51 protein-coding genes (1 of these 51 running past the window's edge) are annotated in these 57671 nt (G+C 45.2%); 43 read left to right on the top strand and 8 right to left on the bottom strand.

Features of this window, described 5'->3' with window-relative positions:
- A partial coding sequence (locus tag JGK39_RS09560) for a helix-turn-helix domain-containing protein (RefSeq protein WP_293252581.1) occupies positions 1-111 on the bottom strand: 111 nt, incomplete at its 3' end.
- A gap of 207 nt (positions 112-318) precedes the next feature.
- Here JGK39_RS09560 and JGK39_RS09565 point away from each other — a divergent pair.
- The 3 genes from JGK39_RS09565 to JGK39_RS09575 all read left to right on the top strand — a co-directional run bounded on the left by JGK39_RS09565 (position 319) and on the right by JGK39_RS09575 (position 4479).
- The gene (locus tag JGK39_RS09565; RefSeq protein WP_293252320.1) at positions 319-1941 is read left to right on the top strand and encodes a glucose-6-phosphate isomerase; all 1623 of its coding nucleotides are present in this window, start codon (positions 319-321) and stop codon (positions 1939-1941) included.
- Positions 1942-2277: 336 nt separating this feature from the next.
- Positions 2278-3012 carry a response regulator transcription factor gene (locus JGK39_RS09570; protein WP_293252322.1) on the top strand — a complete coding sequence of 245 codons (735 nt, stop codon included), beginning with the start codon at positions 2278-2280 and terminating at the stop codon, positions 3010-3012.
- Positions 3013-3060: 48 nt separating this feature from the next.
- Positions 3061-4479 (top strand): hypothetical protein, encoded by a 1419-nt coding sequence (locus tag JGK39_RS09575; RefSeq protein ID WP_293252324.1) that lies wholly within the window; start codon positions 3061-3063, stop codon positions 4477-4479.
- On the opposite strand, the gene JGK39_RS09580 is transcribed toward JGK39_RS09575, so the two are convergent.
- From JGK39_RS09580 to JGK39_RS09600, 5 genes are all read right to left on the bottom strand, one after another.
- Positions 4471-4977, bottom strand: coding sequence for a low molecular weight protein-tyrosine-phosphatase (locus JGK39_RS09580; RefSeq protein WP_293252326.1), 507 nt, complete (start codon positions 4975-4977; stop codon positions 4471-4473). The genes JGK39_RS09575 and JGK39_RS09580 overlap by 9 nt on opposite strands.
- A 243-nt stretch (positions 4978-5220) precedes the next feature.
- On the bottom strand, positions 5221-5568 hold the full coding sequence (locus tag JGK39_RS09585) for a YbaB/EbfC family nucleoid-associated protein (RefSeq protein WP_265235045.1): 348 nt from the start codon (positions 5566-5568) through the stop codon (positions 5221-5223).
- Positions 5569-5630: 62 nt separating this feature from the next.
- Positions 5631-6587: a UDP-N-acetylmuramate dehydrogenase gene (gene murB, locus JGK39_RS09590; protein WP_293252330.1), complete on the bottom strand. Its 957-nt coding sequence runs from the start codon at positions 6585-6587 to the stop codon at positions 5631-5633.
- 151 nt (positions 6588-6738) lie between these two features.
- Positions 6739-8295 (bottom strand): UDP-N-acetylmuramate--L-alanine ligase, encoded by a 1557-nt coding sequence (murC, locus tag JGK39_RS09595; protein ID WP_293252332.1) that lies wholly within the window; start codon positions 8293-8295, stop codon positions 6739-6741.
- A gap of 242 nt (positions 8296-8537) precedes the next feature.
- A complete protein-coding gene (locus JGK39_RS09600; RefSeq protein ID WP_293252334.1) occupies positions 8538-8696 on the bottom strand; it encodes a hypothetical protein in 159 nt (52 codons plus the stop codon).
- A gap of 332 nt (positions 8697-9028) precedes the next feature.
- On the opposite strand from JGK39_RS09600, the gene nadD reads away from it, so the two are divergent.
- The 37 genes from nadD (at position 9029) to JGK39_RS09785 (ending at position 50307) form a co-directional block, all read left to right on the top strand.
- Positions 9029-9766 carry a nicotinate (nicotinamide) nucleotide adenylyltransferase gene (gene nadD, locus JGK39_RS09605; protein ID WP_293252336.1) on the top strand — a complete coding sequence of 246 codons (738 nt, stop codon included), beginning with the start codon at positions 9029-9031 and terminating at the stop codon, positions 9764-9766.
- 164 nt (positions 9767-9930) lie between these two features.
- Positions 9931-10950, top strand: a complete 1020-nt coding sequence (locus JGK39_RS09610) for a type I glyceraldehyde-3-phosphate dehydrogenase (RefSeq protein WP_293252338.1) — start codon at positions 9931-9933, stop codon at positions 10948-10950.
- Between the two features lie 766 nt (positions 10951-11716).
- Positions 11717-12670: a GDP-mannose 4,6-dehydratase gene (locus JGK39_RS09615; RefSeq protein ID WP_293296271.1), complete on the top strand. Its 954-nt coding sequence runs from the start codon at positions 11717-11719 to the stop codon at positions 12668-12670.
- 22 nt (positions 12671-12692) lie between these two features.
- Entirely contained in the window at positions 12693-13304 is a 612-nt protein-coding gene (locus tag JGK39_RS09620) for an aspartyl protease family protein (RefSeq protein WP_293296270.1), read from the top strand.
- An 80-nt stretch (positions 13305-13384) separates the two neighbouring features.
- Positions 13385-14161: a glucose-1-phosphate cytidylyltransferase gene (gene rfbF / locus JGK39_RS09625; protein ID WP_293296268.1), complete on the top strand. Its 777-nt coding sequence runs from the start codon at positions 13385-13387 to the stop codon at positions 14159-14161.
- Positions 14162-14421: 260 nt separating this feature from the next.
- Positions 14422-16323 (top strand): hypothetical protein, encoded by a 1902-nt coding sequence (locus JGK39_RS09630; protein ID WP_293302421.1) that lies wholly within the window; start codon positions 14422-14424, stop codon positions 16321-16323.
- A 149-nt stretch (positions 16324-16472) separates the two neighbouring features.
- On the top strand, positions 16473-18020 hold the full coding sequence (locus tag JGK39_RS09635; RefSeq protein ID WP_293296264.1) for a PfkB family carbohydrate kinase: 1548 nt from the start codon (positions 16473-16475) through the stop codon (positions 18018-18020).
- Positions 18021-18024: 4 nt separating this feature from the next.
- On the top strand, positions 18025-18600 hold the full coding sequence (locus tag JGK39_RS09640) for an HAD family hydrolase (RefSeq protein ID WP_293296262.1): 576 nt from the start codon (positions 18025-18027) through the stop codon (positions 18598-18600).
- Between the two features lie 245 nt (positions 18601-18845).
- A complete protein-coding gene (locus JGK39_RS09645; RefSeq protein ID WP_293296261.1) occupies positions 18846-19835 on the top strand; it encodes an SDR family oxidoreductase in 990 nt (329 codons plus the stop codon).
- A gap of 8 nt (positions 19836-19843) precedes the next feature.
- Positions 19844-20659 carry a transketolase gene (locus tag JGK39_RS09650; protein ID WP_293296259.1) on the top strand — a complete coding sequence of 272 codons (816 nt, stop codon included), beginning with the start codon at positions 19844-19846 and terminating at the stop codon, positions 20657-20659.
- 92 nt (positions 20660-20751) lie between these two features.
- Positions 20752-21699 carry a transketolase C-terminal domain-containing protein gene (locus tag JGK39_RS09655; protein WP_293296257.1) on the top strand — a complete coding sequence of 316 codons (948 nt, stop codon included), beginning with the start codon at positions 20752-20754 and terminating at the stop codon, positions 21697-21699.
- A gap of 121 nt (positions 21700-21820) precedes the next feature.
- The gene (locus tag JGK39_RS09660) at positions 21821-22627 is read left to right on the top strand and encodes a sporadic carbohydrate cluster 2OG-Fe(II) oxygenase (protein WP_293296255.1); all 807 of its coding nucleotides are present in this window, start codon (positions 21821-21823) and stop codon (positions 22625-22627) included.
- Positions 22620-23084: an LIC12192 family sporadic carbohydrate cluster protein gene (locus tag JGK39_RS09665; RefSeq protein WP_293296253.1), complete on the top strand. Its 465-nt coding sequence runs from the start codon at positions 22620-22622 to the stop codon at positions 23082-23084. The genes JGK39_RS09660 and JGK39_RS09665 overlap by 8 nt, the downstream gene beginning before the upstream one ends.
- Before the next feature lie 3 nt (positions 23085-23087).
- A complete protein-coding gene (locus JGK39_RS09670) occupies positions 23088-23693 on the top strand; it encodes a hypothetical protein (protein WP_293296251.1) in 606 nt (201 codons plus the stop codon).
- Positions 23687-24742 carry an aminoglycoside phosphotransferase family protein gene (locus JGK39_RS09675; protein WP_293296249.1) on the top strand — a complete coding sequence of 352 codons (1056 nt, stop codon included), beginning with the start codon at positions 23687-23689 and terminating at the stop codon, positions 24740-24742. Before JGK39_RS09670 ends, JGK39_RS09675 begins: the two co-directional genes overlap by 7 nt.
- Positions 24743-24748: 6 nt before the next feature.
- Positions 24749-25411 carry a class I SAM-dependent methyltransferase gene (locus JGK39_RS09680; protein WP_293296247.1) on the top strand — a complete coding sequence of 221 codons (663 nt, stop codon included), beginning with the start codon at positions 24749-24751 and terminating at the stop codon, positions 25409-25411.
- 60 nt (positions 25412-25471) lie between these two features.
- Positions 25472-26467, top strand: coding sequence for a GDP-mannose 4,6-dehydratase (locus JGK39_RS09685; RefSeq protein WP_293296245.1), 996 nt, complete (start codon positions 25472-25474; stop codon positions 26465-26467).
- 73 nt (positions 26468-26540) lie between these two features.
- Positions 26541-29183: a tetratricopeptide repeat protein gene (locus JGK39_RS09690; RefSeq protein WP_293296243.1), complete on the top strand. Its 2643-nt coding sequence runs from the start codon at positions 26541-26543 to the stop codon at positions 29181-29183.
- Between the two features lie 51 nt (positions 29184-29234).
- A complete protein-coding gene (locus tag JGK39_RS09695) occupies positions 29235-30161 on the top strand; it encodes a tetratricopeptide repeat protein (protein WP_293322123.1) in 927 nt (308 codons plus the stop codon).
- Between the two features lie 11 nt (positions 30162-30172).
- Positions 30173-31417, top strand: a complete 1245-nt coding sequence (locus JGK39_RS09700) for a tetratricopeptide repeat protein (protein ID WP_293322126.1) — start codon at positions 30173-30175, stop codon at positions 31415-31417.
- Between the two features lie 36 nt (positions 31418-31453).
- Entirely contained in the window at positions 31454-33793 is a 2340-nt protein-coding gene (locus JGK39_RS09705; RefSeq protein WP_293296238.1) for a TIGR04372 family glycosyltransferase, read from the top strand.
- A gap of 178 nt (positions 33794-33971) precedes the next feature.
- Positions 33972-35087 carry a tetratricopeptide repeat protein gene (locus tag JGK39_RS09710; RefSeq protein ID WP_293322129.1) on the top strand — a complete coding sequence of 372 codons (1116 nt, stop codon included), beginning with the start codon at positions 33972-33974 and terminating at the stop codon, positions 35085-35087.
- Positions 35088-35163: 76 nt separating this feature from the next.
- A complete protein-coding gene (locus JGK39_RS09715) occupies positions 35164-36120 on the top strand; it encodes a tetratricopeptide repeat protein (RefSeq protein ID WP_293322132.1) in 957 nt (318 codons plus the stop codon).
- Positions 36089-36976, top strand: coding sequence for an SDR family oxidoreductase (locus JGK39_RS09720; RefSeq protein ID WP_293296232.1), 888 nt, complete (start codon positions 36089-36091; stop codon positions 36974-36976). Before JGK39_RS09715 ends, JGK39_RS09720 begins: the two co-directional genes overlap by 32 nt.
- Complete coding sequence (locus JGK39_RS09725; RefSeq protein WP_293296230.1) at positions 36973-37722, top strand: TylF/MycF/NovP-related O-methyltransferase; 750 nt, start codon at positions 36973-36975, stop codon at positions 37720-37722. The genes JGK39_RS09720 and JGK39_RS09725 overlap by 4 nt, the downstream gene beginning before the upstream one ends.
- A gap of 75 nt (positions 37723-37797) precedes the next feature.
- Positions 37798-38901, top strand: a complete 1104-nt coding sequence (locus JGK39_RS09730; RefSeq protein WP_293296228.1) for a UDP-galactopyranose mutase — start codon at positions 37798-37800, stop codon at positions 38899-38901.
- 25 nt (positions 38902-38926) lie between these two features.
- Positions 38927-40003, top strand: coding sequence for a radical SAM/SPASM domain-containing protein (locus JGK39_RS09735; RefSeq protein WP_293296226.1), 1077 nt, complete (start codon positions 38927-38929; stop codon positions 40001-40003).
- Between the two features lie 14 nt (positions 40004-40017).
- Positions 40018-41013, top strand: coding sequence for an FkbM family methyltransferase (locus JGK39_RS09740; protein ID WP_293296225.1), 996 nt, complete (start codon positions 40018-40020; stop codon positions 41011-41013).
- A gap of 44 nt (positions 41014-41057) precedes the next feature.
- Positions 41058-42053 (top strand): SDR family oxidoreductase, encoded by a 996-nt coding sequence (locus JGK39_RS09745; protein WP_293296224.1) that lies wholly within the window; start codon positions 41058-41060, stop codon positions 42051-42053.
- A 5-nt stretch (positions 42054-42058) separates the two neighbouring features.
- Positions 42059-42544, top strand: a complete 486-nt coding sequence (locus JGK39_RS09750; RefSeq protein WP_293296222.1) for an NUDIX domain-containing protein — start codon at positions 42059-42061, stop codon at positions 42542-42544.
- 28 nt (positions 42545-42572) lie between these two features.
- The gene (locus tag JGK39_RS09755; RefSeq protein ID WP_293296220.1) at positions 42573-43232 is read left to right on the top strand and encodes an SIS domain-containing protein; all 660 of its coding nucleotides are present in this window, start codon (positions 42573-42575) and stop codon (positions 43230-43232) included.
- A complete protein-coding gene (locus tag JGK39_RS09760) occupies positions 43195-45345 on the top strand; it encodes a TIGR04372 family glycosyltransferase (protein WP_293296218.1) in 2151 nt (716 codons plus the stop codon). Before JGK39_RS09755 ends, JGK39_RS09760 begins: the two co-directional genes overlap by 38 nt.
- A 274-nt stretch (positions 45346-45619) precedes the next feature.
- Positions 45620-46618, top strand: a complete 999-nt coding sequence (locus JGK39_RS09765; RefSeq protein WP_293296216.1) for a GDP-mannose 4,6-dehydratase — start codon at positions 45620-45622, stop codon at positions 46616-46618.
- Between the two features lie 201 nt (positions 46619-46819).
- Positions 46820-48052, top strand: a complete 1233-nt coding sequence (locus JGK39_RS09770; protein WP_293296214.1) for a class I SAM-dependent methyltransferase — start codon at positions 46820-46822, stop codon at positions 48050-48052.
- The gene (gene rfbC, locus JGK39_RS09775) at positions 48049-48582 is read left to right on the top strand and encodes a dTDP-4-dehydrorhamnose 3,5-epimerase (protein WP_293296212.1); all 534 of its coding nucleotides are present in this window, start codon (positions 48049-48051) and stop codon (positions 48580-48582) included. Before JGK39_RS09770 ends, rfbC begins: the two co-directional genes overlap by 4 nt.
- Positions 48579-49490 carry an NAD(P)-dependent oxidoreductase gene (locus tag JGK39_RS09780; RefSeq protein ID WP_293296210.1) on the top strand — a complete coding sequence of 304 codons (912 nt, stop codon included), beginning with the start codon at positions 48579-48581 and terminating at the stop codon, positions 49488-49490. Before rfbC ends, JGK39_RS09780 begins: the two co-directional genes overlap by 4 nt.
- A 52-nt stretch (positions 49491-49542) precedes the next feature.
- Positions 49543-50307, top strand: coding sequence for a CmcI family methyltransferase (locus JGK39_RS09785; RefSeq protein ID WP_293296208.1), 765 nt, complete (start codon positions 49543-49545; stop codon positions 50305-50307).
- A 57-nt stretch (positions 50308-50364) separates the two neighbouring features.
- Here JGK39_RS09785 and JGK39_RS09790 read toward each other — a convergent pair whose 3' ends face one another.
- Together JGK39_RS09790 and JGK39_RS09795 are read right to left on the bottom strand one after the other, a co-directional pair.
- Entirely contained in the window at positions 50365-54378 is a 4014-nt protein-coding gene (locus JGK39_RS09790; protein ID WP_293296206.1) for a tetratricopeptide repeat protein, read from the bottom strand.
- 145 nt (positions 54379-54523) lie between these two features.
- Positions 54524-55513, bottom strand: coding sequence for a class I SAM-dependent methyltransferase (locus JGK39_RS09795; protein ID WP_293296205.1), 990 nt, complete (start codon positions 55511-55513; stop codon positions 54524-54526).
- 365 nt (positions 55514-55878) lie between these two features.
- On the opposite strand from JGK39_RS09795, the gene JGK39_RS09800 reads away from it, so the two are divergent.
- The 3 genes in view from JGK39_RS09800 to JGK39_RS09810 are tightly spaced (at most 56 nt apart) and all read left to right on the top strand, a layout consistent with a single transcriptional unit that may run on beyond the window.
- Positions 55879-56250: a hypothetical protein gene (locus JGK39_RS09800; protein ID WP_293296203.1), complete on the top strand. Its 372-nt coding sequence runs from the start codon at positions 55879-55881 to the stop codon at positions 56248-56250.
- 26 nt (positions 56251-56276) lie between these two features.
- Entirely contained in the window at positions 56277-56516 is a 240-nt protein-coding gene (locus JGK39_RS09805) for a hypothetical protein (protein ID WP_293296201.1), read from the top strand.
- 56 nt (positions 56517-56572) lie between these two features.
- A protein-coding gene (locus JGK39_RS09810; RefSeq protein ID WP_293296200.1) for a glycosyltransferase family 4 protein crosses the window boundary here: on the top strand, positions 56573-57671 show its 5' portion. 179 nt of this gene lie beyond the right edge of the window; the window shows 1099 of its 1278 coding nt (coding positions 1-1099); the start codon lies at positions 56573-56575; its stop codon lies off the right edge, out of view.

Consider the following 57671-nt stretch of genomic DNA (forward strand, 5'->3'; position numbering starts at 1 on the left):
CTTATTTAGAGCATAATTCCACCACCAGCGGGTGCAGCCAAAGTGCTGAGATAGCAATATTTGCTGCTCTTGAGTTGGATAAAGTCGAATTTTGACAGCCTTGTGCAACATCTTAATACCTCCTTACTGGATTATACAGATTGCCCTAAAACTGTCAAGAAGATTTGGAGATTTCTGTACCTACAATCTAAGAGCCTTTCATGGGGCCACCAAACCGGGTACAGTTATGCCAGGGGAATTCCCGGCGAGTAGTTAAACTACAATTGGTTGATTCCCGACTAGCCCGATCGAACTTTATAAGAATCGTAGAGAATTCCTATGGACGCCGCAGCACTCTGGCAACGCTATCAAGACTGGCTTTACTATCACTCTGGATTGGGACTTTACCTCGATATCAGCCGGATGGGATTCGACGACGATGCGGTAGCAGCACTGAAGCCCAAATTTGACAAAGCTTTCAAAGATATGACAGCTTTGGAAGCAGGTGCGATCGCCAATCCCGACGAAAACCGCATGGTGGGCCACTACTGGCTGCGAAACCCCGATTTAGCTCCCACTCCAGAATTAAAACAAGAAATAGTCGAAGGTATATCACAAGTCGAAGAATTTGTCAAGAAAGTTCAAAGCCGCGATATAAAACCGCCATTTGCTCCGCAATTTACCGACATAATCTCGATCGGCATTGGCGGTTCTGCCCTCGGCCCTCAATTCGTCGCCGAAGCCTTATCCCCAGACATTCCGCCCCTAGCAATTCATTTTATCGACAACACAGATCCGGCTGGGATCGATCGCATCCTCAACAAAATCAAAGACAAACTCGCCAGCACCCTAGTAATTACAATCTCCAAATCCGGCGGCACCCCCGAGCCTCGCAACGGCATGCTCGAAGTTCAAAAAGCCTTCGCAGCCCAAAAACTCGACTTCGCCAAACACGCAGTTGCCATCACCGGCACAGACAGCCAACTAGACAAATTAGCCAAATCCGAAGGCTGGATTGCCAGCTTCCCCATGTCAGACTGGGTGGGAGGACGCACTTCGGAACTCTCAGCCGTAGGACTTTTGCCAGCAGCCTTGCAAGGCATCGACATTCGGGAAATGCTCGACGGCGCTAAAGTCATGGACGAAGCTACCAGAATTCCCGACATTAAAAACAATCCCGCCGCCCTTTTAGCCATGTCCTGGTATTTTGCCTGCAACGGACGCGGCGAGAAAGACATGGTAGTTTTGCCTTACAAAGATTCTCTGCTATTGTTCAGCCGCTATTTGCAGCAGTTAGTCATGGAATCTCTAGGCAAAGAAAAAGATTTAGACGGCAACACAGTTTATCAAGGAATATCAGTCTACGGCAACAAAGGCAGCACCGACCAACACGCCTACGTCCAGCAACTGCGAGAAGGCGTGCCGAATTTCTTCCTAACATTTATCGAAGTTTTGGAAGACAGACAAGGAATTTCTCCTGAAGTAGAACCGGGCGTCACCTCGGGAGATTATTTATCTGGTTTGTTGCAGGGAACTCGACAAGCTTTGTACGAAAATCACCGAGATTCAATCACTGTCACAATTACAAAAGTCAACCCTCGGACAGTAGGAGCATTAATCGCCCTCTACGAAAGAGCCGTAGGTTTTTACGGTTCCTTGGTGAATGTCAATGCCTATCACCAACCAGGAGTCGAAGCTGGCAAAAAAGCGGCCGCTGCTGTGTTGGATTTGCAGCAACTGGTGCTGCAAGTGCTCAAAGACGCTCAAGCACCTCTGTCTGTATCAGAGATAGCAAAAAAAGCAGGAAGGCCAGAGCAAATTGAGGCAATTTACAAAACTCTGCGGCATTTGGCCGCAAACGGGCGGGGCGTAGCTTTGGAGGGAAAATTAGCGCAGCCTGCTACTTTAACCGCAAGTTATAAGAAATACCCTGAAAACCCTGCGACTTTAGTCCAGGGATGAAAGGGCGTTGCAGGATTTATCCTGCCTGCCCCATCTTGACAAACTGATTTTGGTTTGATAAATTTGTTGAAACTTAGTTGGTGAAAAACCCGACAGTTGCAAGCCGTTAGGCAAAAAAGTAGCCATAGACTCAGCCATGAGCGAGTGGGTAGTGGGTATCTGACTTACCCTTTAAGAGTTAAATTTTGGACGGATTCATCCTCCAATGTTTGTCCTTAAGAATCCCCGCGTCTTCAGACCGGGGAGTGTCAAAAAGAGAATTAAACAGTAGAATTAAAAATTAAAAGTGATTAATTTCACTTTTAATTTTTCATGTTTAATTTTTAATGTCCGCCCATGCCCTTGACGATTCTGGTTGCTGACGACGATTTCGCGACGCGCTTGTCGATTACCGATTATCTGGAAATTGCCGGATACTCTGTAATCGCTGCTGAGAACGGCAAAGAAGCTTTAGGCTTGGTAGAGGAATTTCAGCCGCACTTGATTGTTACCGACATTACAATGCCCGAGATGGATGGCTACGAATTCGTGCGCCGAGTTCGGACTCGTCCCGCTTTCCGCTTGCTACCGGTGATTTTTTTGACGGAACGCACCAGCACCCAGGAACGGATTCGCGGCTATCAGATGGGGTGCGATAATTTTCTGGCTAAGCCTTTTGACCTCCCGGAATTGGGTGCAGTAATTCGCTCTTTGCTCGATCGCTACGCTCTAATTGCTCAGGCACCGTCTCGCACCCCCGAACCCGAACCTATCCCAACAGAGGCAGGTTTCATCGCCAATGACCAGCCTGAAGCGGATTTTTTAACTCAAAAGCCAGAAACGACCGATTCCTTACGGGATAGCTACGCCGTGCGTGCATCTGGCAGCCGAAATACTCCGAATTTGACGCAACGAGAGCAGGAAGTTCTAGATTTGGTGACAGAAGGTCTTTCTAATGTTCAAATCGGCGATCGGCTCCACCTCAGTCATCGCACCATCGAAAAGCACGTCAGCAGCTTGTTCAGAAAAACTGAAAGCAACAACCGGGCAGAACTTGTGCGCTTTGCCATGGAACACCATTTAGTCAGATAACCGCCAACCACTTTTGGCACTAAAATTACCTACACTTATCCCACAAATATGAATAACAGCACGCTCAAAAATTACTTTAAAAATGAGAAAATTCTATATGTTGTCGCCTTAGTAGCTTCCATAATTTTCTCTATTTCCATGGCATCAATGGGAATCACCAAGTTTTACAGCGTTTTACAGGGTGGAGAAAACTATAACGATTTCCCTACCGGCGGTTTGAGTGCGATCAGAATTATAATTAACGGTTCCTATTTGATAGCAACAGTTACATATATTATCTGGCTAATCAAAAAAAAGCAGATTGGTTCCAGCTTTTTAGAAATTTTAAAGTATGCAATCCCCTTTCTGGCCCTTGCCCTCATAGCTTATCCCCAAAGTAATGACATTTATATGTACTTGCATTACGGAGCGATGACCTTAAATAAAATCAATCCTTATCTTAATACATCCAATAGCTTTGTCTCAGCTATATCTCCCTTTCTTCACTGGTTGCAAACTTCTACCTACGGCCCAGTTTCTCTATTCTTTTTTTCGGTATCAGCACTTGCTCTACCAATTAGCCCTTTACTAGGAGTTTATATTTTTAAAATAATCTGCGTGTTGGTACATACACTCAATGCTTACTTGATTTGGCGGTTGCTAACAAATTCTGAAACCCGTAACTTCATAACAATGGCTTATTTAATCAATCCAATGTTGTTAAACGAGCAGATAGCTAATGCTCACCTTGATGTTTTAGTTGCCAATACATTGATTGTTTTAATAGGATGTATTTATTACCAACGTTATGTTTTTGCAATTTTAGCAATTTGGGTAGGTTTTCTAGTAAAAACATTACCTATTATTTGGCTGCCCTTAGTTGTTGCTTTCCTCTGCAAGCAGCGTCGGTGGAAAGATCTAGCGGCATCAGCATTACTTTCTATATTAATTATCGCGGTAATAACTTCGACATTTTTACCAACAGTTTCAGCTTGGGGAAGTTTGTTAAATCCGGGAGTGTCGGGGGCTACAGCTCGATCGTTTCACCACATGATTAATATATGTTTGACTTTATTGCCAAATGTCACCTTTGAAACCCGCACAAATTTTCTTTCATTGCTCAAACAATTGACATATTTAAGTTGGATTGGCTTCTACACAGGGACGTTAATTAGATCGTACTTTCGCAAAAATGATTCGGAAATTAATTTAGTATCAGATATTGGATGGACGACTCTAACTTTGTTTTTGTTTGCTACACCTTGGCTAATGCCTTGGTATTCTTCTATTTTGCTACCAATTGCTGCTTTAAGTATCAATTCTCCCAATTTTGTGTTGACAAGTTTAACTTTTTGTTTATCGCCAAGTATTATTTTGGGAGGGGGAGGGGGAAAAACTGCAATCTCCCTAGTTACGAGTTTTATTAGCGTTCTCCCGCCTACAATATTGGTAATAACCCGGCGAAAAAAGCCTCTTTTTTTAAATTGATTGCTCGTCGCCACCTACTTGGAACTGTTCCTGACTGATAACGTATTCCAACAAACCCCCCGAAGCGTCCAGCAGCAAATCAATTACTCGATCGAATCCCTCCGGGCCGCCGTAGTAAGGATCGGGCACTTCTTTAAGGTCGTATTTCTGGCAAAAATCGCACATCAAGCGCACTTTATCTTTATATTTTCCCGCAGTATCAACAGCAAGAATACTGCGATAATTGTCGCGATCCATCGCCAAAATCAAATCAAAATTTTCAAAATCTTTCCTGTTAAATTGGCGGGCTTCGCCTAACAATTCTATCTTGCGCTTCCTCGCGGCCAATGTCATCCGGCTGTCAGGGGGGCTGCCAATGTGATAGCCGCCAGTTCCCGCTGAGTCGCAGGTGATGCGATCGCTCAAACCAGCTTTTTTGATTAAGTGATTCATAATATTTTCGGCTGAGGGCGATCGGCAGATATTTCCGAGGCAGACAAACAATAATTTATAAGACATTTAATTGATAATTGGTCAAACAGGTCATCGGTCATCGGTCATCGGTCATCGGTCATCGGTCATCGGTCATCGGTCATTGGAAGGAAGAAGAAAAAAGATGTTTTGTTGTTCCCAATTACCAATGTTTCCTGCTTCATACCAATCCACCAGTCATTAGCTATCAAGCCCTTAGTTAAACATAAATCACTAATGACTAATGACTGATGACTAATGACTGATGACTAATGACTGATGACTGGTGGCTTAGAAACCGGGGAGATTCAGTCCGCCAGTGAGTTCTTCCATTTTCTCGCGCATCGTTGCCGTAGACTTAGTGTAGGCATCCAGCATCGCCACCGTGACGAGTTCAGAAACCACATCAGCACCTTCACCGATCGCATCCGGCGAAATTTCGACGCGGCGGGGTTCTTGGTTGCCGCTGAGAAAGACTTTAACCAAGCCGCCGCCGGCAGTTCCCTCAATTTCCATTACATCCAACTCTTCTTGGAGCTTTTTAGCTCCTTCTTGAACCTGCTGAGCTTTTTTGAAAGCTTCAGTCAGTTCTTTCATTTTGCCGAGGCCGAAGCCAAATCCTTGTCCTGATTTTGTCATAACTCGTTTGTGATGGTGTGTGGGGTGGCAGTGTGCCGTTTCCGCATTACTTCCATGATGCCTTAGAAGGGGAACTCTCCCAGTATTCTAACTTCTGGCTCCAACAACAGCGACCACCGCTGCTCGACTTGCTGTTGAACGTGGCGGATCACTTGAAAAATATCATTAGCCGTTGCTGACCCGCAGTTAAGAATAAAATTAGCATGACGCTGAGCTACTTGTGCGCCGCCGATCTGATATCCCTTCAGTCCTGCTTGTTCGATCAACCAGCCTGCCGCTTTGGGGCTGGGGTTGCGGAAAACTGAGCCGCAGCTAGGCAGGTGGTAGGGTTGACTCGTCCGCCGCTGGCTGAAATTGTTATTAGTTTCTGCCATTACTTGCGATCGATCGAATCCCGGCTGCAACTGGAAAGTCGCTTCTGTTACGAGTCGATCGCCCCCTTGCAACACTGAAGTCCGGTAACGATAGCCTAAATCTTCTGGTGTGAGAATTTCCACCTTACCATTAGGGGATAGCAGGCGAGCATTGACTAGAATATCAGCAGCACAGCCCCTGTGAGCGCCTGCATTCATCACCACAGCCCCTCCCACAGTGCCCGGTATGCCAACGGCCCATTCGAGGCCTTTCCAGCCCCGTTTAGCCGCCAACCAAGCGAGGCGGGGGATTGACTCCCCCGCCCCGGCTGTAACTTGACCTGTTTCTGCATTAAAATTTACCTGTTTGAGGTAGCGAGTGGCGACGACCAAACCGGACAAACCCCGATCGCTCACCAACAAATTAGAACCCGCGCCTAGGAGAGTCACCGGTATCCCTTCATGGTGCGCCCAGGCAAAACTCGCTTGCAAAGCCTCCAGACTGCGGGGAGCGACGTACCACTGGGCCGGGCCGCCGACTCGGAAAGAAGTTAGACCCGCCAACGAAACTTGAGAATTAATTTTACAGTCAGTTCCCTGCAAAGAAATAGGAGAATACACTCGCCGATTTTCCTTCACACAGGAGTCATTCGATATAGTCACCATCTTGAAAATCCTTAAAAATACATTCGCTTGAAGAGGTGGTTGCAAATTCTGTTTGCGTAACTTATGCGACTGTTTTGAGCGAGTCGCCAGACAGCAGTGTCGGTACAACCTGCACCGCCATCCGGGCGATCGACTCGGGGCGGGCCGCAAGCTAATCCGGGCGATCGGCTTCTTGATAAAAAGCCATCACCTCTGGAATAATCTGATTCAGATTGCCAGCACCCAAAAACAGAGCCAAATCCCCCGGTTGCAGATTTTCGGCTAAAAACTTGGTGACCGATTCTAGGGAAGGGCAAAACTCAACCTCTCGGCCTTCTTTAGCAATCAAATCAGCAACCTGCTGCCCGGTAATCTCTCCTAAATTCGGTTCCCCAGCACTATAAATATCGCAAGCCACAACCAAATCTGCATCCCCAAAAGATTGAGCAAATTCTGACAAAAATGTCAGAGTCCGGCTGTAACGGTGCGGTTGAAAAATGGCAACCACTCTTCCTGATTTGGGATTCTTTTCGTTACCTTCGATCCGCAAGCGAGCAGCGGCCAAGGTAACGCGAATTTCGCTGGGATGGTGGGCGTAGTCGTCCACAAACAGGATGTCATTGTGAAAACCCCGCACTTCAAAACGGCGGCGAGCTCCTTCAAAACCGACAATCGCTTTCGCAATCGCCGAAAACTCCAACCCCAACAATCGACCCACTGCTACCGCAGCTAGTGCATTGCTGAGATTGTGTTTGCCCAGCAACTTCAACTCCATTTCCCCCAGGAAAGCTCCTCGCTCCCAAATGCCAGCCTTGGTGCAGCAGGCGCCGTATTCCACGTCCGAAGCCGTGTAGTCAGCACCGCTGTCTGGATTCAAGCTGTAGCTGACATTCGGCGCAAGGCAGTCTTTGACGATTTGGTCGTCTGTGCAGCCCACCAACGTTTGACAGTTTTGGGCAAACACCTTAAATGTGTCTATTACCTGGTCGAGGGTATCGTAATGGTCTGGATGATCCAGTTCCACATTCGTCACTATGCCAATTTTGGCTATTAGTTTGACGAGAGAACCGTCGGATTCATCAGCCTCGGCGACCAAGTAGGGGCCTTCCCCTAAACGGGCATTGCCTTCCCAAGCATTTACCTCGCCTCCTACCACGATCGTCGGATCCAGACCCGCAGCCATCAGCATAAAGCCGATTAAGCTGCTAGTAGTAGTTTTGCCGTGAGTCCCTGCTACGGCTATGCTTTGGTAATCTTGAATTAACGCTGCCAAAACATCCGATCGATGAAAAATCGGACAGCCCAAATCTAAAGCAGCTCGATATTCGGCATTTGCCGGGTGAATTGCCGTCGAACATACTACTTGAGGCAATCCCCCAATTGCTTGGGGGCCCGAACCCTTGCCGTTCAATTTGAGAGCTTCGGCTGTCGCCACGGAAGTCCCTACCGCGCCAGCGACTGCCGAGGATGCGGCTTTTTCGGCTGCCCCGCGATCGTCCCGGCTACCGTTGAGGGCCGTTTGAAATACTTCAAAATTGCTGGCATCTTGACGCCAAAAAATGTGAGATCCCATTTCTTGCAAGCGCTCGGTTATGTGACTCGATTTAATGTCGGAGCCGTACACGGGCAACTTGCGTTTCGCTAGAATGTAGGCAAGGGCTGACATCCCAATCCCACCAATGCCGATGAAATGAAATGGTCTCCCGCTGAAATCAACAGAACTCGGCATCTTCGCTCCTCACACACCACACCACGCCAATAACACGCGATATCATATCAAGAATTGTTTTTTCAGGATACAGTTCGCTAGAGATTTTGTACAAAATTCTCTGCGCGTCCCTAGATTTGTGGGACTTGTAGAGATGTTTGTCTTGTATCCTATATGACTTAGTACCGAGTAGTTTTCCGGAACAGTCACAGCTCGAAAATTCCAGGTCAGAGAGAATGGGGTCTGGGGTCTGGACTAACAGACTAATTTTGGGCGGTTGCATACTCCTGCATTCTTTCTATTTCTATCCGCCTCCTGTGCTGGGATACGGCAGCAAAAGCCCCACAACCTTTGTACGAAGATTGAGGGTAAAACCCATCAGGATTTACAAACACTACCACGTCTGACAAAAGTTCGCTCATTTTCTACTCATTTATCTGCTGGTACGGTCATTTTTTCCCGAAAGTCAGAGATTGACTCGATCGCCACTACCGTGCTTTCTCACTTATCTTTATACATCCTCTCACTTCACCAAGGTATCTTGTTGGGCTTGGGCCCTCTTACCGTATGTTATACATTACATTAAGGTATAAGCCAACAATTTCAATCACAGTCATACTTCACCTATTTGAGAATAGCTATATACAAAATATATATTGAATCGCAACAGTGGAAAAGCGATCGATCTGACTGGTAAAAGCGTACAAACATGAAATTGGGGCGATGTCTGTATTACTCCTGATTTTTGGGAAATATGGGGAAAATAGCGATTTTTGGGGGGACTTTTGACCCGGTGCACAGGGGTCACTTGTTGGTAGCAGAAACGGCTGCGAGTCAATTTAATCTCGATCGAGTGATTTGGGTGCCCGATCGCGCTCCTCCTCACAAGTGGCGCCCGGATTTGGCAAGTTTTGAGCAGCGGCGCTCCATGCTCGCTCTGGCGATCGCCGATCGTCCCGACTTCCTACTGGCGCCGCCGGAGGCAAATCCCTCCGGCAGTTCTTTTGCGATCGATACTTTGCTGTATTTGCAAAAAATGTATCCGGGCGATCGGCTGCACTGGATTATTGGCAGCGACGCACTCCAAACTCTGCCCAAATGGCACCGCTCGGCCGAAATAGGCCGGTTGTGCCACTGGTTGGTGGGCCCGCGTCCGAGTCAGGGAGATGTGCAGACAGCAGAAAGCGGGGACATAGGGGCAGCCTCCGAGTGGGGCGATCGCCCTCAGGATGTGTCCATTGATGTCGGCGACAGGATGCAGGTTGAGACAAATGCTGTTTGCTGTAAAGTTGCCGAACAGATGGCTCTGCTAGATGTGGAAATTTGTTGGGAGGTGCTGTCCATGGGCGCGATCGAGATTTCGTCGAGCCACATCCGCCGCTGCTCGGCCGAAAGTCGCGATCTGGGCTACTTAGTCCCGGAATCTGTCCGAACTTATATTGCGGCCCATCAGCTTTACCAGCAACCAGCGCCTGAGAGCCGAAGACCTTGAGCCAAGCGATTTCTACCTTATAAAAAATTTCAGATTTTTTCGATACAGACGAAAAGTTAGAAAGGATCAGCCTTTGCGATATGATCTTGTCTCATAAGTCAATTCTTAAATTTTGTCAAAATTTCAGCCTGAGCTAAGGGCTGCCATCGTTAGGAGGTACTAAGGTGATTCGAGTCGCGATCAATGGTTTTGGGCGTATTGGGCGCAGTTTTGCGCGCTGCTGGCTGGGCCGTGAAAACAGCCAGTTAGAGTTGGTAGCTATTAATGACACTTCCGATCCCAGAAGTAATGCTCACTTGCTGAGATACGATTCCATGATGGGAACGTTGAAGGGCGTGGACATCAGTGCAGATGAAAATTCCATTACTCTCAACGGCAAGACAGTTAAATGCGTGAGCGATCGCAATCCCCTAAACTTACCTTGGAAGGATTGGGGTGTCGATCTGATTATTGAATCAACCGGCGTCTTTATTGACCAAGCTGGTGCATCGAAGCATATCACTGCCGGTGCTAAAAAAGTGCTAATTACCGCTCCTGGTAAAGGTCCAGAAGTCGGCACCTATGTGATGGGAGTCAACCACCACAACTACAAGCACAGTGACTACACTGTCATCAGCAATGCTAGCTGTACAACTAACTGTCTGGCTCCTGTACTGAAAGTGCTTCACGAAAATTTTGGCATCGTCAAAGGCATGATGACCACTACCCACAGCTATACTGGCGACCAGCGCTTGCTGGATGCTAGCCACCGTGACTTGCGGCGGGCGCGGGCGGCGGCGATGAATATTGTGCCCACTTCAACTGGTGCCGCTCAAGCTGTGGCTTTGGTGATTCCAGAATTAAAGGGTAAGTTAAATGGTATTGCCATGCGCGTGCCGACTCCCAATGTGTCGGTAGTTGATTTTGTGGCTCAGGTAGAGAAAAAGACTTTTACTGAGCAAGTAAATCAAGTGTTTAAAGAAGCTGCTGAAGGCTCGATGAAGGGGATTTTGGAGTACAACGATTTGCCTCTTGTTTCTTGCGACTATCGCGGAAGTGATGCTTCTTCGATTCTGGATTCCAGCTTGACACTGGTGATGGACGGCGACATGGTGAAGGTGTTGGCTTGGTACGACAATGAGTGGGGCTACAGTCAACGGGTAGTTGACTTGGCTGAATTGGTCGCCCAACGGTGGGAAGCCTAGATCCGACGTAAGGTTGAAACCGCGCAAGCGTCAAACTTCAGTCGGCCCAAAAGCGGACTGAAGTACAACTACTTATTGTAGGGTGTGTCGCTTTCAGGATTTTTGCCACAAGAAGATATTGATGGCGGCGCACCCAACAGTTTAAGGTGCTCAAGTACAACTACTTATTGTAGGGTGTGTCGCTTTCAGGATTTTTGCCACAAGAAGATATTGATGGCGGCGCACCCTACAGTTTAAGGTGCGTCTCTATGGGATTTTTCGGCACTATTTGAGGCGATCTGAGGGATCCACACCCTACAGTTGAATTTTTGTATGGTGTCTGGCTTTCAGTTGACCATAGCCCAGATCCCCCCGGCGCCCCCCTTAAAAAGGGGGGACAGGAGTCTACTCAAAGTCCCCCGACTATCAGGGGGGTTTAGGGGGATATGGTCTCGGCTATAAGCGAGATTTCGCGATCGCACGCACGGGTAGCCAGAAACCGGGTTTTTTCACCCAAATATTTGGTTCAAACCCTTAATATCGATAAAAAACCCGGTTTCTTTAGTCCCCGGCGTAAGTCCTGAAATTTGTTTGTAGATGCAGACGGCGGTTGAAACCGCCAGAAAGTCAAACGATGTCCGCCGGACGCCGACTGAAGAATCACCCAATCGTAAGTGCCACGTCTTCAACCCACGGAGGTGGGCGCATGTCTGTATAGAAGCGGTTTCAACCGCCTGGTCTTCTGGAAAAATAGCAACAGCTACGGTAGTTTTGAAAAAAAAATTATATGAAAAAAGCGTTAATTTGTGGTATATCAGGTCAGGACGGAGCTTATTTAGCTAAACTACTTCTGGATAAAGGTTATGAAGTTTGCGGCACTTCCAGAGACGCCCAAATGTCGAGTTTCGGAAACCTAGCCCGTTTGGGCATCCGGGACAGAGTAAAACTAGAATCCATGTCTCTCAACGATTTTCGCAGCGTCTTGCAAATATTGACAAAAATTGCACCTGACGAAGTGTACAATCTAGCCGGTCAAAGTTCCGTCGGCCTGTCTTTTGAACAACCCGTAGAAACTCTCGAAAGCATTGCCACAGGCACATTAAATCTGTTAGAAGCCATTAGGTTTACAGGCGGAAAAATTAAACTTTACAATGCCAGTTCCAGCGAATGTTTTGGGGATACCGGAGGCTGTGCAGCGGATGAAAACACGCCCTTTCGCCCGAGAAGTCCTTACGCAGTGGCGAAAGCAACGGCATTTTGGGAAGTAGCAAATTATCGGGAAGCTTACAATTTGTTTGCGTGTTCTGGTATTCTGTTCAATCACGAGTCGCCGCTGCGGCCGGAGAGGTTCGTTACCCAAAAGATTGTATCTGTTGTGTGCCGAATTGCTGCAGGCAGTGCGGAAAAACTCCATTTAGGGAACATTTCGGTGCAGCGGGACTGGGGCTGGGCGCCGGAATATGTGGAGGCGATGTATTTGATGTTGCAACAGTCTGAACCGGATGATTATGTAATTGCTACGGGTGTAAGTTATCCTTTGGAGGAGTTTGTGCAGAGCGCTTTTGTTTCTGCGGGTTTGGATTGGCAGGAACATTTAGTAACTGATGCGAGTCTCTACAGACCGACGGAGATTGCGGTTGGGTTGGGAAATCCGGGTAAGGCAAAGCAAAAGTTAGGGTGGGAGGCGAAGTATAAGATGCCCGATGTGGTGCGGATGATGGTGGAGGCGAGGATGGTTTGAGGGAAAGTTATGAGGTGAAAATATGGCTGCAGAATATGCAACGGCTAATGAGTGGTATAAAGCTAATCGCCGCGAGTTGAAAAAATATCGGGGTCAGTGGATCGCTTATACTAACGAAGGTGTAATTAGTGGCGATCGGGATTATGACAAAATGAAGGAGGGGATAGAGCCAAGTTTATCAAGTTTAGATTATGTGATTGAGCGGATATTTGAAAGCGAATTTGTAGAGCCTGTCCGGTTTTATCCTGTCAGAATGAGGACATTAAAAGCTCACGATTGGCAACCTAAGTATCAGTTAACAATGAAGTCTGAGAACGCAGTCACCGTGAAAATACTTGTTGATTCTGGTGCTGAGCTCAGTTTAATCACAAAGAAATTAGGGAGGGATTTAGGCTGTGCTAAGGCTGGAGGAGAAATTAATAGTCAAGCCGAAGGTGTTGGTGGTAGTATTGAATACCTGTTGCGAGAGGTAGAAATCGAGTTAGAGGGTCATACTTTTATGGCTCCTGTAGCTTGGGCGCAAACGGATAACTGTGAGGAGATGCTTTTAGGTAGGGAAGTAGTTTTTGATTTGTTTGATATAGAATTTAAACAGGCTGAGGAACTGATTATCTTTAAGTGGCGTAGCGGGTAGCTATTCCTTGGCCAGACACTAAAATCTCAGGATTCCATTGTAACTAGAGAGTAGTTGATGACGTTTAAAACTGTGAAAAAATGCAAGTAGTTATACTGGCCGGCGGTTTGGGTACTCGTCTGAGAGAAGAAACAGAATTCCGTCCTAAGCCCTTAGTTGATGTGGGCGGGCGACCGATTATTTGGCATATTATGAAGACCTATGCCCACTACGGTTTTCGGAACTTTATTGTGTGTTTGGGCTATCGCGGCAACATGATTAAGGAATATTTCCTGAATTATGAAGCGATGAATAATGATTTTACTATTTGCTTGGGTCGCCAAAACCAGATCACCTATCACGAGGCACACCACGAGCAAGATTTTAAGGTGACACTGGCGGAAACTGGCCCCGACACCATGACTGGCGGGCGCGTGAAACGTGTGGAGAAATACATCCCTGAGGATACCTTTATGGTGACATACGGTGATGGAGTGGCTGATATCGATATTGGGGCGCTGCTGGATTTTCACAAGTCTCATGGTAAGCTGGCAACTGTTAGTACAGTGCGTCCCATATCTCGATATGGTATTTTAGATGTGGACAAACAAGGCAAAGTTCTAGAATTTACCGAAAAACCTCAAATAGATGGCTGGGCAAGTGCAGGGTTTTTGGTACTTCACCGCAGCATATTTGAAGATTTGAACGGGGATGATTGTTTTTTGGAGCGAGAGCCGCTGGAGCGGTTAGCGGCGGAAGGGCAATTGATGGCTTACCGCCACGAGGGTTTCTTTTTTGCGATGGATACTTACCGCGAGTATAAATATTTGAACGAACTTTGGGATAATGGAGAGGCTCCTTGGAAGGTGTGGGAATGAGTGAATTTTGGCGCGCACTTCGCTCGCACGCAATCCACGTCGAAGTCCAAAGCCAATAGGAAGCTAACGAAAGCCGAGCAGATGTTTATATACCGTTACTGTATCTAGGACAAGTTAAGACAGCTAAATTTTATAAGTTGTGGTGCCATCGGGAACTATAATGGCTGGTTGAACGTTAAATTTGATAGTCCCGCCGAGAAGTCCCTATGTTCAGCGTTAGCTGCGCCGGACAACTTGAGAATTTGCTTTTTGAGGAAAAAATGAGTAAGTGGACAAGAACCTTTACTTTTAAAGGTAAAGAGCTATATTACAATCGGATAAAATTTAATAATCCTACCGAAAGAGCTGTAGAAATTTCTATTGCATTTGATTTTATTGCCAATCTGGAAAATCCTCAAAAAATCCTAGAAGTGGGCAACGTACTCTCCCACTATGAAAATTCATTGAGCGAAAATCTGGGGATCAGATCGAGACGAATTATAGATAAATTTGAAGTCGATCTCGGTGTAGAAAACGAAGACTTGATGAGCCTGCAATCAAGAGAAAAATATGACGCCATAGTATCAATTTCTAGTGTAGAACACGTAGGGCAAGGCGACGATCCTTCGGGAGGCTACGGCGAACAAACAGAGTCCCGGGATTTGGAAGCTCCGCTGAAGGCGATAGCCAAAATATACGACCTGCTCGCTATTAATGGAAAAGCCTTGATTACCGTTCCTTTTGGCAAGCTTACAGATGCAGAATGGTACATTCAGTTTAGCAAAGAGTATTTAGAGGTTTTATGGAAAAAATATGGGATGCCGAAAGATGCTATATCGGCAAACTATTTAAAGCTAATAGATAGAGAAACAGCCGACGAGAAGCATTATATGCTTTGGAAAGAAGTAGATGTTCGAGAACTTAGCGAGAGCGAATACGGATGGCCTTTGTCACAGGCAAATTCAATTGCAATAATAGAATTATCCAAGGTTTCAAGCGACTTTAATCTTAATTTAAACGTAGAAGCAACTGATTTATATTACAATATGACCTACGAACAGCGGAGAGAGTTTGAACAGTGCAAAGCGCAACTGCATCAGAGTCAAAGAGAGTTGGCGCAGTCACAGTCGCAACTATATCAAACTCAGGCAGAGTTAGAGCAATCTCTGACAGAACTGAATCAAACTCAGCAAGAGTTGGAAGTAATTCAAGGTCAAATTTATCCTGTTCAGGGAGAATTGGAACTGGCCCAAGCTCAAAGTTATCAAACTCAGGAAGAGTGCGATCGATTTCAGGCGCAACTACATCAAGCTCAGGAAGAGTTGGAAAAACTCCATCCCCAACTGCATCAGACTCAAAGCGAGTTGGAAATATCCCAGTCACAACTGCACAAAGCTCAGGGAGAGTTGGAATTAACCCAAGCTCAACTCTATCAAACTCAGGAAGAGTGCGATCGATTTGAGTCACAAATGTATCAAGCTCAGGAAGATTGGGAATCAACACAAATTCAACTGCATCAAATTCAGGAAGAGTTGGAATCAACCCAAATTCAAATACATCAAATTCAGGGAGAATGGGAACTATCCCAAGCCGAACATCATCAAACTAGGCAAGAATTGGAACTATCCCAATCCGAACACGATCGAACTAGGCAAGAATTGGAACTATCCCAAGCCGAACATCATCAAACTAGGCAAGAATTGGAACTATCCCAATCCGAACACGATCAAACTAGGCAAGAATTAGAACAGTCACAGTCGCAACTGCACTCGACGCGGCAAGAATTGGAACAGTCACAGTCGCAACTGCACTCGACTAGGCAAGAATTAGAACAGTCACAGTTGCAACTCCACAAAACTGCGGGGGAATTAGAAAAATGGCGTTTTCAGGAAAGTGCTGTCAAAAATGCAGAGGAAAATAAGCCTGTACAGTACGGTGTCCTAGTATGGGAAGCCTGGTATGCTTATAACAATGGCGATCTGCCTGGGATGTCTCAATCTCTACAAAAATCTTTGAATTGTACGCCTTTTTCTTCAACAGAAACAGTTGTAAACTGGTTAGAAACTTTTGGTAAGTTTGCATTAGAAAATGGCGCATACTTCGATACCAATTCCCTGAGCAAGTCACCGGAATGGAAAGAATTAATGAGGCGTGTCGTTACCGTTAAAACTCGGGTAGGGTGAATGTAGGTGCAGGTGGTGGGAACAGTAGGATTAAGCGAGGAGTCTTCTGTTTAAAATAACTAACTGCCGAAAAGCCCCCCGCAAGGGCAGTATAGCGCGGGTAGGCAAGAAGACGGTCAAAATTGAAAATTGTACAACTTATTTCAAAGATGCTGACAAAAAATACCGAAAAATATCTTGATTTTGAAACCTGTAAAGAGGTGCTTGCTAATTTCCGAGAACAGAACCACAAGATAGTTCTCTGTCACGGCGTGTTCGATTTGCTGCACCCCGGTCACATTGCCCACTTGCAGGAAGCTAAAGCACTCGGAGATTTGCTGGTAGTTTCTATTACCGCAGCACAGTACGTCAATCGGGGTCCGGGAAGACCGATATTTTCCGATGATTTGCGCCTTTATTCACTGGCTTCTCTCGGTTGCGTAGATTACGTGCTGTTGTCTCCCGTGGCTACAGCGCTAGAGGTTATAGATAGAGTGCAGCCTGCTTTTTACTGCAAAGGTCACGAGTATTCGGACCACAGTAAAGATGTTACCCAAAATATCGATCGGGAGGCCGATCGAGTTAAAGCTTACGGCGGTGAAATTTCCTACACGGGCGAGATTGTTTTTAGCTCGACGAAGCTGCTAAACAACTATATGGATGTTTTGCCGCCCCAGGTAAAAACCTATGCCAGTCAGTTAAGCCAGCGATACCCTTTCGAGGAAATTAGAAAGGGCGTTGATGCCATGCAGAAGCTTAAAGTTTTAGTTGTGGGCGATGTAATTATTGATGAATTCTATCACTGTACCGTGCAGGGATTGACATCGAAAGGGAGAGTCATTTCGACGCGCTTTGTGAAAAAAGAACAGCATCTAGGGGGTTCTTTAGCCATCGCGCGCCACATTGCGAGTTTTGCAGACTCGGTGACAGTCGCGGGCGTTGTGGGGAACGAGCCCGAGATTCACAGCTTGATTTTGAATAACATTAATGGCGGTATCCGGCTGGATTTGCAATATGAAGACGGTTCGCCAACTGTAGTCAAACGCCGTTATATCGAGCGGCAAGGAATGAGAGAAGATTACACAAAACTTTTTTCGATTAACTATTTGGAAGAAGAGGAACCTTCTCCGATTCAGCGGCAAAAACTGTTAGAGCGCTTGCAGAAAACAATTGGGGATTATGACCTGGTTGTAGTAGCGGATTACGGTCACGGATTGTTAGATCCGGCGCTGATGGAATTGGTGCAAAATAAAGCTCGATTTTTAGCTTTGAACTGTCAAACTAATAGTGCCAATCATGGTTACAATTTAATTACTAAATACCAGCGAACGGATACGTTTTGTTTGGACTTACAAGAACTCCGCCTTGCTTTTTCCAGCCGTCACGGAGACCATTCTTATCTGTTGAAGCGCTTGCACGAACTTCTAGGCGCTCAGCAAGGTTGGCTGACTTTGGGATCGTCTGGTTCGTTGGGAATAAATGCTAAGGGAGAAGAAGATTTGAGCCCGGCGATGACGCTGGCAGTTAAGGATACAATTGGGGCGGGAGATGCGTTTTTTGCTCTGGCAAGTTTGAGTGCTAAGTTGGAATTACCTTTAGCTGTAGGGTCGCTGTTAGGAAATTTGGCGGGGTCGATGGCTGCTAATGTTTTGGGCAATGCTGAACCGGTGGAAAAAGGCCGCTTGTTGAAATTTGCAACCACGCTGTTGAAATTCTAGTAGGATGATGGGTAAATTAGTGAAGCCGGAAGCTATTTTGTGCGATCGCGACGGCACTCTCATTCAAGATTGTCACTTTCTCAGGACGCCCGACCAAATAGAATGGATTCCAGGGGTGTTGGCGGCGCTAAAAATATTGAAGGAACTGCAAATTAAAGTGCTGGTGCTGACAAATCAGTCAGGTGTAGCCCGAGGCTATTTCCCAGAGGAAGCTGTGAACGCAGTTAATGATAAAATGCGGCGGGATGCTGAGGCGGCGACGGGGGCGATCGCAGATTTTTATTTCTGTCCCCACCACCCGCAAGGTCAAGTTATCCAGTATACTTGCGTTTGTGAGTGTCGCAAGCCGTCGCCTGGGTTATTTCTTCAAGCGATCGCCGATCGTAGTTTAGACCCGACGCGATGCTGGGCGATCGGGGATAGACTCAGGGATTTAGAGCCTGGTTTGCAGTTAGGTATGAAAGCCTTTCTGGTTAAAACTGGCTATGGAATACAGGAACAGCAAGACTTGTCTAAATCTCTTTTTTCCGAGCAAATAACGGTAGTTTCGTCACTGCCCGAAATTATTGATTTAATCTAAAATGAGAGTGATTATCCGCCGTCAAAAATGTTGAATGTAACAGATTCAGTGGGATAATTAATATTAGACATCTAGAAAAGAGCCAGTCAAGGACTTATTAACCCGCACGGGTAGTCAGAAACCGGGTTTTTTACCGAATCTGCGATGCTCCCACGAAGTATTGCTGTGAAAAAACCCGGTTTCTCGGCCCCAATGCGTCCAGGACTACCAAGGTCAAAATAATTGAGGAATTGAGGGTGAATCAAATGCAACAAGTTTTAGTCACAGGCGGAGGGGGTTATGTGGGGGCTGTTCTAGTTCCTAAACTACTTCAAGCTGGATATCGAGTTAAGGTTGTGGATTTGTACATTTATGGAGAAGATGTTCTATCCTCCGTCAAAGATTATCCGGGGTTAGAAGAAATTAAAGGAGATATTCGCGATCGCGCCCTTTTGGAAAAAATTATGCCGGGATGCGATGCAGTCATCCACCTAGCTTGCATTTCCAACGATCCGAGTTTTGAATTAGATCCGCAATTGGGTAAATCGATCAACTACGATGCTTTTGTTGACTTAGTAGATGTCGCTAAAAAAAGTGGAGTAAAGCGGTTTATTTATGCTTCTTCTTCCAGCGTTTACGGCATCAAAGAAACCGAAAATGTCAGCGAAGAATTGGCGCTAGAACCTTTAACAGATTACTCCAAATACAAAGCAATGTGCGAGGAGGTATTGCTAGCAAACCGCGAACCGGGGTTTGTTACCTTGATTTTGCGGCCGGCGACGGTGTGCGGTTATTCGCCGAGATTGCGGCTGGATTTGACAGTGAATATCCTCACCAACCACGCGGTTAATAACGGTAAGATTACAGTATTTGGCGGCGGACAAAAGCGACCGAACATTCACATTGAAGATATGACAGATCTTTATATCAAGTCGCTGCAATGGCCGGATGAGGCGATCGACGGCAAAATTTTCAACGCGGGTTATGAAAATCATACCGTGATGCAAATAGCTCAAATGGTGCAAAATGTGGTAGGGAAAGAGGTAGAGATTGTCACCACGCCGACAGACGACAACCGCTCCTATCACATTTCATCGGAGAAGATCAAGCAAGAATTGGGATTTGCGCCGCAGCACACAATTGAAGATGCCGTGCGGGATTTGGTAAAGGCTTTTGAGGCTGGTGCGATTCCAAATTCAATGACTGATAGCAGTTATTACAACATTAAGACGATGCAAGCTTTAAATTTGAAATAAAGAAAGTTATGGATATTGCCCAGCTCGAAGCGACTGCGAGTAAAATTCGCGGTAAATTGGTGGAACTTTCCCACAAAGCTCGCACGGCGCATTTAGGTTCTTCCCTGTCTTGTGCTGATATTTTAGTAGCAGCTTATTGGGGAACTTTAAACATCGATCCCCAGGATTCAGAAAATCCCGATCGCGATCGCCTGATCCTCAGCAAAGGACACGCAGCGACAACGCTTTACGCCACCCTCGCAGCAGCGGGATTTTTCCCGCAAGCGTTGCTGGATACCTATGCTGAGCCTGGTAGCAACTTGCCAGAACATCCCAGCGTTAAATGCGTTCCGGGGGTAGAAGTAGCTACTGGTTCCCTCGGGCACGGGCTGTCTGTAGGGATTGGAATGGCGCTGGCGGGACGCATTCAGAAACGCTCTTACCGCGTGTTTGTAGTGATGAGCGACGGCGAATGCAATGAAGGTTCTGTTTGGGAAGCGGCGATGTTTGCGCCTGCTCAAAAACTGGATAATCTGGTTGCGATTATTGATTACAATAAGTGGCAAGCTACCGGGCGCAGCAATGAAGTTATGGCCCTTCATCCTCTAAAAGAAAAGTGGGAAGCTTTCGGATGGAGTACCTGCGAAATTGACGGTCACGATATGGCTGCTTTGGTGGATGCGTTGCGTAACGTGCCCGATCGCAGCGGCAAACCGATTGCTATTGTTGCTCATACTGTGAAAGGAAAAGGGGTTTCTTTTATGGAAGATGATAACAATTGGCATTACCGGGTTCCGAATGCTGAAGAAGTTGTGAAAGCTCAGGTGGAACTTCAGCTTTTATAGCAATTTTCCTCGGATTTTGATTGAACCGCAGAGGGCGCAGAGGGCGCAGAGGAAGAGAAGAGAGAGTTTGCAAATAATGAGGGGATTGCTAGATGAGAAATGAATTTGCTGCTGAATTGAGCGCGATCGCTGCTGAGGACGATCGAGTGGTTTTGCTATCTGGAGATATTGGCAACCGCTTGTTTGATAAATATAAAGCTAGTTTTCCCGATCGCTTTTATAACTGCGGCGTTGCTGAAGCTAACATGATGAGCGTGGCGGCCGGCATGGCAATGTCCGGCCTGCGCCCGATTACTTATACCATTACACCTTTCACTACAACTCGCTGTCTGGAACAAATTCGGGTAGATGTTTGCTATCACAAAGCGCCGGTGATTGTGGTGGGAGTTGGGGCGGGTTTGTCTTATGCGGGAAACGGGCCAACTCACCATTCTTGTGAAGATATTGCCATTCTTCGGACGCTGCCAAACATGACGGTGATTTGTCCGGGCGATGCTTGGGAAGTGCGATCGGCGATGCGGGCTTGTTTGCAGCAGGATAATCCGGCTTACATTCGCATGGGGAAGAAAGGTGAGCCTCTGGTGCATGAGGGGATGCCGGATTTTGAAATTGGCAAAGCAATTGTGATGCGCCAGGGAAGTGATGTTTGCTTGCTCAGTACCGGCAATATGCTGCCGAATGTTTTGCAAGCTGCTGAGCAACTCGGCAAACAGGGTGTTTCCGCGCAAGTTGTCAGCTTCCACACTGTCAAGCCTTTGGATGGAGAATTGCTCGATCGGGTGTTTTCCCGGTTTTGGGTGGTGGCGGCGGTGGAGGAACACAGTATCGTCGGGGGCTTCGGAGGTGCTGTGGCTGAGTGGATGAGCGATCGCCCCCCTCAAAAAGCGCGCCTGCTGCGAATTGGCGTTGCAGACAAGTTCTTGCACGAAGCGGGAGAGCAAGAATACGCTCGCGAATATTTTGGTCTTACTCCAAGCGCGATCGCGGACAAAACTTTTCAGATGTATCAGGCGATCGCGCCCCTGCAAGTCAAAGCATGAAAATAACAGCCGTTAAAACGGTTTGTAGTGCGGACTTTAGTCCGCAGGAAGATGCGGACTAAAGTCCGCACTACAAACGTGACACGATATAAGTCCTATTTTATTTACAGGCTCGAAAGCTATGAACTTTCTAGGAAAAAGAGAAACAGACTTAAGTGCTGCTTTCATGCAAAACGGCTATATCATCCAGCCCTGCGAAAATCTATCGGCTCTGGATAAAATCAGAAACAAAACAGTAGATTTAGCAGTTAACTTTTTAGAAGTCCCGCATCCTGAAGATGCGGGAAAATTTTTAGATGAAATTGCCTCTCTAGTACCAGTCGAAAAACTCAACTCTTTTCGACTGCATATCATATCAGGTTTAATAAAGCAACCGTGGTTTCGGGAATCTTATTTTTCCTGCGCTCGTTCCCTAGTAGAAATTCTTGTCGGCAACGAACTCGCCATGCAGCGCAATATCGGTTTGAGCATTCAAATGCCTGGGGATGACAGTTCTTTATTGCCCCTGCATTCTGATAGTTGGGGTTCGGAATGTTCGCCGTTTGAGGTAGTATTGTGGATTCCTTTAGTTGATTGCTATCAAACAAAAAGTATGTTTTTGTTGCCGCCGGATGCTGATGCTAAATGGCGGGAACAAGTCAAGAATTTTGCAGGCAAAGGCACGGAAAGTCTTTATCGAGCGATCGAGCCGGAGCTTGAATGGTTGGAGGTTCCCTACGGCAAGGTTGTTTTATTTACTCCTACTGTGATGCACGGCAATCGAGTCAACCGAGAACCTACAACCCGATGGTCGATGAATGTTCGATTTAAAGGCTTATTTACGCCTTATTCTGATAAACGCTTGGGGGAATATTTCGGTCCGATCGCCGTGCGTGCTGCCTCAAAAATCGGGATGAAATTCACGATGCCGGGGGGATTTAATGAGTGAGAAATTAGGTTATCGCGGTTACATTGTCAGCCGTCCAGTCCGGGGAGTAAGTTACCCGCACCGCGTGCAAAATTTGGTGGTTCGCGACTTCGCCGCACGGCACAATTTACTTTACAAACTGAGTGCAACTGAATATGCAATGCCTGGATGTTACATGATGTTGTCGGATGTTTTGGCAAATCTGCCACAACTGGAGGGCATAGTTTTATTTAGCTTGTTTGTGTTGCCCCAAAAAACCGAGGCGCGATGGGAAATTTACGATAAAATTTTAGATGCCGGCTGCGAGTTACACGCAGCTTTAGAAGAAATGGTTCTGAAAGATCGCAGCGACATCGAAGATTTTGAGGAAACGATTCGGGCTGTTTTAACTTTACCTCATACGCCAATGGGGGGTTATTATTGCAAGTCAGAATATCCAAAAATTAACGATTTTTTTCTACAAGCTACTGGGGAGTAAGCCATGTTAATTGGTGTTGATTTCGACAATACGATCGTCCGTTACGATGAGTTGTTTCACCGCGTGGCTGTGGAAGAAAACTTAATTCCCGCGTCGGTACCTGTTAGTAAAGAGAAGGTGCGGGATTATTTGCGATCCTTGGGGAAGGAGGAGGATTGGACTAAAATGCAGGGCTTGGTTTACGGAGCTCGGATGCAAGAAGCTGCGGCATTTCCCGGCGTTTTGGAGTTTTTTGCGCGCTGCGTCAAGCAGCAAGTGCCTGTCTGCATTGTCAGTCACAAAACTCGCTATCCTTATCTGGGACATCCTTGGGATTTGCACGCGGCGGCGCGGGGCTGGCTGGAAAGTCAAGGTTTTTTTGATGCTGAGCGCATCGGTCTGTCGCCCGATCGAGTATATTTTGAATTGACTAAGCAGGAAAAATTGGCACGAATTGGCAAGAACGGGTGCACTCAGTTTATTGATGATTTGCCGGAATTTTTGACAGAAGCGAATTTTCCTGCTGGGGTCGATCGCATTTTGTTCGATCCGCAAAACCACCATTTATCGGGACATCCTTTGAGCCGCGCTGCTTCTTGGGCCGAAATCGAACAGTTAATTTCATGCTGACAGACTTTTCTCTAAGTTCGGAAACGCTTTATGCAGCAGCCGTTGATTTGATGGCGGCGGCGGGATACTGCGGGGAAATCAGTCTCGAAACTTTGGCTGGGGGCGGTAACAATCGAGTTTTTCGCGTTGCTGCTTCAAAAGCGAGTTTTTTGCTGAAGGCTTATTTTCAGCATCCTGACGATCCGAGAGATAGATTGGGAACTGAGTTTGCTTTTTCGCGCTTTGCTTGGGATAATGGGGTGCGAGGATTGCCGCAGCCCATCGCCTGCGATTCCCAAAACAATCTCGCCCTTTACGAGTTTGTGGGAGGACGGCAATTGCAGCCGGATGAAGTGACGGAAGCAGCGGTAGAAAGGGCGATCGATTTTTACCGAGATTTGAATCGCTGCAAGCTGTTGTCGCCAGCTCGATTTCTCCCGAAAGCTTCGGAAGCTTGTTTTAGTATTCGGGAACATTTGCAGTGCGTGGAACGTCGCTTGGAAAGACTCAAAACAGTCGGCGGTGCTACTGAATGCGATCGATCGGCTGCTGATTTGATCCGCAATCAACTTTGTGATGTTTGGAGTCGAGTAACTGAGTTAGTTGCAGGGCGATCGAGTCAATTGGGTTTAACTCCAGATGCCGAAATCCCTCAACAGGATAAGTGTTTGTCGCCTTCAGATTTTGGCTTCCACAACGCTATTTCAAGCAAAGAAGGCGAGTTAAAATTTATTGATTTTGAGTATGCAGGATGGGACGATCCTGCTAAAATGGTTTGCGACTTTTTTTGTCAGCCTGCGGTTCCGGTGTCGGGGAATTACTATGACAAGTTTGTGGAAAAAGTAGTTTCAAATCTGTCGGATTCAGAAATGCACCGGCAGCGCATGGCAATTTTATTGCCCGTTTATCGAGTAAAATGGTGTTGCATCATTTTAAACGATTTTCTGCCAGTAGGTAACAAGCGGCGCAACTTTGCTCGCAGTGCTGATGTGGGAGAATCTCGGAAGGTGAGACAATTACAGAAGGCGCAGCTCGTCCTGCAAGATTTGAGCCAAGCATTGGCTACCTAATATAAAATGGCTGATATTGATTTTCTCTCGACAGTTCACAAGCGGACTAAACGGGATTATTTGGGGCGGGTGAACGAGTTTCCGAAAGCTGAGGCGGCGAAACTCGCTAAAAAGTTCGATCGCGATTATTGGGATGGCGATCGTAAAGTTGGCTACGGCGGCTATCATTACGACGGTCGCTGGCGAACCGTGGCTGATGCTATGGTCAAACACTATAATTTAAAGGCGGGCGATCGCATTTTGGATGTCGGGTGCGGCAAGGCTTTTTTACTCTACGACTTCACGCAAGCTGTACCGGGAGTCGAAGTAGCCGGGATTGATATTTCTGAATACGGAATTGCTAGCGCTAAGGAAGAAGTGCGTCCGTTTTTGCAAGGGTGCAGCGCGACGGAACTTCCCTTTGCAGATAACAGCTTCGATCTGGTGATTTCTCTCAATACTTTACACAATTTGTATTGTTTCGAGCTCGATCGAGCTCTGCGGGAAATCGAAAGAGTTGGCAACGGGAACAAATATATTGTGGTAGAGTCCTATAGGAACGAAGAAGAAAAAGCTAACCTGCTTTACTGGCAGCTAACTTGTGAAAGTTTCTATACGCCGGATGAGTGGCAGTGGTGGTTCGATCGCTGCGGCTATACGGGAGATAGTTCTTTTATATACTTTGAGTAACAGGGAGAATTCAGTCGATCGGACCATCAAAAATACAGCGAATAACAGGGGAAATTATTAATGAGTCCGCGCAAAATAGCAGTGCTTGGCAGCAATTCTTTTTCAGGAAGCGATTTCGTTGACTTGCTTCTAGAAGACGGTGAAAATGAAGTTTTGGGCATCAGCCGCTCTCCAGAGAAAGGGCCACTTTTTTTACCGTACCTGCGCCGTACCAACCCGAGTTTTAAGTTTCATCAATTGGATTTTAACCGGGATATGCCGCAGATTTTACAGGTGCTTGACGAGTTTGCACCGGAATATATTGTTAATTTTGCGGCTCAAAGTGAAGTAGCTCCGAGTTGGTTGCATCCCGATCACTGGTTTCAAACGAATACAGTGGCATTGGCTCAGTTAATTAACCACTTAAAAGACCGGAAATACTTGCAGCGTTACGTTCATATTTCGTCTCCCGAAGTGTACGGCACTTGTGAAGGAAATGTGACAGAATTATCTCCGATGAATCCTTCTACGCCTTATGCTGCTTCTAAAGCGGCGGCGGATATGCTGCTTTCTACTTATTATAAAAATTTTCAGTTTCCTTTGGTGACAGTTCGTGCTACAAATGTTTATGGAGCTTACCAGCAGCTCTTTAAAATTATTCCGCGATCGGTGATTTACTTAAAGTTGGGTAAAATCATTCAGTTGCACGGCGGGGGACGGGCGGTGAAGTCGTACATTCACATCCGCGATGTCTCGCAGGGGGAATTGGCGGTGATGGAAAAAGGACGAGTTGGCGAGATTTATCATTTGTCTCCCGATCGCGGGTATGCTGTCTCTGAGGTAGTTGAGACTATTTGCGAGGCTGCGAATTTGTCCTTTGCTGAAGCTACCGAGAGCGTGGCGGAAAGGTTGGGGCAAGATGCCGCTTACGTGATAGATTCTAGTAAGGCTCGCAGCGAGTTGGGATGGAGTTCGCCGATCGGCTTGACAGACGGTGTCACTGGTGTCATCAACTGGGTAGAAAGTTTTTGGGATGAAATTTTGCAGCAGCCTCTAGATTACGTTCATAAAGCGTAGTTAAGGCAAACACTTATCTATTACTAAAAGCGGCAAGAAAAGCCAAATATTTAGGGGAAACATGGGTAAAGCAATGACTGCAAGTTATTTTGATGCTGCTAACAAACTGAAGCTGGAAGGTAAATTTGAGGAAGCGATCGCCTTTTATCGCTCTGCTATTGAGGAGAATCCCAACTTTTACTGGTGTTACCACAATTTAGGGGAAGTTTTGGCTAAATTGGGGCGCTGGGATGAGGTAGTAAATGCTTGCAGTCGGGCGATCGAACTCAATCCTAATGCGGCTTGGTCTTATTACCATCAAGGGGAAGCTTTTGGTAAATTGGGTAGGTGGGATGAGGCGATCGCGTGTTTGGAAAAAGGTCTCGATCTGGCTCCCGAGGAGATGGAAATTCAATCGAGTTTGGCTGTGGCGTTGCAGCAGAGAAACGAGCGGGATAGAGAGCGGGCGATCGAGATGTATCGGCGGGCGATCGAATTAAATCCCGATTCGGTGGCAGCTTATAAAAATTTGCTGCAACTCCAGCCAGAAAATTGGGAAGTTTGTTTGCAACTAGCCCATATTTTAGTACAACAAAACAGGATAGAAGAAGCTAGGGAGGCTTATCAAAAAGTCATTGCGATCGAACCCGATTGCTTGGCCGCTTACCAAAGCCTGCGCCCCCTGCAACCTGAGAATTGGGAACTGTGGTTGCAGTTAGGAAACCTTCACGAGAAACGCGGGGAAAATGAGTCAGCTCGAATAGCTTACTACAACGCGATCGCCCTCGCTCCAGAGTCTGTTGAACTCTATCAAAAATTGGTGGCGATCGAGCCGGAAAATTGGGAACTCTGGCAGCAGCTAGGAAAGTTATTAGTCAAGCAAAATCGCACGCAAGAAGCAGTAAAAGCTTACGATAGGGTTATTGAAATCAATCCAAATGCAGTAGAACAAGCTTATCGGGGCTTATTAGAAATTGACAGCAATAACTGGGAAAAATGGTGGGAGTTGGGGAAGGTATTAGTAAAGCAAAATCGAAATCTGTCAGCAATACAAGCTTACAAGCGGGCGATAGAAATAAACCCAAATGCCGTAGAAATTTATCTCAACATCCTAGAAATTGAACCGCACAATCGGGCAATGTGGCAAAAGTTAGGAAAGCTGCAACTGCCACAAGAGTTGCGGGAAGAAGCAGCAGCAACTTACCGCCGCATTATTGAGTTAAATCCCGGTGAAGTTGCTGCTTGCGAAAGCTTGTTGAAACTAGAGCCGGATAACTGGAAACTCTGGGGAGATTTGGGAAAACTATTAGCCGAGCTTCAGCAGCCCGGAAATGCTGCTGAGGCTTATCGCCGAGCAATAGAAGTAAATCCAGAATATGTAGAAGCTTATCAAAAATTATTGGAAATCGACAGCAATAACTGGGAAAAATGGTGGAAGCTGGGGAAGGTATTAGTCAAGCAAAATCGAACGGCGGAGGCAGTAAAGGCTTACGAGCGGATTATTGAAATGAATCCCTGCTTGGTGCAAGTTTATCACGACCTGCTTGAAATTGAACCGAATAATTGGGAAATGTGGTGGAAATTAGGAAATGAATATGCAAGAACGAATAATTGGAAACAGGCAATAGAAGCCTACGAAAAGCTGAAAGCTATTAACCCTAAATTAGCAGAAGCACACTGCGCATCGAGTAAAATACTGGCACGGAATGGAGAAATCGATCGAGCCATTGAGAGTTACGAACGAGCCATTGAAATTAAACCATATCTGGTAAAACAAATTGCCCAACTGATAGGGCAAGTGCGGAACTCTAATCAACTAGAGCGAGTAGTTGAATGCTATCAACGAGTTGTAGAAAACCATCCTTGCTCTGCGGAGTTTATGTTTGAAATGGGTCGCTTGCTGATGATGGAAAGCAAGCGCGAGCGGGCAATGTATAGCTTTTATAAGGCAAATCAAATCAAATATTCCCAAAGGCAGCTCCGGGGAGAATTAGGAACGTTTGTTGGATGTTGCCTGCCTAAGTCGGGGACTGTATATATTAGAGAGAGTTTGTCGAAAGGGTTAAATTTACCACATTTATCGATAGACCTCAGCAGTGGAGGGATAAATGATTATTATTTGTCTTTATCAACTTCAGAAAATTTCTCCGATTATATCAATAGATTAGTAACATCAGGTGTCTGGCTCGAACACGCAAATCCTTCCGAGTGGAATATGTTTGCAATTAGCCTAATGATAGATAAACTAATGATTAATGTGCGCGACCCGCGTCAAACAATTCTATCTTGGATAGCTCACATGAATAGAGTGAGATTGGCAGGAAATCAAATAGAGCTATTTAGAAGTTTCAAATATCCAGAAAAATATTTTTGGATTACCTTGAGTGAAAAAATTGATTGGGAAATTAAAAGCGGATTTTTGCCTTATGCTATTGAGTGGATACAAGGCTGGCTAGATGCTGAAACAAATTCATTATTTCACCCTAAAATTCTCTTTACCAAATTTGAGGATTTGGCAACTAATCCCCAGAGTTTTTGGGAATCTATTTTAGAATTTTATGAAATAGAAAAAACGCAATTTACTTTTCCCGCACCTCCAAAATTTCAGGAAGGTACTCACTATCGAAAAGGAAGGGTTGATGAATGGCGGGAAGTGTTTACTCCCGAACAGGCGGAACTAGCATCTAGCATGATTCCACAACGACTGCTGGATAGATTTGGCTGGTCGGCCAGATAATAAATAATTGCTGAATTAGATATTTTGTAAGGTAAGAGCTTCGAGAAATAAATGACTGTTAACTATTTTCAATTGGCAAACAAACTCAAACATGAAGGAAAATTAGAGGAAGCGATCGCCCATTACAACCAGGCGATCGATCTCAATCCTGACTTTTATTTGTCTCACCACAACTTGGGAGAAGCTTTGGCGAAAGTTGGGAGGTGGGATGAAGCAGTCAAATGTTACAGTCGCGCTATAGAAAGAAATCCTAACTCAGCTTGGTCTTATTACAATCAAGCCGAAGCCTTCGCTAAATTGCAACGATGGTCCGAAGCGATCGCCTGTTATCAAAAAGCGCTGGAGATGAAGCCCAATGAGTCGGAAATTATTCAACCAGATTACTGGGAATTCTTCTATCAGTTAGGCAATTTCTACCTGCAACGATCGCGACAAGCAGAAGCAAGAGCAGCTTACGATCGCGCGCTTCAAATCAATCCCGATGCTGTAGAAGTTTACCAAAGCTTGCTGCAACTTCAACCCGATAACTGGCAACTTTGGCAGCAGTTAGCCAATCTATACCTCAAACAAAAGAATCTTGAAAAAGCCAGAGAAGCTTACCTGCAAATAATCCAACTCAATCCCGACGACGTAATAGCCTACGAAAAACTGCTACAAATAGATCCAGAAAATGCAGAAATATGGTGGCAGTTGGCCGATATTTACGCAGCCCAGAATCGGATCGAGCCAGCAAAAAAAGCTTACTTGCAAATAATCAAACTCAATCCTCTGGATGTAACAGCTTATGAACAACTGCTAGAAATCGAGCCAGAAAATGCAGAAATATGGTGGCAGTTAGCCAATATTTACGTGACGGGCGATCGGGCACAGGAAGCAAAAACAGCTTACTGGCAAATAATCAAACTCAATCCTCTGGATGTAACAGCTTATGAACAACTGAAATCGAGCCAGAAAATGCGGAAATATGGTGGCAGTTAGCGAATATTTACGTGACGGGCGATCGAGCCGATCGAGCAAGAGAAGCCTACCTGCAAGCAATAAAAATCAATCCTAATTTTTATGAAGCCTATAATGATTTAGGTAAATTGCTATTCGCGCGGGGTCAAGTTGCTGAGGCAATAGCAATTATCCAACAAGCGATCGCCATTAATCCCAAATTAGCAGCAGCTTACTACAACTTGGGAAATATCAGATTGCAGCAAAGTAAATTCGATTTGGCAATTCAAAGCTACGAGCAAGTGGCTGAAATTCAACCGGATTTAGCAGAAGCGCTGCTGAAGCTAGTGCCTTTCCTGCGAATCAATAACGAGCTTGACAAAGCAACTTATTGCTGCCAGCGAGTCGTGGAAATTAACCCTAACTCTGTAGAAGGTAACTTCCTGCTGGCAGATTTATTAATCATGCAGGGCCGGCACGATGAAGCGCTGCGCCGTTATTATCGCTCAAATAAAGTTAAGTTCGCAGCAGCCCGATCGCGCGGCGAAATCGGTGCTATTTGTCTGTGCGCTTTACCGAAATCAGGAACAGTCTACATTGCTAACGCTTTGCAAAAAGGGTTAAATATCCCCGGATCGCCGACGGATTTAGTGGGGTGCGTGCCGATAGGTTTATTGGATTATTATTGGCAAATAAAATCGCCAGAAATATATACAAAACCAGTATCGTGCGTCATCACAGTTCATACGAATCCTCACGAGTGGAATCAATTCACAACAATGCGGATTGCAGACAGACTGCTGGTGAACGTTCGCGATCCGCGTCAAGCGCTTTTATCTTGGGTGGATCATCTCAACAGAACTCAACAATCTAGGGACGTACCAACTCAGGAAGAATTATTTTTCAAATTTAAATGTTGTCCGGCGGATTATTTCTCTCTGTCAATTAGCGAGCAAATAAGTCATGAAATAGAAAGCGGATTCTTGCCCAAGGCTATTCAATGGATAGAAGGGTGGCTGGATGCGGAAGAAAATCCATCATTTTATCCGGAAATACTCTTTACTAAACACGAAGATTTAGTAAGCGATCCTAAAGCTTTGTTTGAGTCTATCCTAAATTTTTACGAGCTGGAAAAGTCAAATTTTCCTTTGCCCGAACCGCCCAAATTCATGGAGGGTACTCACTATCGAAAAGGACGGGTTGACGAATGGCGGGAAGTGTTTTCGCCCCAACAAATCGAGAAGGCTTCGAGTTTGATGCCAAAGCGTCTGTTGGAGAGATTTGGATGGCAAGCATAATTAAGTGGAAAATATAGATACAGTTGAGGTAAAGTTATGAATCAAGAGTTTCTGCAGAAAAATCTGAGTTTTCAAATAGCAAACAAGCTCAAACATGAGGGTAAATATGAAGAAGCGATCGGCTATTATCAAGATGCTATTAACGAAAACGAGAATAATTATTGGCACTATCACAATTTAGGAGAATGCTGGGAAAAAATAGGCAGATTTGAGGAGGCTGTGAATTGTTACGATCGCGCCCTAGCGCTCCACCCCAAATCGGCTTGGACTCGCCACAATCTAGGAGATATTTGGCTAAAAATGGGCGATCTTTCCCGGGCGATCGTCGAATACCACAGCGCTAGCGTTCTGAACCCGGATTTTTATGGCTTTCACAAAAAGCTGGGCGAAAGCTTGTACAAACTTGCCCGGGAAGTAACGTTAGAAAATTTAGGGGAATCTTTACAAACATACAGCAAACTAGCGGAAAATATCCGGTCGATAGGTCAGAATGCTGAATCTATAAATCAAATAAGTTATGTCGGCAACGAAGGCTTTTTAGAAACAAGCAGCCAACAGAGCGACGCAGATTTTATCCAAAAAGTATATTTAACTTATCTGAAACGCGAGCCAGATCCCGACGGCAAAAAGCACTTCCTTCAGTATCTGCGCCAGGGCACAGAACGCCGGCAAATAGTTGCTGAGATTCAAGAATCGCCAGAATGTAAGTCTTTAATAATTTTCTTAATCAAATCAGCATATCTTCAAGAAGCGATCGCAGCCTACCGCCACCTAACGGCTCTGAAACCAAATTATTATAAATATTCCGAACTCTTGGGAGAGGCCTTGACCCATTGGGGAAAAGCGCTAGAAGAGCGGGGTCGCACGGATGAGGCAATAGATATTTACCAACAAGCGATCGGCTATTGCCACAGCTTGGCAAATGCACATTACGATCGCGGCAGCCTGCTCGCGCAAGAAGGTCGATTCGCCGAAGCGCTGGAAAGTTACCAGAAAGCAATGAGCCTCAGACCTGATTGGCAGGAAGCATATTATCTAAAAGGCATTGCCCTCGACGAACTAGACCGTCACGATGAAGCGATAGCTTGCTGGGAACGGATGTTCGAGATCGAGCCAGACTGGCTGCAAGCATACATTATTATTGGAGCGAGATTTTGCTTGCGCGGGCAAAGCGAACAGTGGCGGAATATGCTTGTCAGAGCGCATCAAGTACAGCAAAAATTGGCTCGATCGCACGATCTCGATCGCTTAAATGTGCGGTTTTTATCTAATATTTGGACAGCGGCGATCGGTCACATAGCTTTGATAGATTGGCATCTAAAAATGCAAGCCTTGGGCTGGCTTTCACCTCACCGCCGGCAGTTGTTGCTCAAGCCAAATCAGCACATTGCTAACCCTCATTTTCTTAACTACTGGCGCCCTTATATAGAAATGGTTTCGGAACCAGAAATTCAAGAGCAATGCTCTAACAATGCGCGATATCTCGAAGAGAGTTTGTACTCGGTTACTTTAGCGAATGGAGAAACCATGCTTTATACTGAGGCAGGAGCCGCAGTACAAAAACAATGGGAATTGGAAGGGCGTTCTCCGTTGCTCTCGCTGTCAGATTCCGATCGCGAGGCAGGGTGGCGCTGTTTGCAATCTTTGGGCGTACCTCGAAATGCTTGGTTTGTTTGTTTGCACGTTCGGGAGGATGGCTTTAACGGCGGATACCATCAAGGACTAAAATGTCAGAAATACCGCAATGCTGACATTAATACATATCTGTTGGCGATCGAGTCGATCGTCGCTCGCGGTGGGTGGGTAATTCGCGTGGGCGATACCACAATGCAGCCGTTGCCCGCCATGAAGCAGATAATTGACTATGCTTGCACCGATGTTAAAAGCGATTGGATGGATGTGTTTCTCTGTGCTGAGTGTCGGTTTTTTATCGGCACGAGTTCGGGACTTTGTTTTGTACCTTCTATTTTTGGAGTCCCCTGCGCTTTAACAAATTGGGTACCTTTAGGAGCCTTCCGTTCTTGGTACAGTCAAAATATTTTGATTCCCAAGCTTTATTTCTCTGAGAGCAAACAGCGTTTGCTGACATTTGCTGAGTTAATCCCTCCTCCGGTGGGTCATGTTTTCAGTACCCAGGTGCTTGCTGATATGGGCATTACGGTAGTAGATAATACCGCCGAAGAAATTAATGATGTTGTTGTGGAAATGCTGGAACGTTTGGAGGGGAAAGTTGAGTACGCAAAAGCAGATGAGGACTTGCAAAATCAATTCGCGACGCTGGCAGACAGTTATAAGTGCTACGGATCGAGTCGCATGGGAATGAATTTTTTGCGCAAGTACGCTGGGCTGTTGCCGGCCCGGGGCGATCGAGCATAAACAAATCGGGAAGTAGCTTTTCTGTTAAACTATGCACGGGCCGATCGGCAAAAAGCTAGCAGGCGATTGTTTCCGAAAAACCGAACCATTTTTTGAGAACTCGATTTGTCACCGACAATAGTTTGACTTGTTGGGAATTTAAGCAGTACACAATACAGCCGAAGGGAAAGCAAGCATTATGGCAATTGGAATCACGACATTGGATTTTTACTCAATTCTGATCGATCGAGGCTACTTCAAAGATTTAAAAAGTGTTTGCGAACTCGGTTCTCAGGAAGTGGTAGTTAGAAACTGGGAGGATTTTGCATCTCGCGTCCCTCAAGTCGAGCCATTAGTAGAAGGTTTTGACCCCAGTAACCGTCAAACAATCGCCGCTAAGTTTTTCTACGAAAAGTTGGGATTCGAGCTGTACAAATGTATAGATACTGATGAATCGCCCGATGCTCTGGTTTTCGATCTAAATAAAAGCTTTAAGGAAACCTACGGATACTCGCAACAATTCGATCTCGTCACCAATCACGGCACTTCCGAACATTGTTTCCACCAATATCAGTGCTTTAGCAACATACACGATTTATGCAAAGTCGGTGAATTAATGATTCATTGTCTGCCATTTCAAGGCGCGCTAAATCACGGTTTTTATAACTATCATGCCTCTTTCTTTATGTGGCTGGCTGCTGCAAATAACTATCAATTATTGTCCCTGGTTGTCACTGAGGCGAATGTAACATCTCTCATACCGTATAGCGATTATATTGTCAGGTCGTTAGTCACTTGTTCTCAAGAACACCGATTAATTTTTGTTGCTTTCCAGAAACTCGATGACATAGAATTTCGCGTGCCTTATGACGGTCAATATCTCTCGAACACTGTTTCACCAGGTGCTATAGTAAGTGAATACCGAGCTTATCAAAAAAGCTCGAGCGATTATATAAATAGAGGCAATCAATTAGTTGAGTCAGGTCAAATTGAAGAAGCAATTTTTGAATACCAGCAAGCGATTATAACTAATATATACGCTTGGAACGGATATATACTGATGGGAGTTGCCCTGCAAAAATTAGGTCAGTTGGACGAGGCGATCGACAGCTATCGAAAAGCGATATTGTATCACCCTAAATCCGCAGAAGCCAACTATCGCCTCGGAGTCGCACTGCAACAGCAGGGGAAACTAGAGGAGGGAATGGAAAGCTGCAAGCGGGCGATCGCCCAACTTCGATCGAGAAACATACTTTCTAAAGTATTGCAATATTTGAGAAGGGGTCATTATGGGAATTGGCATCACAACATTTAATTTTTACTGTTTGTTGAAAGAGCGGGGGTGCTTCAATAATTTAAAAAGCGTTCTTGAAATCGGCGAGCAGAGTATTATGGTTGCAAGTTGGGATGATTTTGCAGCTACGATCGTTCGAGAATTAGGAGAGTTTAGCCACACTCCGGGCGCACCGATCGCAGCTCGATCGCTATACGAAAGCTTTGGATTAGAAACTTATAACTGTATCGATACTTGTGACTCGTCAAACTCTTTAGTTTTTGATATGAATAAAGATTTGCAGGCCACTTATGGATACTCAGAACAATTCGATTTAGTGACAAATCACGGAAGTTCCGAACATTGCTTTAATCAATACCAATGCTTTAAAAATATTCACAATTTGTGCAAAGCAGGCGGAGTGATGGTTCACGGCTTACCTTTTCACGGCTCGCTCAATCACGGATTTTATAACTATCAGCCATGTTTTTTTGTAGGGCTAGCCGCTGCTAACAATTATAAATTGCTCGCTCTGTCAGTTGTGGATGTAAAAAGTGTCAAACCTGTTACGCCATACAGTCCGTATTTGGTAGAATCCTTAACAAGTTCTATTAAAGAACCCCGGTTAATTTTTGTAGCAATACAAAAACTTAGCGACTCAGAGTTTCGGATACCCTATGACGGTAAATACCTTTCAAACAGCGCCTCCACCGCTCCCGCAGTTGAGGAATATAGAAATTATCAAAAACTGTCCGGCGATTATATAAATTCTGGTAATGAACTTGTGAATTCTGGTACAATTGAGGAGGCAATTTTTGAATACCAACAGGCGATTATAACTAACCCCCACTCAGGGCAAGCATATTTACTGATGGGAATCGCCCAGGCAAAAATTGGCAAGCTGGAAGAGGCAATTTACAGCTATCAAAAGGCGATATCCTACAACCCTAAATCCGCAGAAGCCAACTATCGCCTCGGAGTCGCACTGCAACAGCAGGGGAAACTAGAGGAGGGAATGGAAAGCTGCAAGCGGGCGATCGCCCTTGAAGGACCCAAAGATAATTATTATCGGTAAAAATAGCTACATAGGCGGTTACTTCACTAAATACCTTGGTGGCAATATCGCTCGCGCGCTTTCATTGTCCTCAAAAGATTGTAACTTTTTAAAAGCTGGGGAAGTTTCTAATTTTTTTAAATCTTTTAGCAATGAGGCATCTCCGACAATTGTATTTTTTGCAGGCATCAGCAGATTAGTAGAAAATTCCTTTAACTCTTATAAAGATAACTTAGAAATAGTTAACAACTTAATAGAATGTGCCAAACTGACAAATGCTCGCTCGATTATCTATTTTAGTTCCGTTGATGTCTACGGCAGCAAACCGAGTCTGCCGCTTACCGAACGATCGCCCGTAAATCCAGACACTTGGTACGGACTTGCCAAAGCTTCCTGCGAATCAATGCTAATGTCTTTAGGAGAAGTAAAGTGTCCGGTAACAATCCTGCGAATTCCCGGTATTTACGGTGCGGCGCCCAACGATCGCAGCGTTATTAAGAAAATAGTCTCAGCCATAAAAAATGACAAGCGAGTAGTTATTAAAGGTAGCGGGAAGCAACGGCGCGATTACGTTTACATTACGGACATTTGCCGCCTAATCCAACTATTAATACCCGGGCAGCTTCACGGAATTATAAATGTAGCAACCGGCACAAGTTGTACTATAATCGACATAGCTAATTTAGTGGGCGCGATCGGAGCCGTGGAATTTGAAACAATCTACGAAGCAGCCGATGCAGGAAGAGACTTTGACTTGCTATTCGATACCGCTTATCTAAATTCCGCAGTGCCAAATTTTCGTTTCACGGAGTTGGAGGTAGGTATCCGTTCTTACTTCCGGCCAGACAATCAAATTGCAGGAGGTGAATTGACATGAATAACAGCAATGAATACACCCAAACCCAACCCATACTTCAAGAACCTTGGGTCAAACTCGCAAACGGCTCTGACTTAGAAAATTGGAGCCGTCAGGACGAAATCGCTTACAATCAAACCAACCGTCAATGTCAAAAACTAGCTTTTTTTATGCAAGCTTTTGATTTCTTGACAGACAACAAAATAGAAGGAGACTATCACGAATACGGCTGCCACCGAGTGAGAACTTTTAGGATGGCGCTCACCGAAGCCAGAAGGCACAACCTAGAATCAATGAAATTCTTTGCCTTCGACAGTTTCGAGGGACTTCCAGCAGTCGAATCGCAACCCAGCCACCAAGTTTGGCAACAAGGCGCTCTCAAAACTGCCCAAGAAGAATTCTGGCATTTAATCAAAGAACACGGGATTTATGTAGATAGCTGTCAAACGATCGCAGGATTCTATAAAGAAAGGCTCACCCCCGAGTTACAACAAAGCTTTTTAGCGAAAAACAATAAAATAGCTTTAGCTTGTATTGACTGCGACTTATACGAATCAGCAGTCCCCGTGTTTGAATTTATAGAACCCTTGCTGCAAGAAGGTAGCTTGTTATATATTGACGACTTATTTACAGGTTACAAAGGTTCGCCTGTTAAAGGAGTTGCCAAAGCCTTCGCAGAGTTTCAGCAAAAAAGTCGCTTCAAATTTGCCCCACACATCCAAGTAGGATGGTGGGGTCGCTCTTTCATCACCTACTTAGATGATTAGCAATTTGCGATCGAACAACAATAAAGTTGTTTAACAACTAAACAAAAAATCAGTTGCACAATTAAGGAAAAATCAGTGAAAACAGCAACAATTATTGGCGGTGGTTTTGCAGGCTGTACTTGGGCTCACATACTAGCTAACAAAGGATGGCAAGTTACATTAATTGAGTGTGCGTCCCAACTCGGGGGCGGATGTCAAACCTTATATTATGGGGGTCATCCTTACACTTTTGGTCCGCGCCACCTATTCACGGCCCACGAGTCGGTTTTCAACTTTTTACAGGAACGAGTTCCCCAACGACTGCTCGATCATTACTTGTTAACTTATGTGGAACGGGACGGTCAATTTTACTCCTACCCAATCCATGCCGATGACATTCCCCTGATGCCAGACAAAGAGAAAATAGAGCAGGAGTTGAGCGAAAGGCCCGATCCGAGTACGGCGCGAAACTTCGAGGAATATTGGATTTACTCAGTTGGTGCCACACTGTACGACAAGTTTGTTAAAAACTACTCGAAAAAGATGTGGCAAATAGAGTCCAATACGGTACTGACTGACTTCAAATTTGATGGTAAAGGCGTACAATTGCGGACGGGAACCAAAGAAGTTCGCCCGGAATTTTTCATCTCTTATCCTATCTCGCTGCGCGGCTGGGACGACTACTTCGACATCTGCGCCAATACTCCGGGAGTAACGCTTTGGATGAATTGCCACATCGAAGCCTTTGACGTGCAAAAAGCAGCAGTGCAAGTTAAGGGAGAGTGGATCAAGTCAGATATTTTGGTAAGTTCTCTTTCCCCAGATTTGCTGTTTGACTTCGAGTATGGGGAACTCAAGTATATCGGTCGCGATTTTATTAAGCTGGTATTGCCAGTCGAACAAGTCATTCCCGACCCGACTTTTTTCTTGCACTATGCCAACGATGAAGTTTTTACCCGCGTAGTTGAATATAAAAAACTTACCGGCTACAAATCTCCTACGACTTTGTTAGGAATGGAAATTCCTTCTACGAGCAACAAACTTTATCCATATCCGATAAAAGAGCAGCAAGAAATAGCCGATCGCTACCGCAAAGAGATGCCAGACAACGTTTTTTCGGTGGGTCGGATGGGGAATTACCGCTATTACGACATCGGCATGATTGTTGACGAAGCCTTGCGCTTTACTGCGGATTTGTGAAGAAAAAAAGTAAGGTACTGCAACTATGGATAGACTTAACACGTTACCCCGACCGTTCCGCGACGCTAGTTTGTACGAAGCGACCCTGGCTGCCGGGTTCAAAACATTTCCGCAGCGACAAGAGAATTATCTCAAGTACCAAGCGGCTCAAAGGGGTGAAGTTCTCGACTACTTACCCGTCATGCTTGACATTGAAAATGTCAGCCGCTGTAACTATCACTGTACGATGTGCCAGGTCAGTGATTGGGAGGGTTTTAAACGGGCGGAGGATATGTCTTTTGAGGATTACAAAGATTTGATCGATCGCCAGTACGGATTGATTGAAATCAAATTGCAAGGAATGGGCGAACCATTGTTGGGCAAATGCTACTTTGAAATGATCGAGTATGCCCGATCGAAACATATTTGGGTAAGGTCAACAACCAATGCTTCAATCTTGCATTTCCAAGACAATTACCGGCGACTGATCGATGCAGATATCTGCGAATTGCAGGTTTCTGTTGATGGAACTGCGAAAGAAACTTACGAAAAAATTCGGCGCGGGGGTCGCTTTGAAAAGGTGGTCGAAAACTGTCGCTTGCTAAATGAGTATTGTCGCGATACTAACCGCAAGCGCACTCGAATGTGGACGGTAGTTCAGCAAGATAATTTTTCTGAATTGGAACAGTTTCCCGTCCTCGCTGCTGACTTGGGTTTCGAGCGTTTAACTTTGTCTCTTGACGTGAATGATTGGGGTCAAGACGAGTGGCGGGAAGTCAATCAAAAAGTAGATGTGCACAGACGGTTTGATTTGTCAATGGCAGAACGGCTGATTGCTATTGGCAAACAACACAACGTCGAAGTTACATTCTGGTTCATCGACCAAAAATACGATACCACCGACCCCAAAAAACTCTGCCCCTGGCCGTTCGATCGACTTTATATCTCATCAGATATGAAAATAGTTCCTTGCTGCATGGTGGCGAATCCAGAAGTCTGCGAACTCGGGGATGCGCGCAACTTAACACAGGAGTGGAATAGCGAACAAATGATTGCCTTCAGACGCGCTCATTTAGGGGGAAATATCCCTAAAATATGCACGGCTTGCTACAGTAACTTTTGAAAATAGGTGTTGGCATGGAACCTCATAAAAGCACGACGATCGTCGTTGATGTGGGCGGTCGTTACGGGATGCACCCCTCATGGTCGGGATTTGCTGGAGAATTACTTTACCTGACCTTTGAGCCAGATCCAGAAGAGGCCCAACGCCTGAGAAAGTACAATTCTCGATCGGGTTTTGAAGTGGTCGAGCTGGCTCTGGCAAAAGCAGAAGGAGAAAGAGATTTTTATATCACCAAACACCGGGGATATTGTTCTTTTTACCCTCCCAATCTCGACTCGGAATGGTTTAAACGATACAGACCGGGTGAAGGGGAAATAGAATCTGTAATTCGCGTGAAAACTTCATCCCTCGATAGTTGGGCAAGTTCGCGAAACATAGATATTGACTTTCTCAAAATAGATACAGAAGGTTCGGAATTAGAAATTTTAGAGGGAGCCGAAAAGCAAATTTCATCTAATGTATTGGGGCTGCGGGTAGAACTTTTATTTGAGGAGATATACAAAAATGTTCCTCTGTTTCCCGAAATTTTCAATCACCTCAAAGCGCGGGATTTCTTTTTGATAAATTTCGATTACTTCGGTCGGGGAGTGCCGCGCCATGCTTTGTTTCGCAATCCGAATCCCTTAGTTCCAGATAACGATCGCTACGGAACTTTGATCGGTACGGATGGCGTGTGGCTGAGAAAGTACGATTGGGTGCGCGATCGCTACAAAGGGGAAAGTTTGGAACTAGCAACCCTCAAATATGCTTATTTCTGTATTTTGAACTCTGCCACTGATGTTGCTCTAGATACTTTAATGAGCTTTGTCGGCACGCACAATTTTAGTCCTGCAACTGTGGAAACTAAAATTTACCGCGCTCTGAGGCGAATTTGTACGGAATATTTGGGACGCTATCGCGTCAATCCAGAAGACGTACAGTGGAATGCGGCGCGATCGACGCTCAAAGAAATCTTTAATGTGGAACTCGAAGCGGGAAACAAGTATTGGGAATTGATCCAAAACTTGTAAAATTCAAGCAAGTGAAACCATCTCAAAATGTGAGGAGAAACTGATTGACTGCATCTAAACACTGCTTAGTAACCGGCGCTGCGGGCTTCATCGGCAGCCACCTGTGCGATCGCCTCTTAGCCCTCGGCCACACCGTCACCGGCCTCGACAGCCTGATTGTCGGCCGCCTTGCCAACTTAGAACAAGCCAAAACCTACAACACCTTTAACTTTCTAGAACAAGACGCAGCCGCGATCGCCCCCTCAACCCTAGAAGGAATAGACTGGGTATTCCACCTAGCAGGGCTGGCCGACTTAGTACCGTCGATCGAAAACCCCAGCCAATACTACCACTCGAACGTTCAAGGCACCTTTAGCCTGCTAGACGCTTGCCGCAGCGCTCAAATCCAACGCTTCGTCTACACCGCATCCTCCACCTGCTACGGCATCCCAGACACCTATCCCACACCCGAAACCTATCCCTGTGAGCCCGAACACCCCTACGGCTTGACCAAATATTTAGGCGAGCAAATGGTGATGCACTGGGCAAAAGTGTACAAACTCCCCGCCCTCTCCCTGCGCTTGTTTAACGTCTACGGGCCCCGATCGAGAACTACAGGGGCCTACGGTGCAGTTTTCGGCGTCTTTTTAGCTCAAAAATTAGCAGGTAAACCCTTCACCCTTGTCGGAGATGGCACGCAAACCAGAGATTTTACCTTTGTCAGCGACGTGGTAGAAGCTTTTGTCACCGCAGCAGCATCGGATGTCACCGGCGAAATTATCAACATCGGATCGGGAAATCCTCAAAGCGTCCTCACCTTAGTGGAACTATTGGGCGGCCCCATCGTCCACATCCCCAAACGCCCCGGAGAACCTGATTGCACTTGGGGAGACATCACCAAGGCTAAAACTCTCTTGGGATGGGAACCAAAAGTTCCTTTCCCCGAAGGGGTAGCGCAGATGTTGGCGAACATCGACTTGTGGCGAGAAGCACCCGTGTGGACGCCTGATTCGATTCAGGAAGCCACAAAAGCATGGTTTGAATATTTGGGAAAAACCTAAAATTTATGGTGCAAAATGCTGCTGCGACGGTGAATCTTCAGGTTTCCAAAGCATTCCTCTACCAAGGAAGTCGCCTGTTATTGCAACTTCGAGACAATATACCTGAAATCATAGCCCCCGATCGCTGGGGATTGTTCGGCGGTAGCGTGGAAGCAGGCGAAACTCCTGTCGAAGCGATGAAGCGAGAAATCGCAGAAGAACTTTGCTGGATGCCGCCGGAACCGAAATACTTGCTGACTTGGGAAGTACCCGATCGAGCTTGCACCATCTATATTTTTGGCATTCCCCTGACAGTTGGAACTAGCCAATTAACCTTAACCGAAGGACAAGCCTTCCAACTATTTACATTTGAGGAATTAACTCAACTGCCTTTAGTGCCCAAAATTCCTCGGATGCTGCCGCAAGTTGTGGAAGCCATTGATTTTCCAGAACTTAGTTTGGCTTGGCAGGAATTCACAACAAAAAAGTTAAAGTGGTCGGTTTCAGATTAGTTAAAACTTACGCCATCGAACACAAAATATGCAAAATTTTGCCTCAGAACTACCCTTTGCTACCGACTATTTCCGCCAACTTGCAAATTTAAGCGAAAACTTTGAAGCGAGTGACAAAGAACTTTATCCCCTCACCTTTTCCGAAGCAGTTAGTCGGGCGGCTGCTTTAGTATCCCAACAAAGCAAACAGCAACGAAAAGTAATTTTCATTGGTAACGGCGGCAGCGCTGCGGTAGCAAGTCACCAAGCAATAGATTACTGGCGCAATGGAGGATTTCCCTCGATGGCTTTCAATGACGGAGCCCTCCTCACTTGCATCAGCAATGATTTTGGGTACGAACAAGTTTTTAGCAAGCCGATCGCCACCTTTGCCCAATCGGGCGATATTGTGTTTGCCATCAGCAGTTCGGGAAAATCGGCTAATATTTTAGCTGGGGCAACTCAAGCTGCTAAAATGGGCTGTTACGTCATCACGCTTTCAGCTTTTGCGCCGGATAATCCCCTGCGTCAATTAGGAGATCTCAATTTTTACGTTCCCACGATGGCCTATGGATTTGCTGAAATTACCCATTTGTGCATTTGTCATTGTATTCTAGATGGGTTGATGAAAGGTTCGCTACCAGAAACAGATGTTGAGCGTTCGGTAATTAATGACAGTAAGTTATTTTCAGAAAGCAAACAAACTTAAGCAAGCAGGCTTGTTGGCAGAAGCGATCGCCTGTTACCGCCAAGCGATCGCACTTAACCCCAATTTTTATTTGTCTCACCACAATTTGGGGGAAACCTTAGCTAAACTCGATCGCTGGGAGGAAGCTGTTACGGCGTGCGATCGCGCCATTCAACTAAATCCTAACTCGGTTTGGTCTTATTACAATTTAGGCGAAGCTTTGGCAAAACTCTGTCGCTGGGAGGATGCGATCGCCTCTTACCGCCGCGCGATCGAGCTTTCCCCTGATTTTTATAGATTTTACACCGGCTTGGGGGCAGCCCTATGCAAGCAGGGCGATCGCGAAGCAGCGGCAGCCTCCTACTGTCAAGCTGCGGAAATATTGGCAAAACAGCAGCGGTGGAATGAAGCGGAAAGTTGTTATTTTCAGGCGATTAAACTTAATCCATCAGTGAAAGATTCCTACCGCAATTTAGCAGAAACTCTGACAAAACAGCAGCAGTTGGAAGTTGCGATAGCCACAACCCGCAAAGCTATTAACCTCGCACCAGAACAGGCAGAAAATTACTGCCAACTCGGGGAAATATTAACGCAACAAAACAGGCGGATCGAGGCAATTGAGAGCTATAAAAAAGCGATCGTCCTCAATTTCGATCGAGAATTATCGCGTACCAACCTAGTCAATTTACTGATAGAGCAAGCCGAAATAGATGGGGAAAAGCAAAAACAAAACAAACCTTCTGTAGGGGAAGAGGCGCTGTTTAACCTGGGAAATTTACTAATACAGCAAGGAAAATTAGCAGAAGCGATCGAGATTTATCAAAAAGTTCTCGAACTAAAACCACATTGGACGGAAGCTTGCCTCAAGCTGGTAGAAGCTTGGATGAAAATGAGCTGGAATTTTTACGATGCGGGTAAATTATACGAATCGATCGACTCTGCGGAAGGGGCGATCGAAATATATAACTCTCAGCTTGCCCAGCATCCCCTGGGAAATTTGGGTATTCGCTTTATCACGCCGGAATATTTCACAAATTGGCCTTGGCTGGGAGCGATCGGCCACCTAGCTCTCAATATAGATCTTTATATTAAAATGGGCATCCTCGGCTGGCGGCCTGAATGCCATACAATTCTGTTAGCGCCTCCGGAACAAGTTATCAATCCTTGTTTGCTCGACTACTGGCGGCCCTACCTCCACATTATCACCGACCCCCCTACAATCGATCGCCTGCTGCCGCTAGCGAAGACGATGCGCTGTTTGGAATACACCCTTTACCACATCAAACTTGCCAGCGGACAAATGGTAGATCTGGGTTATGCTTTTGCCACAGTGCAAAAACAGTGGCAAACAGAAGCAAAACCGCCGCTGCTGAGCCTGTCGCCCTCGGATTTCGAGCGGGGATGGAACTGTTTGCAACAGCTTGGAGTGCCTAAAAATGCTTGGTTTGTGTGCCTCCACGTTCGAGAAGATGGCTTCCGCCGAGAAGGAATGACTACGCACCGCAGTGCTGATGTTGATACTTACTCATTGGCTATCGAGTCGATCGTAGCGCGGGGCGGCTGGGTCATCCGCATGGGCGATCGTACCATGAAACCGCTGCCACCGATGAAACAGGTAATTGACTACGCTCGCACTGACGCAAAAAGCGATTGGATGGATGTTTTTTTGTCTGCTGAGTGTCGTTTCTTTCTGGGAAGCGCTTCCGGGCTCGCTTGCGTTCCCTTGGTATTTGGCGTTCCCAGCGCTATTACCAACACTTGGCCGATTTCCGGGCGCCCGCAGTCGAATTTGGATCTGTTTATTCCCAAACTAGCTCGATCGTCCGTAGAAAATCGCTATCTCACGTTTGAAGAAGCACTCTTACCTCGCTTCTTTTTCAATCTCAACAGCAAACTTCTTTATTCCTGGGGCATTCAAGTAATCGATAATACTCCAGAAGAGATCGATGAGTTGGTGTTGGAAATGTTCGATCGGCTCGAAGGTAAAGTGCAGTATACAGAAAACGACGAAGCTCTGCTGCTGCAGTTTAACTCTCTGCGATCGCCCTACGGGCCAAATCCTGCCAACAGCCGGATCGGACGCTCTTTCCTGCAAAAGTATTGCCATTTGGGACTGAGGCAAAGAGGGAGTTGATGCCCGATCGATCGGCCGTCCCACAGACATAGGTTAGATATAGTGCGATCGAGCAAGCAGCCCCTTTCGACCCCGCCGTTCCTACACCGTATTTGATTATTTGGAGGCAAATGATTGTATGGTAGAGTGAGAGCCTCTAGGGCGGTGAGATGCCCAGGGGCAATTGATGGCTTACCAGCACGAAGGTTTCTTTTTTTTGCGATGATACCTACGGCGAGTATAAATATTGGAACGAACTTAGGGATAATGGTGATGCTCCTTGGAGGCTGTGGGAATGAGTGAATTTTGGCGCGATCGATCTGTGTTGGTGACAGGCTGCACCGGCCTTTTGGGCAACTGGTTAGTAGCTGAGCTGCTGGAAAGAGGAGCTTGGGTAACGGGATTAGTTCGGGACTTAGTGCCGCAATCCCGACTTTATGCTGGAGACTGGTACCGACAGATTAATATCGTTCGCGGTTGTGTCGAGGATTTGTCAACAGTAGAACGAGCGATTAATGAGTATGAAGTAGATACGGTGTTTCACTTAGCAGCTCAGACAATTGTGGGAGTTGCAAATAGAGAGCCGCTCGCAACTTTTGAAACCAATATTAAAGGTACTTGGAATATTCTAGAAGCTTGCCGCCGCGTTGGAGGTGTGAGTCGAATTGTCATAGCATCCAGCGATAAAGCCTATGGAGACCAGCTAGTGCTTCCTTACAGCGAAACAACTGCGCTGCAAGGGCAACATCCTTACGATGTTTCTAAAAGCTGTGCCGATCTAATCAGTCAGACTTACTACGTTTCCTATGGTTTGCCCGTGTGCATTACTCGCTGCGGCAATTTTTACGGCGGTGGAGATTTGAATTTTAATCGCATCGTTCCGTCTACAATTCGCTCGGCTTTGCAGGATAAGCCCGTAGTTATCCGGAGTGATGGCACTTTTATCCGGGACTATTTCTATGCAAAAGATGGGGTTTTAGCTTATCTCCATTTGGCAGAGCAAATGGACAGGAAAGAGATTTTGGGAGAAGCGTTTAATTTCAGCAACGAGCTGCAAATTTCGGTGCGGGGCATGGTAGACAAGGTTTTGAAATTGATGAACAAGACTGATTTGGAGCCAGTAGTATTGAATCGGGCAAAGAATGAAATAAAACATCAGTATCTATCCGCAGATAAGGCGCGAAAAATGCTGGGTTGGGAATCTAAGTATCCTCTAGAAGAAGGGTTGAAAGAAACAATAGAGTGGTATGAAAACTTTTTGATGAATGAAGATACCTGTGCGATCAGCGTGTGATTGAGGCTTTCTCAGACTCAAATTCTAATTCTCTTTATCTTAGTTGCTATAGTGCTACTAAATGAATTTCAGGATTTACGTACCGAGAGTCTCAAATATAGCTTTCCAGGGCGGACACTAGGGCACCGCCCCTACAAGGGGGGTTGGGGGTATCTATGGTGACAGTTGATAAAAAAAATCATAGTCAAGGGGGCTAATTCTGTGCCATCTAAATGTCGTTTTTGCAGTCACCCGTTGGAGCATACTTTTGTAAATCTGGGGATGTCGCCACTAGCCAATGCTTTTGTCGATCGCGATCGTCTGAATAGTGCAGAGAAATTTTATCCGCTTCATACTTATGTCTGCGGTAATTGTTTTTTAGTGCAGCTAGAAGAATTTGAATCGCCGGATAGCATCTTCAGCGATTATGCTTACTTTTCTTCCTATTCAGACTCTTGGCTGCGCCACGCCAAGAATTACACTGATTTGATGGTGGAGAGGTTTGGATTTGACGCCAACAGTCAGGTAATTGAACTCGCAAGTAATGACGGCTATTTGCTCCAGTATTTTCAGCAGAAAGGAATTCCCGTATTGGGAATTGAACCGGCGGCAAATGTAGCCAAAGTAGCTGAGGAAAAAGGCATTCCCACTTTAGTTAAGTTTTTTGGAGTGGAAACGGCTAAAGAGTTGGTTGCAAAAGGGAAGCAGGCGGATTTATTGCTGGGCAATAATGTGTTGGCTCACGTACCAGATTTGAATGACTTTGTGGCGGGGATGAAAATTGTCCTGAAGCCAAAGGGTGTTTTGACAATGGAGTTTCCTCATGTATTGCAACTCATTCAAGACAATCTGTTTGACACGATTTACCACGAGCATTTCTCTTATTTTTCGTTGCTGACGGTTGAGAAAATTTTTGCTCGTCACGGTTTAACTTTGTTTGATGTCGAAGAGCTACCGACGCACGGCGGTTCTCTGCGGATTTACGGGAGGCACGCAGATTGTGAGAGTATACAGGTTGGCGATCGCACTTCCCAACTGAAAGCTAAGGAAGTCCAAGCCGGCCTCAACCAAATTGAAATTTATCTAGGATTTGGCGAACAGGTGAAGTCTACCAAACGCCAAATGCTCAGTTTCTTAATAGATGCCAAAAACCAGGGCAAATCAATTGCGGGCTACGGTGCGCCGGCAAAGGCTAATACGCTGCTGAACTATTGCGGTATCCGCACGGATTTGATTGATTATACCGTGGATTTAAGCCCGCACAAGCAGGGTTTGTTCTTGCCGGGAACTCAGATTCCGATATATCATCCAGATAAAATTCGGGAAACTAAGCCAGATTATTTGGCGATATTGCCTTGGAACATCAAAGATGAGATAGTAAGTCAGATGGGTTATATCCGCGAGTGGGGAGGGAAATTTGTGGTGCTGATTCCTCAAGTGGAGGTAATAGGGTGAAATTTACCGAAACCAAACTTAAAGGAGCTTATGTTATTGAGGTAGAACCCTTAAGCGATGAGAGGGGATTTTTTGCGCGTTCTTGGTGTCAAAAAGAATTTGCCGAACACGGTTTGAATCCTAATTTAGTGCAGTGCAATATTTCTTTTAACCTCAATAAAGGTACTTTGCGGGGGATGCACTATCAGGCACAACCGCACGAAGAAGCAAAGTTAGTTAGATGTGTAAAAGGGGGAATTTATGATGTAATTATAGATTTGCGTGCCGATTCGCCCACTTTTAAAAGCTGGTTTTCAGTTGAGCTAAATTCTGAGAATCGCAAGATGATATATATCCCTGAAGGTATGGCTCACGGGTGTCAAACTTTGGCGGACAATACTGAGGTTTTCTATCAGATGTCGGAGTTTTATTGCTCGGAATCTGCTAGGGGAGTGCGGTGGGATGACCCGATATTTGGGATTGATTGGCCGGAGATATCTCAGCGCGTGATTTCTGAAAAAGACCGGAGTTATCCAGATTTCTTGCTATGAAAAAAGTGCTGGTTACGGGTGCGGGGGGTTTTGTTGGCAGACACGCTTTAAAGACGCTGGTGGAACGCGGCTTTGAGGTTCATGCTGTCACTTCTAAGACTTTGCCGACTTTAAGTTCTGACTGTACGTGGCATCTGGCAAATTTGTTAGACCATACATCCATTAAGGAGTTAGTTTGTCAAGTAAAACCTACACATTTGCTGCATTTTGCCTGGTGTTATACAGTACCTGGACAATACTGGAAGTCTGAGGATAACTTTTTGTGGGTACAGGCTAGTTTGGAATTGTTGAGACAATTTCGAGAGCAAGGTGGCGATCGGGTGGTCATGGGTGGAACCTGCGCGGAGTATGATTGGAAGTACGGGTATTGCTCGGAATTTATCACGCCGAGAAATCCAGATACTCCCTACGGTATTTGTAAAAATGCTTTGCAGGAGATAGTAAATTGCTATGGTGAGACGACAAGTCTCAGCAGTGCTTGGGGACGTATTTTCTTTCCCTACGGTGCTGGCGAGTACCCAAATCGGCTGGTTTCTTCGGTGATGCTTTCTCTCTTGAAGGGAGAGCCTGCTCGCTGCTCTCACGGCAATCAAATTCGGGATTTTATGTATGTACAGGATGTGGCTGATGCTTTTGTGGCTCTTTTGGAGAGTGAGGTGACGGGAGCTGTTAATATTGGATCGGGAAGGGCGATCGCCATTAAAGATGTTGTGTATAAAATAGCGGATCTAATCGGGCGATCGGATTTAGTGCAGTTAGGTGCTATTCCCTCTGCTCCGAAAGAAGCGCCTTTATTAGTAGCTGATGTGACTCGTTTATCTAATGAGGTAGGTTGGCGGCCCCAATCAAACTTAGAAAGCGGATTAAGGCAAGCTATCATCTGGTGGGAAAATCAGCTTTTGTCCTAAAAATTGCTGTCTAAGATTCGTTACCTAAATCCAATTATAACTAGGAAAAATCATGAAGTTAACGCTAGATACAGATGCCCAAAAATTGATTCAAGAAATAGACGGTGAGTGTCAAACTATCCCGCTCTATTCTAAGGAAGCTTTTGAAATCATTTCTCAATACTGGCTGAAATTAGGCTGGAATCAAAAATACACCTATACATTTAGCTGGATGGGAAGACCTATTATTCAACTCCCTGAAGACATGATTCGCATTCAGGAAGTTATTTATCAGGTTAAACCCCATGTCATTATTGAAACCGGGGTAGCTCACGGCGGCTCTCTGATTTATTACGCTAGCCTTTTTAAAGCAATGGGCAAGGGTAGGGTTGTAGGAATTGATATTGAAATTCGCCCGCACAACCGCAAGGCTATAGAGGAACACGAACTGTCATCGTTCATTACTTTAGTTGAAGGCAGTTCTACAGATACGAGTATTGTAGAGCAAGTTAAAAACCTGGTAAATCCAGGGGAGACTGTGTTGGTGAGTCTTGACTCGTGTCACACAAAACAGCACGTTGCTGATGAGTTAGAGGCTTATTCCAGTTTTGTCACACCAGGCTCCTATATTATTGCTACAGATGGGATTATGAAGGATTTGTATGATGTGCCGAGGGGAAATCCTGAATGGACTTGGGATCATCCTACTGCGGCGGCGGCGGAGTTTGCAGAAAAGCACCCTGAGTTTGTGTTGGAGCAACCTAAGTGGCCGTTTAGCGAGAGTGATTTGACGGAGAATGTGACTCACTGGCCTGGGGCTTGGTTGCGACGATCGTAGAGCATAGAGTTGAGAAATGGCAAACTTGGCTGCGCTCGCTCGTATTTGGGAAGATTATTAGCGCTCCTGACTTAACTTTTGTATTAGTTTAACCGCTTCATTATAAATTACTTTCCAATCACAATCATAATTGCAATCAGCGTAATCAACGACACTCTCATTTGGTATAAACACTTGTGGTATTAGCTTGTCAAAATAGGGTAGCTCAGAGCGCCCCGACTGAAGTTTTCTGACATCCTGATAATTGAGAACTTGAGTGTGTGCATGCAACACGCCTGGTTTGTTAGCTATCCATGAGGGATAAATCAGTCCAGCCCCTACTGGTGATATGTGCAAATCTATAGCCTTAGCCCAAACGACTGTTTCGTAAGTTGTAGAACCGATCGCTCTGAATGTAGCGATCCCGGGATCTATCACAGAAAGTATTTCTGCCATTACTGCTTTCTCACTTTCTATCATAGACCAACTGCTACTAAGAGAATCTTCTTTGCCGCTCAGAGACCACCCATCAAATACAACTCCCAAATTCGGAAAATCCGAATACAGACTGTTGATGATATTTGCTATTCCTTCTGCCTGACTTAGCCATACTCTGCTACTGGTGCGAATCTGGACACCCAAAAGCGGAAAACACTCCTTAGCTATTTCTATTTCTTTCAAACAATCAGGAGTGCATTTTTTAACTGAAACCTCACATATTCTGTTTATTAATGACTCTTCTATAAATCTCGCATTAGCCCTGAAAGCAACATAATTATTATCTACTACTGTTTTAAACACATCCCAAACATCATTAACATAAATCAAATTTTCCGGCATAATTTCTGGAAAAACATCTCCTATACTGAAGTATTCGCCAGCACCAATTAAAAATTGATCGACCTTGGATAATATACCACTTCTATAGAGACTATCAATAGCTGCCATGTCCTGCCATAAATAATGCCCGATGTTGAAACCTAAACCTACAACATCAACTATTTTTTTTTCGGGATTTTCTAAATAAGATTTGACTTTTGACCAATAACTAACCATATAACTCTTGAACTTATTTATACTTTGTTCGGGACGGGCAAAAGGTACTAATACGTGACTAAAATTAATAATTAGCTCTTGTTTTGGCAAATAAATCAAAAGCTTTTCTCCCATAGGACAGCCATGCATCAAATAGAATATTTCACTGCCGACAAAGCGATAAATAAAACCCTGCAAGTCGTGATGCCCGATCTCCTGATGATTGATGACAAAGGACTGATTAGATCTAATTACCTTACCGCTGAAAGGGCAAACCGAATAAATATAACCGGTTTCTACTAGAACTTGTTGGTAAGGAAGGGTGAAGTTAATTTCAGGGAGCAGCTTTTTTTGTAGGTCTTCTTCAAAACTATTTATATAGCTTTCTTCCAAAGCAAAGTTATCTTGTGCTATTAATTCCAGATTCGCTAAGGATAAACCCAGGCTTTCCAAATATTTTTTGTCGTCTTCGGTTAAGAATTGCAGGAGGAGAGATCTATATTTGCTTGCTCTTTGGAAATATTGAAACGCGGCTTCTGGTTCGATTTCTGTTAGGCTATCTGGACGATATTCCTCAATATCTTCTGGTTGATTTAAGTTGTTCCAGTTCTTTTCGTAAATTTCGTTATTTTTGTGTAAATCACTTTGATGAATTAAAGTCAGTTCTATAAACTTCACCGCAAAGAATTGACCTGTTGCCCATAACCGAACTTCTAAATCTTTGGCACACGCAAAATCTATAAAAAATTCATGTTCTTTTTGATTTGCCAGATAGACATTTTCTTCATAAACTACCCAGCCCTTATTTACAGCAACATCAAACTTAAACCAAAGTTGTTCCGAGCCGTTTCCTTGAATTCCTCTAAAATCTGCGTTTTCCATAGCTATCTTAACTCTGTATAACCCAGGTAACAAACTGATATAAGGTCCGTAGCACACTTGACCATAATTTCCTACCGGGATAACTAGCTGCTTACCAGCTTGTGTTTGCACAAGCTGTCCTGAAATTAAAGTTAAATCTTCTGGGTTAATTCGCCAATTTTTTATCCCATATAATTTGCTTAAAAAGCATTTGTTGCTGGTGAATTTTGGGTAAAGTTCTACTAACTGCTGCCATTGCGCGATCGCTTCTACTAATTCACCCTTTTCTGCCAATATATCGCAAATTCTCAGCAGATTTTCCATCCCTTTTTCTAGTTGCTCTTTTACTTTTATGGCTTCATTATTAACAAGATAGAGTTGATTTTCAATTTGTTTAAATTCTCCGCCCATTTGAGCCATCAGTGCTGTCTGTCTGGGCTGAAGAAAGTGCCGATACTTGCAGATATTGTCGATCAAGAATTCCGGCACGTCTTTACCTTCTATGTCTGTGACATCGAAATAAAACTCTCCCGATGATTCCATGTCCAAAGTCGGTCTACACACATCATATTTAATTTTTTCAATACCTCTTGCTTGTGAATCATCCCCTTCTTTATGTGCAAAACTTTGCAATTTGTAGCGACGGGATAATTCGGAACCAAACCAACTAAATGACCAGCCACTCTTAAATATGTATGGATGTTCAAAATACCGATCGCTATTGATGTAACCCGATCGCTTGTAACCACCCTCCCCCATGTCTAACCCTGTGTTTATTTTGTCTGAATACCTGACTTTTGTATAAGTTCTAACTTTAAAATCTTTATACTTACAAGCAACTGTTCCGCACCACCACTCACTGAAAAGGTTATCTAAATGACCGTGATACAAATCTTGAACAAATATCACAAATTCATGCTCTTTAAGTAATTCAATGGCTTCACTCAGTTTTTCCTTTCTGGGAATTTCATCACAGTCATTTACCAGGATAATATCCTCATCTTGGCAATCAAGAGAATTTAATACCCTACTTATACAGTTTTTTTGGTGAACGTCAAGCGGCCATGCTTGGAGATGAATGGGTTGAGTGTAGTCAATCTCCGGCATATCATCAACAACATAGTGAATGATTCGATCCTGATACTCAGCAAACTCATGGCTAAATTCTTGGTAATAAAGGGGTTTGGGGTTGCCACTAAACGTTTTTGTAGCTTCTACTAAAATAAACTTATCTACAACATCTTTGAGTTCTTCTATCCTAATTCTGAGAACATCTAGTTCATTAAAAAAGGCAAAGCAGTCATAAATGCGAGGTCGCTTTTGATTGGCTTGCATATTATTGGGATTAATCTTGAAAGCCTTGTAGTAACAGAGGCTGGCCTCAGTTTTGTTTCCTTTAGCTGCTAGTGCTTCTCCTAAGTTATAGTAAGATTCGTCTGAGTTAGGACTCAGTTCAAGAGCATGACGCAAAGTATCGATCGCGCCCTCTAAATCCCCATGTTTAATTAATAATTCCCCTAAGCGATAATGAGCTTGCACATCATCTGGATTTAAGTCAGTAATGTGGCGATAAGAATCGATAGCCTCTTCCCAAAGCTCTTGTTTCACCAATGCCTTCCCTAACTGCAACAAGACTTCTAAGTTATCTGGCTGTATCTGTAGGAGCTTGCGATATGCTTGCACATCGTCTGGATTTATCTCTAGGGTACGGCGATAAGAAGCGATCGCCTCCTCCGCATCTAACTGAGTTCGGTGTTGCAGTAATTCCCCCAGTCTATACCGAATCCAATCTGCATCTGGTTCAAGTTTGCTGGCACGGCGATAAGCCGCGATCGCCTCATCTAGCAGACACAATTTTTCTAAACTTTTTCCTAATCCCACATATGAACCAAAATGCTCGGGATTCAATTCAATCGCTTGACGAAATGCAGCAATCGCTTCTTCCCATTGCTCTTGTCGCTCTAGGATATCTCCTAAGTGGTGATAAGACCATGAGAAGTCGGGTTTCAGTTCCACTGCTTTGCGATAGGCCGTGACTGATTCCTCCAATTTTCCCAGTCTCCCTAAAGCTTCCCCCAAGTAATGATAAGCCCAAGACTGATTTGGTTCTAACTCAATCACAGCATGGAAGGATGCGATCGCCTCTTCGAGCATACCTGCTTCGAGATATTGAGTTGCTTTATTTAATTGAGTCATAGCTGTTTCCATGTTCCTAAGTTATGTCTGTATTATGGATGTAACGAGTCGGGAAGCAAATTGTCAATTTTAGGGGGTTTAAAAAGCATCGATAGCGTTTTTTGCCACCGACTTAACACCACTTAATTAGCTATTTTATTGTCGCTCAAGCCGTTTTTTCAACAAACACTTGAAATGAGATATGAAGCAGATTTAGCTTAGGGGAAAAGAATCTCAAAAACACATCTACACCCTCTTTAACTCCTCCACCCAGGCCGTAATCATCAAAAACTACCAGACCGCCTACTTTAAGAAGTCCCCAAGCCAGTATTGCATCCACTAAGACATCTTCCGCCTCGTGAGAGCCATCGACATAGATAAAATCGTAGGAATTCACGGGCAGCAAACGCATTACATCAGAGGAAAATCCCACCTTCTTAGTAACCTTATGTGAATGACCAGTTAGGAAGACATTAACATCAAAACGCGATTGGCAAAGAAGTAGGACATTCCCTTTCATGTTTTGATGTTCTATACCTCCTTGCCAAGTATCTACACAACTAATTTTCGCAGATTCGTGGGTAAGAATATTATCTAACAGCCAGCAAGTTGACCTACCTTCCCAACTGCCTATTTCTAAAACATTTACTTCAGGAATATTTACAAACCTGTTCAAATATTTTCGCCAATTCGGAATATTGTGACTGAACCAATCAGTAGTATAATAATAGCCTATTTGCTTGACATGGCTGTTGTATTCCAATTTGTCTAACTCTAAACAAACCCGCTCGCGCCGCACTTGTAATTCTTGAATGTCGGCATCAATTTGTTTGAGCTGCAATTGTGATTGCTCTATATCTATTGCAATTCGATTTTCATTTTCTGAATTATCTTCTGAACTGTGGTTAAATTCAATTGCCCGTCTATAACAAGCAATCGCACCCTCTAAGTCGCTTTGTTTTGATAAAGCTTTCCCTAACTGCAACCAAACTTCCCAGTTATCTGGTTTAATCTCTAGGAGCTGATGGCAAGCCTGCACGTCATCGGGATTGAGTTCAATGGCACGGCGGTAGGCTGCGATCGCCTCCTCGATCTTCCCGGACTCTAGAAGTCGATCGCCTTTATCTAATTCCGTTACAGCCGACTCTGCACTCATAAATCTATTACTTTTTTTGTCAGTTTATCAAGAAGAGAGTTTAAACTCAACAGCGTTCCACCCGGCAACACTCGCTCCATTGTACAATAAGTAGCTGTACCAGTTCGTCGCCCAGCGCTAAACACTAAGTTGTGATTCCCATATCTAATTTGAAGTCCCAGAATGCGGGTCGCCAGGGCGTGGCACCAGTCATCGACAAAGAGCCCTGCTTAACCAATCCAGTCTCGCAAATGGCCACGGAGGCCCAGTGCCGATCGGATGCCTTCTACTATTGGTGCGAGCAAACTCGTCTTCCACACGAGCCCATCTTCCATCGAAAACTGTGGGAGTACGCCTACATCCTCCAGTGTCTGTCCGAGACGGGCATGATGTCACCGGGCAGGCGCGGACTGGGTTTCGGCGTTGGCAAGGAACCGTTAGTAGCAGTAATGGCCGCTCGCGGCTGCGATATCGTCGCCACAGACCTAGATATAGACGAAGCGACAAAGCAAGGATGGGCCGGTAGCGGTGAATATGCAGCAACGCTGGAGGCGCTTAACGATCGCGGCATCTGCCCCCCCGAACGCTTCGCCTCCAAAGTGATTTACCGCGTGGCAGACATGAACAAGATAGATGGGGATTTGGTGGGCTTCGATTTTGTCTATTCCTCTTGCGCTTTCGAGCACCTAGGCTCGATCGAGCCTAGGTGCTCGAATTCGTCAAAAACAGCCTTAAGTGCCTGCGTCCGGGCGGCATAGCAGTCCACACCACCGAATTCAACGTTTTGTCTAATGATGCGACGATCGACCACCAACAGACTGTACTATTTCGACGGCAGGACATCGATCGGCTGGCCGCAGAGTTGCTAAGCCAGGGCCACGAAATAGTCCTCAACTACAACGCTGGAAGCGGGCCGTTTGACCGTCATATAGACGTACCGCCCTGGTCAGGGATACACTTAAAGCTTCAGTTAGAACAATATGTCACAACATCCTTGGGGCTGCTCATTAAGAAGGCTTCATAGACTAAATGGTTGTTAAATCCTCTTCTGAGATTTCCACAAAGCAAACAGCAAAACAAATGTTAAATAATACATTAAATAATTCTTTTGGTGTAAATGTTGCCGGTCACATAACCGGTGACTTTGGGCTAGCAGAAGCAGCCAGAGGCACGATCAGAGCCATGGAAGCAGCTAAAATTCCCTTTACTCTGACAGATTTAAAGGTAGGCGGGCAACCTAACTCAGATTCCACCTACAAAAATTTTTCCAACGATAACCCCTATCCGATCAATATAGTCCAAACTAACCCCAATTGGGTCGAGCAAATTTTAGCAGGATACTTTCCCGGTATTGGTTCTGAATATTTCAAAGGCAAATACAATATAGGTGTCTGGTTGTGGGAACTGCCCGTATTTCCGAAGGAGTGGCAGTGGGCATTTGATTTATTTGATGAAATTTGGACGCCCAGCAATTTTTGTGCAGAAGCATTTTCGGCTGTCTCCCGAGTTCCCGTGCTCAAAATTCCTGTGAGCCTCGCTTTTCCTAAGCCTTCCCTGACAAGAGAAAACCTAAACTTGCCCAAAGATAAGTTTATTTTTCTGTTCATGTTTGACTTTGCGAGTTCCTTTGAAAGAAAAAATCCTTTTGCCACCGTTGAGGCGTTTAAACAAGCTTTTGGAAAATCCAATCAAGATGTTTTACTCGTGCTCAAGTTTGCCAATACCCATTATTTCCCGCACCTGCGAGAGCAGCTCGCCCAATTGACAGAAGGCTGGTCATCGATTCAATTTATAGACGGGCATTTGCCAAAAGCAGAAATTCACGCTCTGGTGAATAGTTGTGACTGTTATGTATCTCTACATCGGGCTGAGGGGTTTGGTTTAACAATATCTGAAGCCATGTACTACGGGAAACCAGTAATAGCGACAGCCTATTCATCTAATATGGAATTTATGAATGTTGGCAATAGTTTTCCGGTTAAATACGATCTGGTGACAACCACTGAAGATTATGGAGCTTACCCCAAAGGCAGTGTCTGGGCCCAAGCAGATATTGACCATGCTGCCTCTCTGATGAAGTACACTTTTGAAAACCATCGGGAAGCACGGCAAGTAGGAGCTAAAGCTGCTCAGGAAATTAGAGCTTTGCTGGGCCCTCAAACAGTGGGCATAAAAATAA

This window comes from Microcoleus sp. PH2017_12_PCY_D_A (assembly GCF_020738565.1).
GTDB lineage: Bacteria > Cyanobacteriota > Cyanobacteriia > Cyanobacteriales > Microcoleaceae > Microcoleus.

Coding starts and splice junctions, on each gene's coding strand:
- JGK39_RS09565 (WP_293252320.1), top strand. CDS start 319: ATGGACGCCGCAGCACTCTGGCAACGCTATCAAGACTGGCTTTACTAT.
- JGK39_RS09570 (WP_293252322.1), top strand. CDS start 2,278: ATGCCCTTGACGATTCTGGTTGCTGACGACGATTTCGCGACGCGCTTG.
- JGK39_RS09575 (WP_293252324.1), top strand. CDS start 3,061: ATGAATAACAGCACGCTCAAAAATTACTTTAAAAATGAGAAAATTCTA.
- JGK39_RS09580 (WP_293252326.1), bottom strand. CDS start 4,977: ATGTCTTATAAATTATTGTTTGTCTGCCTCGGAAATATCTGCCGATCG.
- JGK39_RS09585 (WP_265235045.1), bottom strand. CDS start 5,568: ATGACAAAATCAGGACAAGGATTTGGCTTCGGCCTCGGCAAAATGAAA.
- murB (WP_293252330.1), bottom strand. CDS start 6,587: ATGGTGACTATATCGAATGACTCCTGTGTGAAGGAAAATCGGCGAGTG.
- murC (WP_293252332.1), bottom strand. CDS start 8,295: ATGCCGAGTTCTGTTGATTTCAGCGGGAGACCATTTCATTTCATCGGC.
- JGK39_RS09600 (WP_293252334.1), bottom strand. CDS start 8,696: ATGAGCGAACTTTTGTCAGACGTGGTAGTGTTTGTAAATCCTGATGGG.
- nadD (WP_293252336.1), top strand. CDS start 9,029: ATGGGGAAAATAGCGATTTTTGGGGGGACTTTTGACCCGGTGCACAGG.
- JGK39_RS09615 (WP_293296271.1), top strand. CDS start 11,717: ATGAAAAAAGCGTTAATTTGTGGTATATCAGGTCAGGACGGAGCTTAT.
- JGK39_RS09620 (WP_293296270.1), top strand. CDS start 12,693: ATGGCTGCAGAATATGCAACGGCTAATGAGTGGTATAAAGCTAATCGC.
- rfbF (WP_293296268.1), top strand. CDS start 13,385: ATGCAAGTAGTTATACTGGCCGGCGGTTTGGGTACTCGTCTGAGAGAA.
- JGK39_RS09630 (WP_293302421.1), top strand. CDS start 14,422: ATGAGTAAGTGGACAAGAACCTTTACTTTTAAAGGTAAAGAGCTATAT.
- JGK39_RS09635 (WP_293296264.1), top strand. CDS start 16,473: ATGCTGACAAAAAATACCGAAAAATATCTTGATTTTGAAACCTGTAAA.
- JGK39_RS09640 (WP_293296262.1), top strand. CDS start 18,025: ATGATGGGTAAATTAGTGAAGCCGGAAGCTATTTTGTGCGATCGCGAC.
- JGK39_RS09645 (WP_293296261.1), top strand. CDS start 18,846: ATGCAACAAGTTTTAGTCACAGGCGGAGGGGGTTATGTGGGGGCTGTT.
- JGK39_RS09650 (WP_293296259.1), top strand. CDS start 19,844: ATGGATATTGCCCAGCTCGAAGCGACTGCGAGTAAAATTCGCGGTAAA.
- JGK39_RS09655 (WP_293296257.1), top strand. CDS start 20,752: ATGAGAAATGAATTTGCTGCTGAATTGAGCGCGATCGCTGCTGAGGAC.
- JGK39_RS09660 (WP_293296255.1), top strand. CDS start 21,821: ATGAACTTTCTAGGAAAAAGAGAAACAGACTTAAGTGCTGCTTTCATG.
- JGK39_RS09665 (WP_293296253.1), top strand. CDS start 22,620: ATGAGTGAGAAATTAGGTTATCGCGGTTACATTGTCAGCCGTCCAGTC.
- JGK39_RS09670 (WP_293296251.1), top strand. CDS start 23,088: ATGTTAATTGGTGTTGATTTCGACAATACGATCGTCCGTTACGATGAG.
- JGK39_RS09675 (WP_293296249.1), top strand. CDS start 23,687: ATGCTGACAGACTTTTCTCTAAGTTCGGAAACGCTTTATGCAGCAGCC.
- JGK39_RS09680 (WP_293296247.1), top strand. CDS start 24,749: ATGGCTGATATTGATTTTCTCTCGACAGTTCACAAGCGGACTAAACGG.
- JGK39_RS09685 (WP_293296245.1), top strand. CDS start 25,472: ATGAGTCCGCGCAAAATAGCAGTGCTTGGCAGCAATTCTTTTTCAGGA.
- JGK39_RS09690 (WP_293296243.1), top strand. CDS start 26,541: ATGACTGCAAGTTATTTTGATGCTGCTAACAAACTGAAGCTGGAAGGT.
- JGK39_RS09695 (WP_293322123.1), top strand. CDS start 29,235: ATGACTGTTAACTATTTTCAATTGGCAAACAAACTCAAACATGAAGGA.
- JGK39_RS09705 (WP_293296238.1), top strand. CDS start 31,454: ATGAATCAAGAGTTTCTGCAGAAAAATCTGAGTTTTCAAATAGCAAAC.
- JGK39_RS09710 (WP_293322129.1), top strand. CDS start 33,972: ATGGCAATTGGAATCACGACATTGGATTTTTACTCAATTCTGATCGAT.
- JGK39_RS09715 (WP_293322132.1), top strand. CDS start 35,164: ATGGTTGCAAGTTGGGATGATTTTGCAGCTACGATCGTTCGAGAATTA.
- JGK39_RS09725 (WP_293296230.1), top strand. CDS start 36,973: ATGAATAACAGCAATGAATACACCCAAACCCAACCCATACTTCAAGAA.
- JGK39_RS09735 (WP_293296226.1), top strand. CDS start 38,927: ATGGATAGACTTAACACGTTACCCCGACCGTTCCGCGACGCTAGTTTG.
- JGK39_RS09740 (WP_293296225.1), top strand. CDS start 40,018: ATGGAACCTCATAAAAGCACGACGATCGTCGTTGATGTGGGCGGTCGT.
- JGK39_RS09750 (WP_293296222.1), top strand. CDS start 42,059: ATGGTGCAAAATGCTGCTGCGACGGTGAATCTTCAGGTTTCCAAAGCA.
- JGK39_RS09755 (WP_293296220.1), top strand. CDS start 42,573: ATGCAAAATTTTGCCTCAGAACTACCCTTTGCTACCGACTATTTCCGC.
- JGK39_RS09760 (WP_293296218.1), top strand. CDS start 43,195: ATGACAGTAAGTTATTTTCAGAAAGCAAACAAACTTAAGCAAGCAGGC.
- JGK39_RS09765 (WP_293296216.1), top strand. CDS start 45,620: ATGAGTGAATTTTGGCGCGATCGATCTGTGTTGGTGACAGGCTGCACC.
- JGK39_RS09780 (WP_293296210.1), top strand. CDS start 48,579: ATGAAAAAAGTGCTGGTTACGGGTGCGGGGGGTTTTGTTGGCAGACAC.
- JGK39_RS09785 (WP_293296208.1), top strand. CDS start 49,543: ATGAAGTTAACGCTAGATACAGATGCCCAAAAATTGATTCAAGAAATA.
- JGK39_RS09790 (WP_293296206.1), bottom strand. CDS start 54,378: ATGACTCAATTAAATAAAGCAACTCAATATCTCGAAGCAGGTATGCTC.
- JGK39_RS09795 (WP_293296205.1), bottom strand. CDS start 55,513: ATGAGTGCAGAGTCGGCTGTAACGGAATTAGATAAAGGCGATCGACTT.
- JGK39_RS09800 (WP_293296203.1), top strand. CDS start 55,879: ATGATGTCACCGGGCAGGCGCGGACTGGGTTTCGGCGTTGGCAAGGAA.